The organism is Pseudoalteromonas sp. ASV78, from assembly GCF_047806705.1.
Lineage (GTDB): Bacteria > Pseudomonadota > Gammaproteobacteria > Enterobacterales > Alteromonadaceae > Pseudoalteromonas > Pseudoalteromonas prydzensis_A.
The window spans coordinates 1619242-1676912 of sequence record NZ_JBLOPA010000001.1 but is presented as its reverse complement, the minus strand read 5'-3'; the positions used below and the strand labels follow the sequence as shown (position 1 = coordinate 1676912).

Genomic DNA, 57671 nt, shown 5'->3' with positions numbered 1-57671 from the left:
CATCGTTCGAAATCAAGGAAGGAATACCAAAACGGAGAGTGATTCCGTCAAACCTTTCACCAAGCCAAGAAAAAATCACTTCTGAAACTTTTACTTTTGTATTTTCAATATCAGCTAATGTATTTAAACCTTCAATTATGATTTCCGAAAAAGAAAAAAGAGAAGAACCACCTTCTTCATTACTTAAAGGTTCTGGTGCTTTGTATGGTTCAAAGCAATCTGTGCTAAGAAAGCTACTTTTAAAAGTAAATGAAAATTCACTAAAGACAGAATTTAATTCATATATTAAATTTTCAACTTCAGTATCATCAAAATGCTTTGTAATAATAAGTGGGAGATCTTCATTGTGCTCTCGTAGCAATATAGGGAAACTAATGCTGTTACTTATTTTGTGAAAATCATGGCCATCAAACCAAACCGCTTTTAATAACGGGCTATCAATTACCTCCATTGCTAAATCGTTACCATCGATAAAAGTTAAATCTAGATGGCTATAATTATCAAGGTATTCTCTTTTTGATTGAGGAGATATTTTACCATTTGTAATGAATATACCTTTGTTATAATTAAATTTAATTAATGCCATCGGTAATTCAGATAGCTCCCTGGAGCTAGACGTTTTATCGCAGTCTTCATGAAACTTACACTGAACAAGTAATCTTTCGCCACTTACATCTATAGAAAATAAATCTCTGCCACCATCCCCTGGACCATCTGTTTTTCTTATCTTGTTATGACCTTTTACAAATAGTAAGTCGGCAGCCAAATCAACTAGCAACTTGGGATCTAAACATGCGGTAAGTTTTTCTTTTATTTTCTCAGGGCCTTTTACTCCCATAGCAACCTCGAAAGATATTGTTTTAGAGGACACTTTTCCTATTTTCACGCGAAAATGTCCTTATTTTATGAGTTTCTATTATTAGCAAATAGTGTAACTTATTGCCAGCTATAAATATTATGCTTATACTAATACTATTTAATAAGTGATCAAATGCATCTTCTTATAAAAATGACTTAGTTTCCTACAAGAACGATATAGAATCGTTTCAAGCTATTTTTATGAAAGAAACTCTCCTAGTTTAAATAGATCATGAATTAAATCAAAATGGTATTAGTGTAGGTTATTTCACCATGTGAAAAAGGGGAAAGTTTCCTTTTAATATTACTAAGCTAATGACAATTTCCTTGAATGACTGGTATTCGCTCTAAACCGCCTATCAGCTCGCACACTAAACGTTGGATTTTATTGCACTCATTCAACCTACATACAACCACAGGTAAAATTTAACGCCGAGCTGCTCTAAAACTGATAGCTGACAGCTTACGGCTTACAGCTAGATCTTCAGCAACTCAACAATTTCTGGGTGACTTTGGATTGTGGCTTTTGGAATATATCTTCCGTTCTACCGTATTCAACGATTTCACCGTGATCGAGTACTACAAGTTGATCGCTGATATGGCGTACTAGGCTTAAGTGGTGGGTGATCAAAATATAACTCAGGCCAGTGTCTTGCTGCAGCTTCAGCAGTAAGTTAACGGTTTGTGCGCGTACAGAAGGGTCCAGAGATGATAATGCTTCATCAAGTACTACAACTTTAGGATCGAGGATTAATGCACGCGCCAGAGCGACACGTTGCAGCTGACCGCCACTGAACATATGTGGGTAGTAATACTGATGGTCGTTTAATAAACCAACTTTAGACAGTGTTGCGGTGATTTTTTCAGCGCGGTTTACTTTATTCAAAGAAGTATTATATTGCAGGCAATCGTCGAGCATATCGCCAATGGTTAAACCTGGATTTAGCGAGGCTTCTGAGTCTTGAAAAATCATCCGAATATGGCGGCATTGCTGATCGCGAACGCCTTTGTTTTCGATGATGTTGCCATCGAGTAGAATTTGCCCTGCATCAGCGCTGTCGGCACCGGCTAATAATTTGGCGAGGGTACTTTTACCCGAGCCAGTTTCGCCGATAATAGCCAGTGTTTCACCTTGCTCTAAACAAAATGAGATGTTTTTTAATACCTCAAAACGCTTGCGTGAAAATAATCCGGCGCGCAGGTTAAAGCTTTTTGATAAGGCTTGCACTTTTAACAAAGGTTGCATTATTTCATCGCCTTAATTAAAGGAAAATGACACGCATAGCTATGGCCATGCAGCTTAGTTAAAGGCGGGGTGACCACACAGGCTTTTTGTGCTTTTGGGCAACGAGGACCAAGACGACAGCCGATTGGCAAATGCTGCAAAGTTGGGATGGTGCCTTTAAGTGCGTAAAACGGTTCTTTATGGGCAAGTCCTTGCTCGTAATCGGGTAAGCTTTTTAATAATGCTTGTGTATACGGATGACGTGGCTGGGTAAAAATACGTTGGGTTGGACCTGCTTCGACCATTTGCCCACAGTAAAGTACGTGCATGCCATGGGACCAGTTGACGATTTCTTCCAGTTCGTGGGAGATCATTAAAATCGACATATTCTTAAGCTGATTTAAACTTTTTAATAATCGAAATACTTGTGCTCGGGTGGTGCTTTCAAGCGCTGTAGTTGGTTCATCGGCAATCAGTAGCTTAGGCGTACGGGCAATGGCCATTGCGATCATGACCTTTTGACACACGCCTTCTGAGAGCTCATGTGGATAGCTTGACAGTACTTTTTCGTGATCTTTAATACCCACTTTGTGGATCAAGGCTTTAACGCGATCTTTGCGTTCGCGGTTACGCTTTAAGAAAAACCCGGAGCTCGTCATTTCAGGCAGGGTTTCGGCAATTTGCTCAAATATTTTCGCGGTTGGATCAAGGCAGCGGCTGGGATCTTGATAAATCATGGCGATATCGCTGCCAACAATCTTACGCCGTTGTTCGTTTGATAAGCGCATTAAATCCACACCGCGCCAATGCATACGGTCGGCGGTGATGTGCCAGCGCTTATTTAAAACGCCGACAATGGCTTTGGCGATTAAGCTTTTACCTGAACCTGATTCGCCGACTAATGCATGTACTTCACCTTCTTTAAGGCTCAAGTTCACTTTATCAACGGCGCGGATCACGGTATCTGAGGTACGCAGCTCTATGGTTAAGTTTCGTATATCAAGTAATTGCATTTAGTCAGCCTTACGTGCTTTGAGCACTTGGCGTAGCCCGTCGCCCACTAAGTTGGTCGACAGCACCGCTAAAAATAGTAATATCCCAGGCAAGCCAACGGTCCAAGGGGCCAAATAAATTAAACCTAGGTTTTCAGCTAAAATTGCCCCCCATTCTGTGGTGGGCGGTTGTGCGCCTAGTTTTAAAAAGCCCAAAGCAGAAATATCCAAAATAGCGGTAGACAGTGCCATAGTAAAAATAACCACAATGTGCTCATAAATATTGGGGAAAATCCCGCGAGAGAGAATATGCCAATTTGAGGCACCATCGAGTTTAAATGCAGTGATATAGTCTTTATTAAGTTCAGTGACGATTAGGTTACGCACTGAATGAATAAATTGTGGCAATAGCGCTAAAATAATCGCCCACACGGTATTCATCAGGCCAGGGCCTAATATCGCAATAATAATAATGGCCAATAATAAAGACGGTATCGATAAAGTAATATCAAGCAAGTGATTTAAAAAGCTTGAACGAATACCACGGCTAATGCCGGCAAAGGTACCCACTAACACACCGATGATAGTGGTGATAAGTGCAGCAATCACAGATAACCCAAAGGTATAGGTTGCGCCATTCATAAGCCGCGAGAGTACATCACGGCCTAAGTCGTCAGTGCCGAGTATAAACCGCACATCGCCCATTTCGTGCCATGAAGGGGGGATCAATAATGCGTCACTGTGCTGCTGATTTACCCCATAAGGCGCAATCAGTGGTGCGGCGGCAGCTAAAACAGCAAAGGCGATAAAAACCCATAACCCCACTAGGGCGGGATGATTGGATTTAAATTTGCGCCAAAATCGCGCTAAAGGCGATTTATTTGACTCTTCTGAAAATAAATTAAACTTTGCCATGCGCTTGATTCCGTGACAGCGGGTCGAACAAGGTATAGGTCAATTCTGCAACAATCGTTGCCAGAATTACAAACATCGATACCGCTAATAAACCACCTTGAATGGCAGGGTAATCCCGTTGATAAATGCTATCAATCAACCAACGACCAATGCCTGGCCATGAAAAAATCACTTCAGTGATCATGGCAAGGGTGATCAAGGTACTAAATTGCAAACCAATTTGTTTTATTACTGGTAATAGTGCGTTACGTAAGGCGTGGTGAATAATTAATTGCGCACGGTTTAAGCCTTTGGCTCGCGCGGTTTTAATAAAGCTTTGCTCAAGTACATGCAACATAGACTCGCGGGTAAAACGCACTAATACGGTGGTTGGGTACATTGCCAGTACGATGGTTGGTAATGTTAAGTGATGTAAGGCATCAAGCATTGCCATGCCTGCATAGGGAAAATCTGCCAGTATAATATCCAGTAAAATAAAGCCCGTTTGCGAAGGAACCTCGTACAGCAAGCCCATTCGCCCAGACATTGGAAACCAACCGAGTTGCAATGAAAACACCATGATCAGCAGCAAAGCTAACCAAAACACCGGCATTGAGTAACCCACTAAGGTGGTGGAATTAACCAGTTTATCTGGCCAGCGTCGGTGGTACGCAGCTGCCAAGATCCCAGCTGGTACGCCAACCACCACAGAAATAATTAAAGCATAAATACTCAGTTCTAAGGTTGCTGGAAACAGGTCGATAATGTGATTAAATACGTTATCACCAGAAGCGAACGATAAGCCCCAGTCGCCCTGTACAATACGCGCTAGAAAAGCAAAGTATTGGATCAAATAATTATCATCAAAATGATACTTTTCTTGTAGTTCACTGGTCTGTGAGAAGCTGGTATTACTGATGCCACTTAAATTACTGAGCGGATCACCGGGAAATAAATAACTCAGTGAGAAGGTAAATAGACTCAAGGTAAACATCATAAACAACAGTAAGCCTAAGCGGCGTAAAATATAATGTAAAACCATTATTTTTTCCTCGCGTTGGCTAAGGAAATTGCACCAAATGGGCCAAGTGGAATGCCTTCTACGTCAGCGCTGCTCGCTTGAAAACGCATACCATGAGCCAATGGCAGCAGAGGCAGTTCACGTATTAGCATGGCTTGTGTTTGTTGGTAATAGGCTTTACGTTTGGCTAAATCTGTGGTGTCGAGTGCTTGAGTGAGTAGTAAATCAAATTCAGGGTTGCACCAATTTGCAGGATTTTTACCGCTAAATGCCGCTGTGCAACTAAGCAGTGGGCTGAAAAAGTTATCAGGATCCGGTGTATCAGCAGCCCAACCCAATAACACGCTATCGTGGCGATGCTCACCAATACGCTGAATAAAGGTATTCCATTCATATTCAACAATACTAACGTTTACACCAATTTTTCGTAAATCGCTTTGCATTAACTCAGCCATTTTACGTGCATTAGGGTTATAAATACGACTCACCGGCATCGCCCAAATAGTCATATCAAAGCCATTCGCAAACCCAGCATCAGTTAACAGCTTTTTAGCCAGATCAGGATTAAAGCCAGGTAATTTCGGTTGTGCTTGATACGCCCACGATGTTGGCGGCAATAATGATTGCGCACGAATACCATTGCCGTAATAAACGGCCTGCATGATTTTTTCAATATCGATGGCATGAGCCAGAGCTTGGCGCACGCGCAAGTCATCAAATGGCGGGCGCTGCGTATTAAACGCCCAATAACCTACGTTTAAGTTGGTTTCTTTTTGCACGTTGATGTCGTCACGTTGCGCTAAAATACTCAGCTGTGCGCTGCTTGGATGCGCAGTGACATCACATTCTTTAGTGAGCATTTTTGCAATGCGGGTAGTGCCGTTGGGCGTGATGTCGTAAACCAATTGCTCAAGCACCACGTGGTGCTTCCAATAATCTGGGTTACGGTAATAGCGTACTAAGTGATCGCGACGATACTCTTTATATATGTAAGGGCCGGTACCAACAGGGTACTGATCAAACAAATTAACTTGCTCGCGTTGTTTTAATTGCATCGCGTATTCGCGAGATAACACCACGGCAAAGTCTGTGGCCATATTGGCTAAAAAGCTACTCTCTGCATTAAAAAGCTCAAAACGTACTTGGTAGTCAGAGACTCTAACGATTTGTCGTATTAATTGGTCAATCCCCACACTTTGAAAATATGGGTAGTCGGCATTACCAACAAAGTGATAAGGATTATAGACATCAAATAAGCGGCTAAAGGTGAAGATCACATCATCAGCATTAAATTCTCTGCTGGGTGTAAAGTAGGCGGTGGTATGAAATTTTACGCCTTTACGTAAGGTAAAGGTGACTGATTTACCGTCTTTACTTATTTTCCAATCAGTGGCAAGTTCACTTTTAAATTCTGCCGTAACCGGATCAATACTGATCAAGCGGTCATATAATTGATTAGCAATAATGTCGATCGTTGAACCTGTGGTCGTCACTTGGGGATTAAACGACACAGGGTTAGCCTCAGCGCAATAAACTAAGCCCTGATTCTTTTCTTCTAACGTTTTTTCTTTGGTATCTAAGCAACCCGTTAGGCATACCGTTAAGATACCAAGTAATAATTTATACACTCGTTTAGCCTCTGACTATTATTGTTGATCTAACAAGTTGTATTTTTTCAAATAGCCTCGTAGTTGATGATACGTCAAACCAAGTATTTCTGCAGTTTTCTTTTGATTAAATTGACTATATTCCAGTGCTTTTTTTATTAAATCAATTTCAAACTCATTTGACAGGTCTTTTAAGCTACATGGAAACTGAAATTGTGGGCTATTTGTTGCAATAATAGGTTCACTGGGTGCTACTGCAACAGGCACGGCTTCTACGGCCTTAGTGGGAAGTTTTTTAATCCGTTGCTTTGGCCTAAAGCGGCTTTCAAATGGGTCTAAAATAATCTGGTGAACGGGAATATGTTCACTACCATGGCGATACAAGCTTCGCTCCACCACATTTTTAAGTTCACGAATATTACCAGGCCAATCATGCCCTTGCAGTATTTCTACGGCACTGCGGGTAAAGCCGCTAAACAATTGCCAGTCTAAATCACGGGCCATATTCATCGCAAATTGCTCGGCCAGCAGCATGATGTCTTCCTGACGTTCGCGCAGTGGCGGTAAGGTAATAACATCAAAAGCGAGCCTGTCGAGCAAATCGCTTCTAAACTCGCCTTGCTCGGCTAAATAAGGGAGATCTTCATTGGTTGCGCAGACTAGGCGAGTATCGACCTTGACGGTTTGTTTACCACCCACCCGTTCAAATTCACCGTATTCAATTACTCGCAGCAGTTTCTCTTGCACCATGGCAGAGGTATTTGCTAATTCGTCTAAAAATAGCGTACCGGCATTGGCGCGTTCAAAGCGCCCTTCGTGGCGTTTACTTGCACCGGTAAATGCGCCGCTTTCATGGCCAAATAATTCACTTTCGAGTAGGTTTTCGTTCAGTGCCGCACAGTTGAGCTTAATGTAGTTTTGCTCCCAGCGCTTTGATAAGAAGTGTAATCGCGCGGCGATTAGCTCTTTACCTGTACCGCGTTCACCAATAATCAGTACGGGTTTATCTAAACTTGCCAGTTGTGAAACCTGATCAAGTACAGCTAAAAAGCTGTCTGATTGGCCGAGTAAATTATCTTGTTGGCGAAATTGGCTCATATTCCCTAACTCTTAGTCATTTTTACTAACTGTTAGTGTATTTCATAATTAAGGAGAACTAAAGGAATTTGTATTTTTAGTTTAACATTATGAAATTATTGCTGTATTTTATGTTTTATAAAGTTGGCAAGCATATTGTAATAGTAACAGCAGACCAATTAAGTTAAACACTACAGAGGTAAATGTTATGGGAATTTTTTCGCGTTTTGCAGATATTGTTAATTCTAATATCAATGCCATTTTAGATAAAGCAGAAGATCCTGAAAAAATGGTACGTCTGATCATCCAAGAGATGGAAGACACATTAGTTGAAGTACGTTCAACCTCTGCAAAAACATTAGCAGAGAAAAAAGAATTAGTACGTCGCGTCGATACACTTAAAGAGCAAGTTGCGCAATGGCAAGACAAAGCTGAGCTGGCGCTGAGCAAAGATCGTGATGATTTAGCCCGTGCCGCATTGCTTGAAAAGCAAAAGTCAGCGCAAGCGGTAACCGCCGTTGAGGAAGAGCTTAATCATGTAGAGTCGCACATTGACAAGTTACAGCAGGAAGTGAGCACCTTACAGGACAAACTTGCCGATGCGAAAGCTCGCCAAAAAGCAATTATTCTACGTCAACGCTCTGCTGAGTCACGCTTAGAAGTGAAAAAAGCACTCGACAGCTCTAAAGTTGAAGATGCACTAAATCGCTTTGAACGTTACGAAACTAAGATTGATGGACTAGAATCACAAGTAGAATCGTACGACTTAGGCAAAAAGTCATTAGCTGATGAAATTGCTGATCTACAGCAAAATGAAAAGATTGATGACGAACTAGCAGCGCTGAAAAAGAAGCTGGCTGACAAATAAAGATAATAATTAATAAAAGGGGGAGCATTCTCCCCCTTTGCTTAAATAAACGGATTGTGTAGGAGAGGGTTATGTTTGATGCAGAAGTGTTTGTTGCGCCAATTATCATTTTTATGGTTGTGGTAGCACCCCTTTGGTTAATTTTACATTACCGAAGTAAGAAGCAAGTAAATCAAGGTTTGAGCGAGCATGAACACCGCCAATTACTTGAGCTTGCACAAAAAGCAGATAAAATGGCCGACCGAGTAGAGACCTTAGAAGCACTACTTGATCAAGAGGCCCCACAGTGGAGACGTAAGGTATGAGTACTAAACGTGAACTGTTAAGAGACCCAGTACGTGGCAAAATAGCTGGCGTATGTGCAGGACTCAGTGATTATTTTAATATGGAATTGTGGTTAGTACGTATTATCGTAGTAACGGCAGTGTTATTGGCCGGAGGCCCATTATTTGTTGTGGCTTATATTGCAGCGTGGTTTATTTTAGATAAAAAGCAACCAACCAGTGCCCAAGCGCAAACACAGTCATCACAACATGAAGATCCCCTTGAAGTAAAATTTAAAGTATGGCAAAAAGGTGAACCACCACGTCGCGCTTTACAAGATTTAAAAGACCGTTTAGGACGTGTTGATACGCGTTTACAAGAAATGGAACGTTATGTTACTTCAACCGAGTTTACGGTTAGCCGTGAAATCAATAAGCTGTAAAGGACTTAATAGCACTTTAGCCACCTAACTACTAATGGCGCTGAAGTGCTAGCTCATTATGATAAACACTTCATCTGCAAAAAACGCCTTTAATAAGCTTAAAGGAAAGGCTGAAAAAGCCGTACACCGTAGCTTAGATCAACACGTAAAATTAGCGGTTACTGGCCTCAGTGGCAGTGGTAAAACCGCTTTTATTACCGCCTTAGTGAAGCATTTGACCAGCCAAGCGACAGACAAAAACTTACCGTTTTTTGATGTTATGCAGCAACAACGTCATATCGCTACAAAAATTGTACCGCAGCAAGCGTTAACGATCCCTACCTTTGATTACCCAAAAGCGTTGAGTGCGTTATTACCGCTTGAAGGTCAGCCACAATGGCCTGCCTCAACTGAACGTATAAACACATTACGCCTGGCGATTAAATACCGCAGTGACGCTGGCTTACGTGGCCACTTTGCACCGCAATCAACCTTGTATTTAGACATTATTGATTACCCTGGTGAATGGCTGCTTGATTTACCTATGCTAGAGCAAAGCTATCAACAATGGAGTGAGCAGCAATATGCACTGTTACAGCGCGCTCCTCGAGTTGAAAAGGCACAGGCATTTTTAACCGCACTGGGCGAGCTTGATTTAAATGCACCAGTCGATGAAAACGCGTTAAGCGAGATTGCCGCGCATTATCAAACGTTGTTAATCGGCCTTAAAAAAGACACTAAGCTTGCCATGTTGCAACCTGGGCGGATGTTGATGCCAGGTGAGTTACAAGGCGCACCGTTATTATTGTTTTTCCCCGTCGCCCAGCCTAATGATGAGGTGGTTGCAGGGTCTAACTTAGCGCACTTGCAAAAACGTTTTAATGCTTATGTGAAAGAAGTGGTTAAGCCATTTTATACGCAACACTTTCGCAACTTTGATCGGCAAATAGTGCTGGTTGATGTGCTCAGTGCGCTCAATGAAGGACCTGAGACGTTGCAAGAGCAAGGGGATGTGATCAAACAATTACTCGCGCATTTTAACTATGGCGAAACCGGCTTTTTGAAACGCTTGTTTAAACCCAATATAGATAAACTATTGTTCGCTGCGAATAAGTCAGATCATATTAGTAGCGCGCACCATAAAGATTTAGCGTTGTTGTTAGATTCGTTAGTGCATGAGCAAAGTAATCACTTAAAATTTGATGGCGTTAAAATAGCAACTATGGCGATGTCATCTATTACCGCAACTACGCCAAAGCAAGTGGTTGAACAAGGCAAAACACTTAATTGTATTTATGGTAAGCCGTTATTAGAATCACAATGGCTGACTTACTTACCGCCACAGCCACCCATGCGCATACTGACTAAGGACGAATGGCCAACCCGTGGTTTTGAGTTTTTATCGTTTGCGCCAATGCCAAGCCCAGATAAGCAGTTAAAACACATTCGTTTGGATCATGTCATGCAGTACCTTTTAGGAGACAAACTAACATGAGCGAGACCGTATCAGGTTTTCAAGCTGGTAGACGTATTGATACCAGTGAACAGCCTTTAGAAAGTGAGCTTACCTTGATCCCAGCAAAAGTGATTGAGCAAGGTGACTATGAAGAGCAACAACTAAATGACGAGCAACTGGACGAGGAGATTGATTTAACGCCGGTTTATAAAAAGTCAAAATGGCAAACGCTCAAAGCCGTGTTTGCTATTAGCTTTATTGTTTTAGTGTTAGCTGAATTTATATTTTCCATGGTGTTCACATTTGAGCAGTCCATCATCTTAGGCAGTGTGTACTTAATTGCAGTGCTCAGTGGTGTGTTGTTATTAGGCAAACTGTTATGGCGTGAATATAGAATGCTGCGCAGTTTAAAGCGCAATCAATTACATCGTCATGAAGCGGATCGTCTGCTTAATAGCGAACAAGTGGGTGGCGCATTGCCTTGGCTTGAAAAGCTTAATAAACATCAGCAATTAACCGGCTTTGATGAATTTAAAGCAAGCATTGATAGCCATCATAGCGATAAAGAGATCATGACCTTGTACGCCGATAGCTTGTTAGTGAAACAAGATACTCAAGCTAAAAAGCTGATCAACCGTTTTGCTACGGAGTCTGGTTTATTAGTCGCGCTTAGTCCTTTGGCACTGGTGGATATGATGGCAGTGCTGTGGCGGGGCACTAAACTGATTGAGCAAATCGGTAAGATTTACGGTATCGGATTTGGTTATGCTAGCCGGATCAAGCTTTATAAAATGTTGATCAAACAAGTGATGTTTGTTGGCAGTGCAGAGTTAGTATCTGATTTAGCGGCAACAGCACTCAGTGCGGAATTATTAGGTAAATTATCAGGGCGAGCTGCACAGGGCTTGAGTGCAGGGATATTTACTGCACGTATTGGTTATAAAGCGATGGAATTAAGTCGTCCATTACCGCGACTTGAGCATAAACGTAGTTTACTTAAAGGCACCGCGCAGTTGATTGCGAGTAAAATTGTATCTCGTAAAAAAGCGACAACAGAGAGTTCAGCAAACACAAACTGACAAGATATCTGTACAGTGACTTTGGGTCACTGTACAGGAGATAGCCATCTGAGCATCCGGCATGCTTGTGATCTAGAAGCTGATACGCTTTGATTATGATATTAATAATAATCAAAAAGATCAGACAATGAACACACTCCACATCGACAGTCAATGTATCCATGGACCAGAAAAAGCCAACGATCCACATGGCGCGCTAACCGCACCCTTATATCAAACATCAACGTTTCATTTTAGCAGTGCCGCGCAAGGGGCTGCGCGTTTTGCCGGTGAAGAGCCTGGCTATATTTATACCCGTTTAGGTAATCCAACAACCACAGAGCTTGAACAAAAAGTTGCACAACTGGAAAGCTGTGAAGCCGCTGCAGCAACCGCCACAGGAATGGGCGCGGTTTCAGCATCGGTATTGAGCTTTCTCTCACAAGGCGATCACTTAGTCGCTTCAAGCGCTTTATATGGCTGTACGTTTGCGTTCTTCGCACATATGTTGCCGCGTTGGGGGATTGAAGTGACATTTGTAGACATGACCGACGAGCAGCAATTACGCGATGCAATAAAGCCAAATTCAAAAATGATTTTTGCCGAAACGCCAGTCAACCCAACCATGGCGGTGATTGATTTAGCGCTAATAGGCCAAGTGGCAAAACAGCATAATTTGCTCAGCGTAATAGATAACACCTTTCTTACCCCGTTACTGCAAAAGCCAATTGATTACGGTATTGACTTAATTGTTCACAGCGCCACTAAATATTTAAATGGCCATGGTGATGTAGTGGCTGGTTTAGTGTGTGGCAGTCAAGAGCACATTACATTAATTAAAATGACCGTGCTTAAAGATATTGGCGCAACAATCAGTCCACACGATGCATGGCTTATTAATCGCGGTTTAAAAACCTTAGCTATCAGAATGCAGCGCCATTGTGAAAGTGCGCAAATTATCGCTGAATTTTTAGAGCAGCATCCCCAAGTGAATACCGTTTATTACCCGGGGCTTGCATCTCACCCTGGGTTTAAGTTTATCGGTAAGCAAATGAAAGCTGCAGGTGGCGTGATTGCTTTTGAGTTAAAAGGCAATCTAAACGATGGTGAACAGTTCATTAATAATACCCAGCTGTGCACGCTTGCAGTGAGTTTAGGTGATGCTGAAACACTTATTCAGCATCCGGCATCGATGACCCATTCTCCGTATTCACCCGAAGAAAGAGCCGCAGCAGGTATTAGCGATGGCTTGATCCGATTATCTGTTGGGCTTGAGAATGTTAACGACATAATTAACGATCTTAACCATGCTTTTACGTGTATCGGCTAGTTTGTAAGTTAAAGTTTACATTGCTGGTAGCTGTAAGGCCTTTAAAATATAGAGTGTAAACTTTTCGATCTTCAACTGTAATTAAATCTATACAAAAGTTGAGTCAATGCCAATTGTTGATATTGGCTCAGCTATTAAACTTTGTCTTACATTTGCTTAGTATCCCCTTAACAGGTTGACACCGATACCGGTTTAACACCAAGAAGGTTATTATGGCTAAAGCAAGTAAATACACCTCCAGGACACCAGATGAAAATGGTGTGATCCATTGGAGCGAAGCAGAAAATAAAATATGGTCAGAATTAGTTGCACGGCAATTAAAATGTATTGCAGGCAAAGCGTGTAATGAGTATATGGAAGGTCTTAAAAAAATAAACCTACCTCATGATCGTATTCCGCAGTTAAGTGAACTTAACGAGGTATTATTGGCGACTACTGGCTGGCAAGTTGCGCCTGTGCCGGCGTTAATCGACTTTGATGAATTCTTTCGTTTATTAGCGAATAAACAGTTTCCAGTTGCAACCTTTATTCGTAGCCGAGAGGAGTTTGATTATTTACAAGAGCCGGATATCTTCCATGAAATATTTGGTCACTGCGCCATGCTTACTAACCCTGATTTTGCCGAGTTTACGCATAAATATGGCCAGTTAGGGTATGCGGCAGAGAAAAAAGATCGGGTTTATTTAGCCCGTATGTACTGGTTTACGGTTGAGTTTGGCCTAATGCAAACAGATGAAGGATTGCGCATTTATGGCGGCGGTATTTTATCCAGCCCAGGTGAAACACAATACGTGTATTCAGATAAACCAGAGATCAACCCGATGAACGTACTGGATGTATTACGTACGCCGTATCGAATTGATATTATGCAGCCTTTGTACTACACCATTAACTCTATCCATGATTTATTTGATATTTCACAGTTGGATATTATGGCGCTAGTTGCGCAAGCAAAAGAATTAGGGTTACATGACCCAAAGTTTCCTCCTAAAGAAAAGTTAGCAAGTTAAGGATTTAAGATGTCATCATTAAGCGCACAAAAATGTGAAGCCTGTCACGTCGACGCTCCACAAGTATCAGATACCGAGTTAGCTGAATTAATCAAAATGATCCCAGATTGGGTGCCTGAAGTACGCGACGGTATTATGCAATTAGAGCGTGTTTATAAATTCAAAAATTTTAAACAAGCCATTGCTTTTACTAATAAAGTAGGTGATATGGCTGAAGATGAAGGCCATCATCCAGGCTTATTAACAGAGTGGGGCAAAGTAACGGTAACCTGGTGGAGCCATTCAATTAAAGGCCTGCATAAAAATGATTTTATTTGCGCTGCCAAAACAGATGAAGTCTTTGCTGCTCTGTAAATAACCATATAAAACACTGTTCTGCCCATAGAACATAAAAGGCGCCTTGATTAGGCGCCTTTTTTAATGCCAACGAGGCTCGCATCTTGAGGTAGCTTGGGTATAATTACCCGTCTTTACTCAAAATTTATAAGGTAGTTGCGGGTGGTTAACCTAGGTCAATTGTTTGGTGAACTAAAAACGTGTTTAAGAAAAGATCAATTCATCTTTAAAAAACGCCTTCACGGCATAAAAAAAATAACCGATGAAACAAAACAAGCAGCCGTGGTTGAAAAAATCACTGCCGACATTGCACGTAGCCAACAATTGCGTGAGGTGCGTTTAGCTCAGTTACCTAAAGTAACTTACCCAGAGCAGCTCCCAGTCAGCCAGAAAAAAGACGACATTAAACAGGCCATTGCCAATAACCAAGTGGTGATCATCGCCGGTGAAACCGGCTCAGGTAAAACCACGCAAATTCCTAAAATGTGTTTAGAACTTGGCCGCGGCGTTGATGGCTATATCGGTCATACTCAACCAAGGCGACTCGCTGCGCGCAGTGTCGCGGATCGGATTGCCCATGAAATGCAGTGTGAACTTGGCCAGCAAGTAGGTTTTAAGATTCGTTTTAGCGATCAAGTCTCTAATAACAGTTATATCAAGTTGATGACTGACGGTATTTTACTGGCTGAAATTCAACAAGACCGGTTTTTAAACCAGTACGACACCATCATTATTGATGAAGCTCATGAACGTAGTTTAAATATCGACTTTATTTTAGGTTATTTAAAAAATCTATTACCAAAACGCCCCGATTTAAAAGTGATTATTACCTCGGCGACTATTGATCCAGAGCGATTCTCAAAGCACTTTAATGATGCGCCAATTATTGAAGTGTCAGGACGAACATTCCCCGTTGATGTGCGCTATAGGCCGCTTGTTGAAATCGATAAAAATGACATGGAAGCAGAGGGCGATCAACTACAAGGTATATTCGATGCCGTTGATGAGCTGTGCCAAGAAGGCCCAGGCGATATTTTAATCTTCTTAAATGGCGAGCGGGAAATTCGTGATACTGCGGATGCGCTTAGCAAACGTAATTTAAAAGGGGCCGATGTATTACCGCTTTATTCACGATTATCAAATGCGGAGCAAAATCGAATTTTTGCCCCCCATAGTCGCCGCCATATTATTTTATCGACCAACGTTGCCGAAACCTCACTCACCGTGCCGGGTATTCGTTATGTAATAGATCCGGGTACCGCGCGCATTAGTCGTTATAGCTATCGTACTAAAGTGCAGCGCTTACCGATCGAAGCTATTTCGCAGGCCAGTGCTAATCAGCGTAAAGGACGTTGTGGCCGTGTTGAAGCGGGTATTTGTATTCGCTTATACGCTGAAGATGATTTTAATTCGCGCCCAGAGTTTACTGATCCAGAAATCCTACGTACTAACTTAGCCTCAGTTATTTTAAAAATGCTCGGCTTAGGGTTGGGCGATATGGCCGAGTTCCCGTTTGTGCAAGCCCCAGATAGCCGTAATATCAACGATGGCTTAACGTTACTAGAGGAACTTGAAGCGGTAAAACCAAGTCGTCACAATAGCAATATACAGCTGACTAAATCGGGTATTGAACTGAGCCGCTTACCGGTGGACCCGCGTTTAGCAAAAATGGTACTGACGGCACAAAAACTGGGTGCGCTGCGTGAAGTGATTATTATTGTCGCGGCATTGTCGATTCAAGATCCTCGCGAGCGTCCGCAAGAAAAACGCGCTGCTGCAAACGAAAAGCATGGCCGTTTTGACGACCCCGATTCAGACTTCATCGCCTTTTTAAATTTGTGGAATTACCTCGAAGAGCAGCAAAGTGAGCTAAGTAACAGCCAATTTAGAAAACTGTGCCAAAAGGATATGCTCGCTTATATGCGTATTCGAGAGTGGCAAGATATCGTTTACCAGCTCAGTACTGTGTGCAATGAAATGGGCATGAAAGCCACCAGCAACGTTGCCGATGGCGATAAAATCCATCAAGCGCTACTGAGTGGTATGCTCAGTCACATTGGTTTTAAAGATGAAAAGCAAGTATACAAAGGCGCTCGTAATAGTCAGTTTCATATTTTCCCAGGCTCCGGATTATTCAAAAAAAGCCCGAAATGGTTGATGTCGGCAGAGCTGGTTGAAACCAGTAAGTTGTATGCACGTATTAATGCGAAAATTAATATCGACTGGGTTGAACCATTTGCGCAGCATTTAGTCAAGCGCAGTTACACTGAGCCGCATTGGGAGCAAAAGCCCGGCGCGGTAATCGCGTTTGAGCAGCAAGTGCTGTACGGACTGATTATTGTCTCTAAACGCCGCTGTGTGTATAGCAATATCGACCCAAAAGTGAGTCGTCAGTTGTTTATTCGCAGCGCTTTAGTTGAGCAAGATTTAGGTCAAAAGGAAGGGTTCCTACAATTTAATCGTGAATTAATTGAAGATATTCAAACCCTAGAAAATAAAAGCCGCCGTCGTGATATTTTGGTTGATGAGCAAACCTTATATGAGTTTTACGATAAGAAAATTCCTGCTCAAATAAACAGCCGCGCGGCATTTAATAAATGGTATAAAACGCAAAAGCAGCAAGATAAACATTATCTGCATATGACCCGTGATGATTTAATGCAACACGGTGCTAATAGCGTTACTGAATTTGATTACCCTGATGTATGGCAACAAGGTAATTTAATGTTGCCACTGAGCTATCATTTTGATCCTGGCCAAGCGGTCGATGGGGTGGCAGTGCAAATTCCGGTGGCGTTATTAAACCAAGTGGAAGAGGCTGGCTTTGACTGGCATATACCGGCATTTCGCCATGAGTTGATCACCGGTTTAATTAAGTCGTTACCTAAATCGTTACGTCGCAATTTTGTGCCAGCGCCAAACTATGCGGATGCCGTACTGGCTGCTATTGAACCAATGCAAGGTAACTTCATTGAGGTGCTAAGTACGCGATTATTACGCATGACGGGAGTAAAAGTTGAGCCTGATGCATGGGACCTCACCACGCTGGCAACTCATTTACGCTTACAGTTTGAAGTACGTGATGATAAAGACAAGGTACTTGCGCGAGGCATGGATTTAGCGAAACTCAAAGCACAATTACAAGGCAAAGTTACGCAAACCTTGTCTAAGGTTGCGGATAAAGGCATTGAAAAAAGCGATCTGCTGCAATGGGATTTTGGTAAATTACCAGTATCCTATGTTAAAAAACAAGGCCAGTATGAAATCAAAGCGTACCCTGCGCTGGTGGATAAAAAGTCATCTGCGGCAGTCGAATTATTTGATAACGAAGTTAAAGCCCAAGCTGCACACCAACAAGGGTTGCGCCGTTTAGTGCTGCTAAATGTACCGTCGCCGATAAAGTATTTACAACAAAACTTACCCAATAAAGCAAAATTAGGGCTATATTTTAATCCGTTTGGTAAAGTTGCTGATTTAATTGATGACTGTATCGCCGCTGGGGTCGATAGCTTATTGGTTTCGCTTGGTGATGTACGCACTGAACAAGCATTTGAACAGGTTAAAGAGCAAGTACGTGGCGAGCTAGGTGATGCTGTTGTGGCGATTGCCACCCAAGTTGAACAAGTACTCAGCATTGCCCATGCACTGCATAAAAAGATGAAAGGGCGCGTTGATTTAACTATGATCACTGCACATGGCGATATTAAAAGCCAACTTGAATCGTTAATTTTTAAAGGTTTTGTTTCAAGCCATGGGGCTGACAAACTTAGTGATCTAATTCGTTACTTAAAAGCGATAGAAAAACGCCTAGAAAAGTTGCCTGTTGACCCAAATCGTGACAGATTATGTGTACTTGAATTAGATAAAGTCGCGCAAGAGTATCAAAAACTGTTGAAAAAAGTGCCACCAGGAATGCCTGTACCACAACAATTACAGGATATTTTTTGGATGCAACAAGAGCTTAGAGTATCGCAGTTTGCACAAACGTTAGGCACGCCGTATCCGATTTCAGCAAAACGTGTGCTAAATGCTTTGCAAGACATTGATTGAGCGTGCGTTAACAGCACGCTTAGCCGAAGGAAATATTTGTAAGATGAGAAGGAACTGTATTAACCATGTGCTCATCCGCTAACACACTGCCGCGTTTACTGGTTGTAGACGACGAGTACTTTAATTTTGAGATGCTTAAAGTCGCTTTATCAGCTGACTTTGAGCTCAGTTATGCTGAATCAGGTAAGCGTTGTTTATCGTCGGCCATTGCCAATCCACCGGATGCTATTTTACTCGATGTATGTATGCCCGGTCTGGATGGCTACGATACCTGTAGAATGCTGAAAAATACCCCTGAAACACGCAATATTCCAATTGTGATGGTATCAGGTTTAGAGTCAGCGCAAGAACAACAAGCTGGATTTGATGCGGGTTGTGATGCTTATGTGGTTAAACCTTTTTCAGTCGTGGGGTTGTTAGAAAAAATCAATACTGTGGTGTAGGAGGTCAAATGCTCAATGAAGATAAACGTAACTTTAGACGCATGCAATTAAATGCACGTGCCAAACTAACGACTCTTGAGCCAATTGCTAATCAACAATTTGATGTAGTATGCGTTGATTTAAGTGCAACGGGGTTATCAGTGCATTTGGATGAATTACTTGAGCTGGGCACCATTGTAAAAGTAAACATTGATTCTACCAGCCCAGCGATTGCACCACTGGATGCAACCGCGAGGGTGGTTCGTGCCAGCAAAGAAAGTGACGGCACGGTGACCGCAGGGCTAGAAATAATGCAGTTTAACTAGCGCAGACTAGTACACTTTACAGATCAGGCCTTTTAAGTAAAAACCTTCTGGGTAGCTACCTGCGATTGGGTGATCAGCAGCTTGATTTAAGCGTTCCATGATCAATAAATCTTTGCCTGCATCAAGGGCCGCATCGGCAACCACTTTTTGAAATAAGTTTTGATCCATTAAACCCGAACATGAGAACGTTAATAACGTGCCACCAGGTTTTAGAATTTGCATGGCAATCATGTTGATATCTTTATAGCCACGGCATGCGCCAGTTAGCTGTGCTTTGTTATCGGCAAATTTTGGTGGATCCATCACAATAGTATCAAACAGCACACCGTCTTCACGATATTGACGCAATAGTTTAAAAACATCTTGTTTAACAAAATCAACACGATTCAAATCTAACCCATTGTGTTCAACATTGCGCTTAGCGGTATCAAGCGCGGGTTGTGATACATCAACGTTGGTCACATGTTCACAGCCACCGCGCAGTGCATATAAAGAAAATGTCCCTGTGTAGCTAAAGCAGTTAAGCACTTTTTTGTCTTTTACAAAGCGTTCTAACGCCGCTCGACTATCCCGTTGATCAAGGTAAAAACCGGTTTTATGTCCCTCCAGAATATCGACTTCAATTTTAAAACCGTTCTCTTCGATTAACACGGGCTGTTCAGGTTTGTTACCCCATAGCACACCCATGGTTGGCTCTAAGCCTTCTTTGGTACGTACATCGACATCAGAGCGCTCATACACATTGCAGCCAGGGAAAATAGCAATTAAAGCGGCAACTATTTCACCTTTATGGCGCTCTGCACCGGCACTTAATAACTGACACACTAAAAAGTTGTCAAATTTATCAATGGTAATGCCAGGTAAAAAGTCCGATTCGGCGGCACATAAGCGAAACCCTGTTAAGCCACCCTCAGCAATCACTTGCTCGCGTGCAGCAAGTGCGCGACGTAAACGACGCTCAAAAAAAGCGTGGTCGATGACTTCTGTTTCATCAAAGCTCCACACCCGCGCGCGAATTTGTGAATGCGGGCTGTAAGCCGCTGTGGCTAAAAATTTACCATTGTTATCGTGAATGGTCACTGTGTCACCTAAACTCGGTTTACCTTTTATTTTTTTGATGGCTTTTGAAAACAACCATGGGTGTTTTCTTTTTAGTGATTTTTCACGACCAGCTTCTAGGTATACAACAGATGACATTAGGCTTCTCAATACGGATAAATTAAGAGCGTATTTTAGTGAAGCGGGCTCGAACATACAATGAATGTTTTGCACTACCCCCTATAACCGCGGTAAAGTAATGGTAATTCAATGCATTAATTTGAAATTACAGGATTTATGGAACAACGTTTGCCCGTTTTAGCATTATCTGAGCCGCTACAACAGCTAGAGAATCATTGTCGTGCCTTCATTATGTCGTTAGTAAGTGCTGATGTCGCCCACGATATAACGCATATTGAACGCGTGGTGAGAGTCGCAAAGCAGTTATGTGTTGCTGAACAGGCTGATATGAACATTGTTTTGCCTGCGGCCTGGTTACACGATTGTGTTGCTGTGGCTAAAAACCACCCCGATCGCGCCAGAGCATCGACGATGGCTGCTGATAAAGCGATCACCTTCTTAACCTTGATTGGCTATGATCCACAGTTTTTTAAAGCCATTCATCATGCCATTGCTGCACACAGTTTTAGTGCTAACATTGCAATTGAAAGCGTGGAAGCACAAATCGTTCAAGATGCCGACCGCATGGATGCACTAGGGGCAATTGGTGTCAGCCGTTGTATGAAAGTAGGGGGTTCAATCGGGCGCAATTTATATCATCCGGATGATCCATTTTGCCAGCATAGAGAGGCCGATGATACTTTATATACACTGGATCATTTTTTCATCAAGTTATTACACATTGCAAAAAGTATGAATACACCGTCAGCAAAAGCAGAAGCGGCGCGCCGTACCGAGTATATGCAGGTGTTTATTAGACAACTTAAATCTGAGCTTGGCTAATGGCAATACCTGCTTTATCTGGTGTCGATCATTGCCACTTAAATGTGGCGGACCTTAGGCAAGCTGTGAGCTGGTACAAAACGGTATTAGGCTTTAATATTGTGCCAGAGCTGGCTTTTTGGGATGAAGGGAAAGGGCCTTTAACTTTAGAAGATGCACACGCGACGATCCGTTTAGCGCTGTTTGAGGCCGAAGGCAAAAGTAAAGGTATTGCCTTTGCTGCATCGGGTGAGCAGTTTATTGCTTGGTGCAAGCATTTGCATGGGTTAAATATTAAAACCGTGCTTGCCGATCATCAAGTTACATATTCGGTTTATTTTCAAGATTTAAGTGGCAACAGCCATGAAATTACCTCCCATGACCATGCTTACATAGCTGCGAATATATAATACTAATCGACTTAAATGGTCAGTAACTTAACACGATTGGTATAACAGCTCGATACGGCTAATTTTGATAGAGAGAATACACTTCTAAAATTGCATCTAGCTGGCCCTCAAATAACGCAACGAGTTGTGGATCAAAGTGTTTGCCTGCTTGCTGTTGCATATGCGAGAGCGCTTCTTCAATGCTCCAAGCTTGCTTATAAGGGCGTTTAGATGTGAGCGCATCAAATACATCCGCAATCGCGACAATTCGTCCTTCAAGCGAAATTTGTTCGCCTTTCAGCGCGTTGGGGTAACCGGAACCATCCCATTTTTCATGATGTTCCATGGCCAGTACATGTGCCAGTTGTAATAATGGCGATGGTGAATTGGCTAATATTTTTGCGCCTATTTGCGCATGCTCTTTCATATGCTCAAACTCATCGGGGGTTAATTTCCCCGGTTTGAGTAATATCGCATCAGGTATGCCAATCTTACCTATGTCGTGCATCGGCGCTGCTTGTCTGAGTAACTCGGCGTGCTGTTCATCCATACCATAGGCAAGCGCTAAAATTTTACTGTATTTACTCATGCGAGCAATATGTTCACCGGTATCGGTATCTTTGTATTCTGCGGCGCAGCCTAAGCGATGAACCAAGTCAACGTGGGCTTGCTTTAATTGTTCTGCTTGTACTAAGGATAAGTGAGTTTTAACCCGGGCGCGCACGATTGCTGGGCTAATAGGCTTGGTAATGTAATCTACCGCGCCAATTTCAAAGCCTTTAAATTCATCACTTTCATCGGCAAGCGCGGTGACAAAAATGATCGGAATATGCTGTGTTTGCAGGTTTTCTTTTAACCGCTGGCATACTTCAAAGCCACTCATGTTCGGCATCATAATATCGAGTAGAATGAGTTTGGGTAGCTCTTTTGCAACGAGTGCAAGCGCGGCATCCCCCGACTTTGCAAAAGACAGGCGATATTGATCCCCTAATACTTCGCGCATCACTTTCAGGTTAGCGGGCTCATCATCAACAACTAAAACACGCGCACGTTCGGTGTTAAAATCCATCAGTTGGCCTCCATCTTTGCAGTTTGGCTAAGTAGCGAAATTAAAGACTCTAAGTTAGTTTGCGCAGCGTCAAAGTCAAACTGGTCAAAAAATTCAATGATATTGTCAATATCGTCTTGGTAATTGAGCGGAGCATGCGTTTTAACGTTTGCTAATAGTTCATCATTCAATTCCGCATTTTCAGCATGTTGCAGTAACTGCTCGCACAGTGTTTTAAATTCACTTATTGAAATAGCCTGCGTTTGCTGTGAGTTATCTTCAACTGTCGCCGGCTTACAGGCTAACGTTTTTTCGCGTAGTAATACGCTTACCGCGCTCAGCTCGACCTGAAGTTGCGCTATAAGTTTAGCTTGTTGTTGCGCTGATGGTGCTTTTTCTAGCGCAGAGAATAATTTCATCATGGTGGGCAAACCTAAATTACCTGTTAGCCCTTTTAACGTATGCAGGTTACGTTGCGGATCACTCCATGCATTCAGCCCGCCACTAAAGAGCGCGTCGTAGAGTGTGTGTTGTTCATCAAGAAAGCGTTTTATTTGCGTTAACTGCTTACATTTACTGCCCCAAAGTTGACTGCCTTTTTTGAAATCAATGTGTTTTGCTGTGGGATCACTTTGTTCAATTAACGCTGCTTTTTTAAGCCCGAAGCCTAGCACTTGCGATATTTCTTGATTGAGTTGATTAATATCAACGGGCTTATTTGCAAAACCATTCATACCTGCATTTTTCGCGGTGAGCTTATCTTGTTGTAAGACACTGGCGGTAAGGGCAATGATCGGTGTTTTCTTCAATTGTCGTTGTTGTTCTATTTCGCGTATTTTTTGGGTTGCAGTAATGCCATCGCATTGTGGCATGTGTATATCCATTAAAATAACGTCAAAATCGTGCTTTTCAAACGTGGCTAGGGCTTCAAAGCCGTTACTGGCTGTGCTTATTGTGTGATTATCACGAGAGAGTAATAGTTGTAATAATTCGACATTTTGTTCAATATCATCAACCACTAAAATACGCAGTGGCGGTAGCTGTGTGTGCAGCCCATCAAAATAATTGATCAGCGTTTCATCACCAGCCGTTAGCGGCAATGAAAAATAAAAGCAGCTGCCTTTATTTTCTTCGCTGACCACGTTGATCATGCCACCCATTAGCTCAACTAATTGTTTGCTGATTGTAGTACCAAGGCCGCTGCCACCAAAGCGGCGTGTCATTGTGCCATCAGCTTGTTCAAAGGGCTGAAATATCGCTTTAAGGCGGTCTTTGGCGATGCCAATGCCAGTATCTTGCACTTCAAAAAATAACTGATTGTTTTGTGTGGTACTAACCGTGACATTCACAGCACCTTGGGCGGTAAACTTAACCGCATTACCAATTAAGTTGGTTAAAACTTGGCGTAGGCGATCAGGGTCGCCGTAATAGGTGCTTTGTACAGATTCTTTAATTGTAAGAGTTAACTCAAGATCTTTCTTTTTTGCTTCTAACCAGAATGTTGAAATAATGCTATCAAGTACTGGTTGCAAGTTAAAATGTACGGGCTCAATGGTCAGCTTACCCTTTTCCAGCTTTGCTGAATCGAGAATCTCATTTAACAGCCGTAACAGCGAACGCGCGGCACTGTTAACGGTGATTAAATGCTTTTGTTGCTCCTGATCAAGTGGGGTATCCATCAATAAGTCACTAAAACCTATGATCGAATTCATCGGAGTGCGAATTTCATGACTCATATTAGCCATAAATGATTGCTTAGCTTGGGCTGCTTCCTCAGCGGCTAGTTTGGCGAGTTTTAACTTATCTTCGTATTCACGGCGTTCACTAATATCAACAATTACACCATCAATCCAAATTGCTTCACCTTGCTTATCAAACTCAAAACTGCCTTTTTCAAGCACCCATATAAGTTTGCCATTACGGTGACGTAGCCTGTATTCAATTGAATATTGCGATTTACTCGCAATGGCTTGTTCAATTGATTGGTTGATCCGCGCGATATCGTCATTGCAAATCAAGTTACCAAATTCTATGTGTTTATTAATAAACTCTGACGGTAGGTAGCCAGTCACTTCATTAATGCTGGGGCTGACAAAAATCATACTCCAGTTTTTATTCACTTGGCAGCGAAACACTACGCCTGGCATATTGTCCATCAGCGAGCGATATTGTTGTTCTTTCTCGATCAGGTTCTTTTGAAGTTTACGCTGTTCGGTCAAATCGGTAATAAAGCCAACAAATATCGAATCTTGACCTGGCTGGGTTGCTTCACCAATTCCTAAGCGAATCGGAAATAAATGGCCATCTTTGTGTTTAGCAAGGACATCACGATTGATGCCAATAACTTTACCTAAATCGATATGACCTGCCTTCGAAAGGTATTCATCATGATCGGCTGCGATGTCATCTGCCATCAGCATTTTTACGTTTTTACCTTTCACATCATCGCTATGCCAGCCAAAAATATTCTCCGCAGCGTTATTAAAGCTTAAAATATGACCGCGATGATCAATAGTTACAATGCCATCTATGGCGGTTGATAAAATAGCTGCTAAGCGAGATTCATTGCCAGTCTTTTCTTCAAGTAACATGCGATAACGCACCATGCCATTAATAATCGCAACGATCGCGGTTAAAATAATGGTTGCAAACACCACGCTAATAGCAACAAAGGTAAGCTCTGAACTATCACTGTCATCACCAATTAATGGCGAGGTAGCAACAAAGCGCGTAGCGGCCATGCCCATGTAATGCATGCCTGCAACAGCAAAGCCTAAAATAGTGGCACTGAGCAATCGCGTTTTTGCTGCGGTTAAGGATGGAAAATGTTTACCGATGTTAAAACGCGAATATAAAGAAACGAACGCCAGTACCACAGCGACTATGATTGAAAGGCCAAACATGAGTGGGTCATAGCGTAATAAAGGACTTAATTGCATCGCGGCCATACCGCTGTAATGCATAGTGCCAATACCTGCGCCGAGTAATATGGAAGGCATCACTAAACTAACAATAGTGCTATTACTTTTAACTAACAGTGACCCCGCAGTTAAGCAGGCTAAAAAGGCCGGAATAAAAGATAACAAAGTCAGCGCTGGATCATAGCTAATATTGGTACACAGTGAGAATGCGAGCATGCCAATAAAGTGCATACTCCAAATACCACCCGCGAGTACCAAAGAAGCCGTGGAGTTGGCTAGCTTTTGATAACTTTTAAAGCGTGTTTCTTTTGCAAGATCGATCATATAAGCGGCAAAAAAAGCGGCAAAAATAGCCGTTAAAACCGACAGTGTTACTAAAAATGGGTCATATACACCATTGATAATAAGACTCGGATCTTGATCAGTAATAAAAAAAACAGACAGCATAATGGCTCAATACATTGTAATTTCAGTCGTAATTTAGATTGTCTGAAATTGTGGTTAATACAAATAATTAATTCTTAAGCGAGATGTCTATGGTCCATTTACACATTTAGCTACAAAAGTTAACAAAGCTAAATTTTTCCAATCAAGTTGCTAAGTTTTATTAGTTATAATGATAGCACTAGTTATAACTAATTTTATAGTGGCTAGTTATTCGAACTATTTATTAATTTATCTACTGAAAGGTGGAATAATTAGCGCGTCATACGCTTTACAAACACCACCACGAATAGCGCGAGGGAAAAGCTGCCACAAAATGCTTCGATGGCGGCAATAAAGCGCGAAAATCCTACCGGCGTAATATCACCATACCCTAAGGTCGTGAATGTAACCACGCTAAAATAAAAACTATTTAACAGCGCTGATAAATTATCACTGAATGATGCTGCGGTATTTAGCTGCATTAAACCCCCAGCACCCATCACCCCAAAAACAAAATAGCACAGGGCACAACAGACGATTAATGACAGACTAAAACGGATCACGTTTTCAGGTTTTTCGCCGTAGCCACATAACATATCAATAAAGCTAGATGCTAATTGTTTTTTTGAGCCTCGCGGGTATTGTGCGTGGCGCATCCGGAGTTCTTTATAAGTAAACTTACCCGCCAGCTCAAATAAGCCTTGTTGTTCAGATGCTTTACGTAAATTACGAAATATTTCTTCGGATTGTTCAAATAAGTCAAGCGCTGCGGTTTTATCTTTTTTGTGTAGTGCTGCTTTGGCTTGTTTTTCTTGTAATAATTCGCTGCCTAAGTCAATGTTATCAATGCGAGTATTGTTGAGCTTGATACCCAACAGGTTAGTGTCTTGTAGGTTACAGTAGTGCAGACTTGCATTGTGTAAAGTGGCTTTCATCAGTGAGCTGTGGGCTATTTTATTATTAAATAGATGGGCATGGGTTAACGTTGCACGATAAAAATTACTGTAGGATAAATCAAAGCCTTCTTCGTCATCTTGGTTTATTAAATTAAGCCCAGTGAGGTTGGCGCGTTGTAATTGCAGCCCCTGCAACAATCCCCCTTTTTTTGCATAGCGTTCTAGTTTTTGGGTTAGATCTAAACCTGACTTATCAAATTTTCCGTCATGCCAAAAGCAAAAGCCTGAGCCCATGTCAGTTTCTTGGCAATGATGACCATCAGGGGAAGTATAACTACAACAAGGCTTGTCAGGCATTTTTTGACGTCGCTTTATTTAATTCTACTTAGTTATAGATTAGCAGTTATTTTGCAGGGTAAGATAGCAACCTATTAATTAGTTTAATAACTGCTGGCCAGTTGCAAGAGTTAGGTTTGTTTGAATATACAATAAAGCGTAGTCGCCGCCGTAAAACCGTGGCTATCAAAGTGCAACAGCAAAGTGTGACAGTTTATGCGCCAGTCGGGGTTGCTAAACAGGAACTTGAAGGCTGGTTACTGAGTAAAACTGACTGGATAACGGCGCAAATTCATAAACAAAGTCAGCTACTTGATACACGCCAATATCCTTTAAAAGATAATTGCATTCTTGTTTTTGCTCAGCCAATGATGCTGAGGTATGGAACCAGTTCGCGCTGTGAATGGCGGCGAGTTAAAAATCAGCCGCAACCTATTGTGCAGTTAAACTTGTCTGGGCGAGTTAAACACCAGCAAGCTATGTATCAAAGCTTGCTTGAAGAGTTTTTACATGAGCAACTAGAAAGTTATATAGAAATGCGAGTGCACGAGTATTGTATAAAAATGGCGGAGGCGTTACCAAGCAGCATCCGTATTCATATTTATAAACGTCGTTGGGGTAGTTGTAATCGACAACGGGAGCTGACTTTTAATTTGTTATTAGCCAGTGCGCCACACACGATTATCGATTATGTCATAGTGCATGAACTTGCCCACTTGAAGTATTTAAATCATAGTGCGGCGTTTTGGCAGCGGGTCAGCGAATTTTACCCTGAGTATAAGCAAGCAACAAAGTGGCTAAAGCAGCACGGTGCGAGTTTGTCTTGGGTGTTTGAATGAGTTAGCGAGAGTAAAGTTAGCGAGAGTAAAGTTAGCGAGAGTAAAGTTAGCGAGAGTAAAGTTAGCGAGAGTAAAGTTAGCGAGAGTAAAGTTAGAAAGAGTAAAGTTAGAAAGAGTAAAGTTAGAAAGAGTAAAGTTAGAAAGAGTAAAGTTAGAAAGAGTAAAGTTAGAAAGAGTAAAGTTTGCAAGAAAAGTGGTGGAGGGAGCTGGATTCGAACCAGCGAAGGCTGAGCCGTCAGATTTACAGTCTGATCCCTTTGGCCGCTCGGGAACCCCTCCACACTAATTTTGTTACATTTGGCCCCACTTAACTGAGCGATAGAAAAGTGGTGGAGGGAGCTGGATTCGAACCAGCGAAGGCTGAGCCGTCAGATTTACAGTCTGATCCCTTTGGCCGCTCGGGAACCCCTCCAATGCAACGGCGCTGATAATAGCAAAGTGAGTATTTAAGTAAAGAAAAAAGCTAAAGAAATATCAAATAAAGCCGATAAATATCTATTCCCTACTTTAATCGGCTAAAGTCTATGCAAATCGATGATTTGTTAATCACAGAGAGTCAACTTAACAATCGTCTTGCTAAAAGTGTGAGTGAATCACGCCGTGGTGAGTTTGCATTGTTATTAGCAATGCTTTCCCATGATGCGCTCGATTTTAGTCAGTTTCATTTACCTAAGACCCCATTTGATGCTCATGCCGCGACACAAAATGACGCGCAATTACGTGAACAGTTAGGGGCAGGCCCCGAACAAGCATTGGCACCTGCACAATTTGATATGCTGATTGGACAATATAATGCACAACGTTTACAGCAAGGAGGTATGGCTGATATTCGCTTGCGTGCATGCCTTATACCTGAACCATTAGTGATCCGCGATGATAAAAACCATATTCCACTAATTGTGATCGATAATTGCGAACCCGTCGTGCGTAAACGCCATTTAAATAAAGAAACTCAATTAGATCACCCACAAATGGATGCCGCTGCATTTTACGATAGTCTGAATAATGCCGACCTTCATCAACCCTTGCACCTAGCACGAGCGTGATGTTAGGCTAACGTTATTATCAGCAAAACGGTTTTATTTGCTTTACTGTAAAAAAAGCATCCAAAAACTAAATGCAATTGCTATAATGGCTGCAAATGGCGTTGCCAATTTATTTGGTATTTATGCCATCATCATTAAATCAAGGTAATTAGGAACGTAATGAAGAAAACATTCACGCTGAATCATGAGAAAATCAAATACCCTCGCATGGTAGATGCTGCAAAGCATGAAGTAAAAAAGTATTTGAAAAGAGAGCGTAACAAAACATTGCCAATTGATGCTGATTACTGGGCATTTGATTGTAAATTTGGCAATACAGCTGAAGATGCGCAAGTAGTGCATGTAGCTGAAATCAGTAACTCAATTAGCGAAATTGAAAAGCAAGGCTTAGAGTCTTTCTATGTTGAAATCATTGCTCGTCCAGCACAACGTCAAGTGCAAGACTTAGATGATGAAGTTTAAAAGTAATTGATTTGATGAAAAAATGGGCTAAATAGCCCATTTTTTTGTGCCCTAAGTTATTGTTTGCAATGCTATCCAAAGTAGGCAAGTGCTGCACTGTCTCGGTGCGAGAGCAACAATCATATAATGAAAATAACTTTAATTTATTGATTTTTAACTAAAAATAAACTTGGTGCTGTAATTGCTTTGGATCCTAACAATGTCGTTAGGAGTTCCGATTATGGCCAGAATGAGTTACATCAGTAGTGTTGAGCGTTATCAAGAATATCAACCAGTGATCCATGAATTACTCGATTCAATTTTAGCAAGTCTTGCCGATGGTGTTAAAAAGCAGCAAGATAACCGGCATTTAGTAACCCAATATCCATTTTTGGAGCTGCAGTATTGTTTAGATAAAAACGGTGTGCAGCTGGGCAACAATGTCTGTTTTAAGCGCCAATATATGAAAACCTTAAATAATCGTGGTGACGCGCAAGATTTAAGTGAACGGCCTTATTTTCAAGATATTCAACAGCAATCTCAGACCCGTTTTACTGCCCCTTATATTTCGATTGCCACTAACCATTTATGTATATCGGCAATTAAAGCGCTCAATGCGTCCCATGGTGAGCAAGCTTATTTAGTGATTGATGTATGCTTGACGCAATTAATTGAGTTTATTATGGGGGACCGCACCCGTGCGGCGATGACGCCATTTTTCAAAGCCGGCTATGGCATTATTGTTAGCTGCTTATTCTGCTTGGTGTTATTTTTACTTTATCGGGTATTTGGCGATATTTACAGTTTGTTATTTAAAACGTCGTTAGCAGAAGATCCGCTTGAGCCTTTTAGTATTATTATTTTTATAACCTTAGCATTGGCTATTTTTGACTTGGGTAAAACCATTCTCGAAGAAGAGATTTTGATGCATAAAGACATCTTTAGGCACAGCTCTACACGGCGCACGATCACGCGGTTTATTTCTACTATTTTGATTGCGGTATCTATCGAAGCTTTACTGACTATGTTTAAAGCAGCGCTTGGCCAATCGCAGTATTTATTACCCGCTATTTATATGATGTTGGCAGTAGTCGGATTGCTCATTGCGTTGGCGATTTATGTGTATTTAGGCGCCAAAGCGGAGACTTTGTTATTGAGCACGCAGCGGTATAAGAAAACGGGTAAGTAGTAACCTGAACTTTGGATAGTAAAGCTCTTAACCAGAGTTCAGGTTAAGTAATAAAATAATGGCTTGAAGATTCAAGCCATTATTATTTTGATGAGGTGTTTATGGGCGTTCTTGTTGGCGCTTTTTCTTAAAGTCTGAATCAGCTTGCCAAGCAGGCCAATCACCGTTATTTGCCAGTTTTGTGGCTATATCAACAATTAGCTCGATATCTTGTTTAACCCCGCCTAATGACCATTGCGGTGAGTAGTCATCAGTTTCTTTATGGTATTTGTGTGCAATATAATCGGGATCCGTATCACCTAAACTCATAAATAATAAGCTTGGTACGCCTTGTTTTGCTAAGGAAAAGTGATCTGAGCGGAAAAATAGGCCATTTTGCGGACGTGGGTCCATTTTAACATGGCGCCCTTGTGCTTTGGCGGCATCAGCAAGGTAGTTTTCCATTTCTGACATCCCTTTACCGTACTGCAGAATGTAATCAACGCCATCTAGTACGTTCATACCATCGATGTTTAGTAGTGCAACCATTTGCTTGGTTGGCACTATGTCACCAGTGGCAAATTGCTGTGACCCTATTAAGCCGGTTTCTTCTGCGGTGAAGTTGGCAAAAATGATTGAGCGTTTAAATGGGGTTTGCTGATGTATTTTGCTAAGAATTCGCGCAATTTCAACCGTTGCAGCACTGCCTGAGGCGTTATCAACTGCGCCGTTATATATTTTTACAGCTTCATTCGTTTGCTTTGTGCCAAAATGATCCCAATGCGCGCCAATAACAATATACTCGTCTGGCTGCTCGCTGCCAGTTAGCTGCGCCACCACATTATGTGATTGGGCTTGTGAAATCTCACTGTTAAGTGTCAAATTTGCTTTAGCGTTTAGGGGCGTTGCTTTGAAGTCTGGGCTCAGGGCTTTGGCCTTTTCTGTTTGATAATCAAGCCCTGCTTGGGCAAAAATGTCATTAGCAGCTTGCTCGTCTATCCAGCCCATCACCGGAATGTCAGAGATATTTTTTTCATCATCAATAAGGGTATATTTACTGCCGGTATTGGAGCTTTCAACCACGCTCCAAGGATAAGCTGCAGGGGCAGTTTCATGGACTATGAATACCGCTTTTGCACCTTGACGCGCGCCTTCTTCATATTTATAAGTCCAGCGGCCATAATAGGTCATCGCATTACCGGTAAATAGGTTTTGGTCTTGGGTTGCAAAACCAGGATCATTGACTAACACCACGATGGTTTTACCTGTTACATCGATATCTGCAAAGTCATTCCAATTGTATTCAGGGGCATTTATACCATAACCGACGAATACCACCTCTGAGTCGCTGACATTAATTGTTTCATTAATTTGTTGGGTGCGGGCGGTAAAATCACTTCCTGCAGTAAAGCTTAAATCGCCAACTTTTAATGTCATGTTTTGATCTGGAGTCAGCTTTGCCATGGTAACTGGCTGTAAAAATTCACCTTTGTAGGCCCCAGTTAACCCTAGCTGCTGATATTTATCGGCAAGGTAATTAATGGTTAAAGTTTCACCTTCAGTTAAAGGCCCGCGGCCTAAAAATTCATCAGATGCTAACGTTTCAATCAGTTGATGGACGTTTTTAAGATCGACCGCTGGTTGACTCTCGATTAGTTGGCTTTTATTTTTTGGCGCCGGCTCTGAGCAGCCAAACAAGGCGAGTAATGCTGTTGCAGTTAATACCTTGGAAAGTGTTGTTGTCATTTGCTATCTTTTAGTTATTTACTATCAGATTGATACCCTACCACTTATTAAAAACCAAGAGTAGGACTGAATAGCAGATACAAAAAAACCAGCTTAAAAGCTGGTTTTTACAAGCGTAATAGTTATTAAACTATCAGTATTAAGCGTCGGCTAATTTCACGCGTATCTTACTTTTATCAACACTGGTTTGATTTAATGCGGTGATTGCTATTTTTGCTTCAGCATCATCTGGCATTTCAACAAACGCGAAGCCTTTTGATTGGCCCGTTTCTTTGTCTAATACTAAATTACAATTAGTAACTTTACCGTGAACGCTAAATAATGTGCGAATATCATGTTCGCTGGTGGTACGGGCTAAATTTCTGACTAATAGTTTCATAATGAACTCTATTTAAAAAAATGACTGTGGTGATTGTCTCAAGGAATCTTGGTATGACCTAATGATTAATTACAAACCAGTGAAATAAAGCGTAACAAAGATGGATATGAGCACCGCACTTATTTTTTAAGTGCGGCCAGTAATCAATTAAGCGCAGGTGTAAAAAGCTGCTGTGGGCAGATAAATAGCTGTTATCTTTTAAATGATGACAAAATTAAAATTTTTAATACGTTATGGATAAGCACATGCAAATAGACACAGATAAAATAGACGAAGCAGCATTAGCACTGATGTATTTAACCTTGCACGACCATTGCCGTGCTTGGAAACAAATTGATTGGGACATTACCAATCGATTACACGACAAAGGCTTAATCGACAACCCCATCGGCAAAGCTAAGTCAGTTGGACTCACTGAAGAGGGTTTAAAGCAAGCAGAGCTATTATTTGAGAAGTTGTTTACGAAATAGTTGCTGTTAATCTGGGTAACACACTTTAGAGTCTAATATATACAGGCTGTCGCGATGTAAAATCGCTTATATGGACTCCTCCAATTGCATAAGCCTTTTTGCATATTAGCATGAACTTAGCTGCCTTATTTTTAAACTATATGCCGCTCTAGCAATGGTATGAATCTCTTATTCGAATTATATTTAACTTCATAATCTGAATTGTATTTTAAAGTTTTGTGGATAAATTGTTTTTTTTTGTTACCTTTTTCATTGTTAATTTTTAAATGGAATTTAAATATGAAGAAAATTAAATATGTATTTTTGTCCTTATTTACTATCGTTTTTTCTATAACTGTGTTTGGTCAATCAGATGTTGTTATTTGTAACGATTGTCCCCAAAGTAAGCAAGAAAGAGTCGCAAAATTGAGTGCAACTTATAACACTAGATCTATTGTTGTTGTCGATATAAAAAATGAAACAGCACAAAAATTTGATACGTTTTACTCTGAAGATCGTTTTGGTGAACCGTTGATAAATGTATATAAGGCATCTTTGAATAGTAATGAACTTTATGATTTGGATTTGCTTTATCAGTATCGTAAAGAGTTAGTGCGTGTTGTAACTCTTGCTGCGAATAAAAGTATGTTGTTATCTGATTCAGTTGTTAGTAAAAATAATTTAAGCGCTACTTCTTCAAGCAATTCAACTGATAACTATGCAGTTGGAAAAGTTATTGAGGTCAAGGGGAGCCCCTATGATTTTATGACTAATAGTTCCATTAGAAATGATATTTATGATTTTTATTTTCGTGGTTCAACGAATGGTTTAACACAAATTCTATCGCAGACTATGAAAACTATTAAGTTTCCCAATATGAATAAACTAGATGTTTATATTCAAATAGACTTCTACAGTGATGATTTAGGTGAAGTTCCTAATGGATTTATCAGTGTAACTTTAAAATTAGTAACGAAGTCTTTTGATATATTAGGTGGACGAGACGGGTTTAATAACTCAATTCCCCTTACTCGTGCTGACGTAAATGGTCGACAATTTAATTTCTCTGGTGCTGCTGAGGGTCCTCAAGAGAAAACTAAGTTTGAATCATATATCATTCCTTTTGGCGGTGGCGGTGGCGGCGGTTGCTCTGTGATTAAAACGGAAGTTATAGGTGATAGAGTCGTGTATACCTACCAATGCTAATTGGCTTGACAGAGTAACTTTTAAGTTACTCTGTCATTTGATTGATCGGGTTGTTTAAACTACTCGTTTATTATAAAATCGGATTACCCCCCCCATCAACACCACGACAATCCACACGGGCAAATTACCATATTGGCTATAAATGCTATCGCCTTGAATGAGCTTGACGTTTACTTTCAAGGTGTCAGCTTCAAACTGAGGCATGCTGACTTGGATTTGGCTGATTGGGTCGTATACGCCGCTGATACCGTTATTAGTCACCCGAATAAGCGGGCGTTGTAACTCAAGGGCGCGCATACGGGCTATTTGCATGTGCTGGTGAGGGCCGTGGGAAGCACCAAACCAGGCATCATTACTTACAGTAAATAAAATATCCGAATCATTGTGGTAATTACCACGCACTAAATCAGCAAACGCGATTTCGTAGCAAATGGCCGGTAAGATATTTAAGCCATTAGCACGTAAGTTATTTTGCACTTGGTCGCCGCGAGAAAACGATGACATAGGTAAATCAAATAAGGGAGCGATAGGGCGCAATAAGTCTTCAAACGGCACAAACTCACCAATCGGCAGTAATTGGTGTTTTTGATAACGGTTTTTGCCTAGGTATTGATAATGGCCATGTTCGTCACCGCGTTCTTTATTACCAACCACAATTAAGGTGTTGAAAATAGTTTTAGTGTCGCGCTGGTAGTCAACAATACCGGTAATAAGGGCGGTGTTGTTAAATGAGGCTGCGCTGTCTAAGCCTGCTAAAAAACTGTCTGCAAGTGCTTCAATTTCAGGCACTGCGGCTTCTGGCCAAACGATTAGATCTGCATCCCAGTGCGGGCGAGTCATATCTTGATATTTACTCATGGTGGTCCAAAACTCACTAGGTTCAAAGCGCAGATGCTGTTTGATATTACCTTGTACTAGTAAAGTGCTAATGGTTTTATCACTGTAGCTGTTACTGCGCGTATAGTGAGTAATAGCAAAGAGTAAAGCGAGACTAAGCACACTGGCTACTGTGGCTTTAAAGTCTCGAGTAAACAGCAGGCGATAGAGCGCAAAACCAATAGCGATACATACTAAGGTTAAGCCAAACTCACCAATCACTGGGGCGAGTTGATTAAGTGGGCTATCGGTTTGAGTATAACCAAAGCTTAACCATGGGAAGCCGGTCATGATCACACCGCGTAGGTACTCGGTGACTGCAAAGCCACAAAGTAATAATAAGCCATAGCTATTAGGGCCGCTGGCAAAGCGTGTGGCAAACATAAAGGCTAAAGCGGGATAGATTGCTAAATAAGCACACAACAACACCATTAGCAGTACTGAGGCGATTAATGGCATGCCACCGAAGGTGGCAATGGAGACATGCACCCAACTGATGCCTGCGCCAAACCAACCAAGGCCAAAAATAAAGCCATATTTAGCGGCGCGCTGACTGGCTGTTTTACCGTACTGTAGCTCAGGTTTGCCAGCCTGAGTGGTGTAGATGGCCAGTGCTAAGCAGGCAAAAGTGAGGGGCCAAATCTCAAAAGGAGCATAGCTTAAAGTTAAAAGAAGGCCCGCAACCAGTGCGAGCCATGCTTTTTTATCTTTTGCTAAATGCAGGCAGTTAGTCAGAAGTGTCTTCACTGTCGTTATCATCAGCCTTTGGCACGGTAACTTGTAATTGCAATAATCGACGATTATCGGCATTAGTTACTTTAAATTGAAAGCCATCAATCTCAATAAGCTCACCACGACTTGGCATATGCCCAAAGGCATGTAACACAGTGCCGCCGATGGTGTCAGCGTCTTGTGTGCTGTAGCCCGTTTTAAAATATTCGTTAAAATCATCAACAGGAGTAAGGGCTTGAACAACAAACACATGCTTTGCAAGTTGACGAATATCTAGTTGCTCTTCTTCGTCGTGTTCATCTTCAATTTCACCGACGATGAGCTCAAGAATATCTTCTATGGTTACTAAACCTGAGACACCGCCGTATTCGTCAATTACTAACGCCATATGGTAACGCTGTTGGCGAAACTCATTCAGTAGCGTATCCACACGCTTACTTTCTGGCACAACAACCGCTGGGCGCAAGTAATCACGTAATGATGGCAGAAGATCATCTTTGTTTAGAATAAGTGGTAATAGATCTTTTGCTAGTAAAATGCCTTCTATGTGGTCTTTATCTTCACATACCACAGGAAACCGTGAATGCGTTGAATCGACCATCATTGGAATGACTTCTTCCAGCGGTGCGTCAACTTCGAGTGTGATCATTTGTGAGCGCGGGATCATAATGTCTCGCACTTTTAACTCTGACACACCGAGCACACCTTCGATCATCTCTTTGGTTTCAGGATCTATAACATCCCGAACTTGCGCATCGGCAATTACTTCAGCCAGCTCTTCTCTATTCTGGGGTTCCCCTTGCAACATTTGGGTAATTCTACCCAACCAGGTCTTGCCAGAAGAACCCTGGCTAGTCTGCGAGTTATCGTCGCTCATTGCGTCTATTTGCTCCGTAAATTTAAATATCGTCCCGATATGGGTCTGCTATGCCTAATTCGGCAAGCAATTGCTTTTCAATGCTTTCCATCTCTTTAGCATCTTCATCCTTTATATGGTCAAATCCAAGTAAATGCAAGCATCCATGGATCACCATATGGGCAAAGTGGTCATGAAATGACTTTTCTTGCTCTATTGACTCAGCTAATACAATGGCTGGACATATCACTAAATCGCCCACCAAAGGCAGTTCTATCCCTGCTGGCGCTTCAAATTCAAACGACAACACGTTAGTTGGTTTATTTTTACCACGGTAGTCATTATTGAGTTGTTGGCTTTGCTCTTCATCTGCAATCACGATACTCAACTCTGACTCATCACGGTATTGACTCAGCGCTTTGTTAGCCCATAGTGCAAATTGCTCTAGGCTAGGTAAGTTGTCAAACTCACAGGCTATTTGTAAATCTAATTCAGTGTTCACGGTATTACTCTTTAGTCGCAGGTTGTGGCTGCTCTTGATTAGCGAGCAAATCTTTAGCGCGCTGCTTTTCGGCGCGTTTTTGTCGCTCGGCTTCGTCGTTACGTTCGTATGCTTCAACAATACGGGCTACCACAGGGTGGCGTACCACGTCTTGAGATTGGAAAAAGTTAAAGCTTATTTCGTCTACATCGCTAAGCACTTCAATGGCGTGACGAAGCCCTGAGCGTGCACCACGGGGTAAATCAACCTGTGTGATATCCCCGGTGATCACGGCTTTTGAATTAAAGCCAATCCGGGTTAAGAACATTTTCATTTGCTCAACCGTGGTATTTTGGCTTTCATCTAAAATAATAAAGGCGTCGTTAAGTGTGCGACCACGCATAAACGCAAGTGGCGCAACTTCAATGACATTTTGTTCCATCAGCTTTTCGACTTTTTCAAAGCCGAGCATTTCAAATAAGGCATCGTACAATGGGCGCAGGTATGGGTCGATTTTTTGACTTAAATCACCCGGTAAAAAACCGAGTTTTTCACCGGCTTCAACAGCGGGGCGGGTCAATAGAATACGGCGAATTTCTTGGCGTTCCAATGCATCAACAGCAGCGGCAACAGCAAGGTAGGTTTTACCGGTGCCAGCAGGGCCAATCCCAAAGGTGATATCGTGACGAAAGATATTCGACACATAATGACCTTGGTTATCGTTACGCGGTTTAATTACACCACGACGAGTTTTGATCATCACTTCTTTGCCATACTCGTTCAGCTCATCTTGCTCTAATGCATTTGATTCGCTAATGGCCAGATGCACGGTATTCGCATCAATTTCTGTGATGACACCACGCACCGGCTGAGTTTCGACATATAAGTCTTTAAGAATTTCCATCGCGGCAAAGGCGCTGGTGGTTTTTCCGGTGATTTTAAAGTAGTTATCGCGATGAATTATTTCAACACCTAAGCGGCGTTCAATATGTTTGATATTTTCGTCAAACGGGCCACATAAAGATGAAAGGCGTTTGTTGTCGGAGGGTTCTAAATAAATCTCTAATTTTTTTAATTGATTACTCAAAATTGCTTCCTGTTTTGATGTGCCAGCCAAGGCTGGCACAGTAAATTTCGCCTACGGAACGAAAGTCGCAACACCCAATTCATCTGGGGTTGCTTGCGGCTCTGGCTTTGCTGCTTTACTTAAAATCTCAGCAGGGGCAACAGCGCGGCGTAAGTTCATTTGGGATTCTGTACGAATTAAGTCACCACGTAAAGAGTTTGGTAGTGCTTCAGTGATACGTACATCAACAAACTGACCGATCACAGTGTGCGGGCCAATAAAGTTAACAACGCGGTTGTTTTCGGTACGGCCACGTAATTCCATCGGATTTTTCTTCGATGGACCTTCAACTAAAATACGCTGCTCAGTATCAAACATTTGACGGCTGATCTGTTGTGCCATTTGGGTAATACGATTTTGCAACAGGTATAAACGCTCTTTCTTTTCTTGCTCGCTGACATCATCAGGCAAATCAGCCGCTGGTGTACCTGGGCGTGCACTATAAATAAAGCTAAAGCTCATATCAAAACCAATATCATTGATAAGGTTCATCGTCGCTTCAAAATCAGCAGCGCTTTCGCCAGGGAAACCAATGATGAAATCTGACGACATACTTAAATTAGGGCGAATTTTACGTAACTTACGAATCGTTGACTTGTACTCAATAGCAGTATGGCCACGTTTCATTAAGTTAAGAATGCGGTCTGAACCACTTTGTACTGGTAAATGTAAGTGATCCACAAGTTCAGGCACGTCGGCGTATACGTCAATGATGTCTGGTGTAAATTCTACTGGGTGCGAAGTGGTATAACGAATACGGTCAATACCATCAATGGCTGCAACATAACGAATTAGATCTGAGAAGTAACAAATTTCACCGTCATGTGTTTCACCGCGATAGGCATTCACGTTTTGACCCAGTAAGTTTACTTCGCGTACACCTTGCTCAGCTAGTTGAGCAATCTCTAATAATACATCATCAAGTGGGCGGCTTACTTCTTCACCACGGGTATAGGGTACGACGCAGAATGTGCAGTATTTAGAGCAGCCTTCCATGATTGAAACGAATGCAGACGGGCCATCGGCTTTTGGCTCTGGTAAACGGTCAAACTTTTCAATCTCTGGGAATGAAATATCAACCACAGAGCTGCCTTTATTACCTTGGACTTGTTTGATCATTTCAGGTAAGCGGTGCAATGTTTGCGGGCCAAAAATAACGTCAACAAATGGTGCGCGTTGGCGAATTGAATCACCTTCTTGTGAGGCAACACAGCCACCAACACCGATGATCAGATCGGGTTTGTCGTCTTTGAGTAATTTCCAACGGCCTAGTTGATGGAATACTTTTTCCTGCGCTTTTTCGCGAATTGAACAGGTATTGAGTAGGATTACATCTGCATCCCCAGCTTCATCAGTTAACTGGTAGCCGTTGGTTGCATCGAGAAGATCAGCCATTTTCTGAGAGTCGTATTCATTCATCTGACAACCCCAGGTTTTAATATGCAGCTTTTTACTCATTGAAATATAGCCTCGTTTTCAATTCGGTAGTGGCACGGTTGTGCGCTAAACATGATAAGCGCACGTTCGCTTACTTAAAGGACGCGTATTTTAGCTGGATACCCGCTTAGATCCAAGTATAGTTTTTATGTTTGTGAATTGAAGTCAAACAAAGCGCCTTTTATCGTAGATTAAGATGAAACGCACTCGTACTTGCAAACAGAAGTACGGTACAATCAAACGCACTGAAAATAGCCAAATTAGTGACGTAAAAATGATGAAAAACAAGGTTATTGTTGTTGGCGGTGGCATGGTTGGTGCAGCTACCGCAGTGAAGCTCGCAAAACAAGGATGCCAAGTAACGGTGATTGAACAGCGCGTAATTAATGCCGCTGAGGTACTTGCTAGTGACAAAGTTGATATTCGCGTATCGGCAATTAATCGCTTTTCAGAAAATTTATTAGACCAACTCGGTGCCATGGCTACTTTGCGAGCACACCGGCACGCGCCTTACCAACAGCTTGAAGCATTCGAACGAGCCGGTGATAACTTACTATTTGATTGCCATGATATAGACACCACTCATTTAGGTCATTTAATCGAAAATAACTTAATTCAAGCAAGTCTCTGGCAGCAGTTTGCAGCGCACGATATTGAAGTGCTTGAGATTAGCCAACCGTTATCCGCGATTGAACATCATGCTCAACAAATTACTTTACATTACGCCGAGCAACAGTTTTGTGCTGACTTAGTCGTTGCTGCTGATGGTGGACAATCAATGTTACGCCAAAAAGCAGGTATTGGTGTTACTGGCTGGCAGTATGGCCAACATTGTATGGGCGTGCTTATTAAACTCGATGCCCCACAACAGATAAAAACGTGGCAGCAATTTAAGCCCACCGGCCCCGTTGCATTTTTACCTATGCAAGCACCTTATGCTAATTTAATTTGGTATGACGATGGCTGTAAATTACAAAGCTTAAAAAAATTAGCCCCTACAGAATTAAAGCAGCAAGTACTGGATAACTTCCCCCCATTAGCGGGTGATTTTGAGGTTATTGAGCACGCGGTTTTCCCTTTGGCACGTCAACATGCTAACCGATACTCACAAGGACGTATTGTCCTTGTAGGCGATGCTGCGCATACTATTAATCCGCTTGCAGGGCAGGGCGTTAACTTAGGTTTTCAAGATGTTGTAGCGCTTGCTGATATATTAAAAAATGTAGACGACATAGGTGCTGCACAACATCTTAAGCAATATGAGTGCACTCGCCGTAAAGCGAACCTATTAATGATGAGTATGATGGATGCCTGTTATTTTGGCTTTTCTAATCAACTAACCCCATTACAATGGGCGCGCAGTCGTTTTTTAAAGATAGCGAATACCACCGGACCGGTAAAAAACTGGGTTTTAAAATATGCGATTAGTGGTGAAGTAGGATAAAGCTCTTTTGCATCACTGGAGTGAGTGAAAGCTCACTCAAATAATATTTGATTAAAGATTAAAGATTAAAGATTAAAGATTAAAGATTAAAGATTAAAGATAGGGTATTTTTAGAAAGTTGGCTGGGATACCAGGATTTGAACCTGGGAATGCCAGGATCAAAACCTGGTGCCTTACCGCTTGGCGATATCCCAACGCTAAATTTGGATGAGTTTTAGTTCTAATTAAGAACATGGTGCGGAAGGAGAGACTTGAACTCTCACAACCGAAGTTACTGGAACCTAAATCCAGCGCGTCTACCAATTCCGCCACTCCCGCAGTTCTCATTCTTTAACAACATTTCTTTGGTAGAAGAAGTTGGCTGGGATACCAGGATTTGAACCTGGGAATGCCAGGATCAAAACCTGGTGCCTTACCGCTTGGCGATATCCCAACAAAGAATTAGTTGATAATTTTAGTTCTTATCAAGAACATGGTGCGGAAGGAGAGACTTGAACTCTCACAACCGAAGTTACTGGAACCTAAATCCAGCGCGTCTACCAATTCCGCCACTCCCGCAGTTCTTTAAATGCAGATTTTATTGTTTTGGAACCTAAATCCAGCGTCTAATCAAGACAGCTATCAATTCCGCCACTCCCGCATATAATTTTTTATATTTTTACTCTTAACAGAGCTATTCTTTAGCAACATTTCTTTGGTAGAAGAAGTTGGCTGGGATACCAGGATTTGAACCTGGGAATGCCAGGATCAAAACCTGGTGCCTTACCGCTTGGCGATATCCCAACAAAGAATTATTTGATAATTTGAGTTCTTATCAAGAACATGGTGCGGAAGGAGAGACTTGAACTCTCACAACCGAAGTTACTGGAACCTAAATCCAGCGCGTCTACCAATTCCGCCACTCCCGCATCGAGCATACAGGTATTAATGTTTTGGAACCTAAATCCAGCGTCTAATTCAAGACAACTGCCAATTCCGCCACTCCCGTATTATCACTTTGAATTAATCAAAGTAATGGTAGTTATTTTAAACTCTTCATTGAGTTGCAATTTTAACTCTTGCTGAGCCACTTCTAGAAAAGAAATGGTGGCTAAGACGGGATTTGAACCTGTGACCCCATCATTATGAGTGATGTGCTCTAACCAGCTGAGCTACTTAGCCATTGTTGGCTGGGATACCAGGATTTGAACCTGGGAATGCCAGGATCAAAACCTGGTGCCTTACCGCTTGGCGATATCCCAACAATAAACAATTGATAATTTTAGTTCTTATCGAGAACATGGTGCGGAAGGAGAGACTTGAACTCTCACATCCTAAGATACTGGAACCTAAATCCAGCGCGTCTACCAATTCCGCCACTCCCGCATCGAGCATACAGGTATTAATGTTTTGGAACCTAAATCCAGCGTCTAATTCAAGACAACTGCCAATTCCGCCACTCCCGCATTTCAAATTTTGATAAATCAAAACTGAGGTAGTTATTTTAAACTCTTCATTGAGCAACAAAAAATAAATGGTGGCTAAGACGGGATTTGAACCTGTGACCCCATCATTATGAGTGATGTGCTCTAACCAGCTGAGCTACTTAGCCATCTTTTTTGTTAGCACTTCATCGCTGAGTGCGGGGCGTATTATGCTGATATGACCCAAATCCGTCAACACCTTTTTTGCAAAAAAACACGTATCGTGGTTTGTTTGCGGGAAAAATAGGCTAACAGGCTAAATTTTAATAAAAATGGTGTTTTTTTAACAGCTTTGTAGTGACTTATTTCTTTAATAGTAGTGCAAAAATAAAAAAGGCTCGTAAAAACGAGCCTTTAAAAATCACTAAATGTGATAAGTCATAGTGGCATGTTGTTAAACGTTGAACAAGAAGTTCATTACATCGCCATCTTTAACTATGTATTCTTTACCTTCTTGACGCATCTTACCTGCTTCTTTTGCGCCACTTTCGCCTTTAAAAGCGATGTAGTCATCAAAAGCGATAGTTTGCGCACGAATAAAGCCACGTTCAAAGTCAGTATGAATTTTACCAGCAGCTTGTGGCGCTGTTGCACCGACAGGAATTGTCCATGCACGTACTTCTTTTACGCCCGCAGTAAAGTAGGTTTGTAAATGCAGTAATTCATAACCACCACGGATCACAAGGTTCAAACCTGGCTCATCAAGACCAAGATCGGCCATAAACTCAAGTTTATCTTCTTCATCTAGTTCTGAAAGCTCAGATTCTATCGCAGCACATACAGGTACAACAACGGCATCTTCAGCAGCTGCTATTTCGCGTACACGGTCCAGATGTGGGTTATTCTCAAATCCATCTTCAGCAACGTTAGCAATATACATTGTAGGTTTGATGGTTAAGAAGTTGATAGGCGCAATCGCTGCCTTCTCTTCTTTTGTCAGTGCTAAAGAGCGTAAAGTTAAACCTTCATCAAGGTGTACTTTTACTTTTTCAAGAACAGCATTTTGTTCTTTGGCGTCTTTATCGCCACCTTTGGCTTTTTTCGCGTTACGGAAAATTGCTTTGTCAGCGCTGTCCATATCCGCAAGTACTAATTCAGTGTTGATCACGTCGATATCATCAGCTGGGTCAATTGTGCCCGCTACGTGAATTACGTTTTCATCTTCAAAACAGCGAACTACGTGACCAATTGCATCTGTTTCACGGATGTTAGCTAAGAATTGATTACCTAGACCTTCACCTTTTGATGCGCCTTTTACTAGACCTGCAATATCCACAAATTCCATACTAGTCGTTAGGATGCGTTGTGGATTAACAATTTTTGCAAGCTCGTCTAGACGAGGATCTGGCACCGGTACCACACCCGTATTTGGTTCAATGGTACAAAAAGGAAAGTTAGCGGCTTCGATACCCGCTTTGGTTAATGCATTGAAAAGTGTTGATTTACCAACATTAGGCAAACCGACGATGCCACATTTGAAACCCATAGTTAAGATACCTTGTTTAATTCCGCTTAACCGATTATGGCTTAAACGAATGTAGTCTGTTTTGTGCTTTTAACACACCGTCTTTTGCAAGTATTTCCATACAACGAACTGCTTCATCTACTGCGGCATCCATTTTTTCTTGATCTTCCTTGGCTGCTTTTCCAAGCACCCATCCGGTGACCATTTCACGATGTCCTGGATGACCTATTCCAATACGTAAGCGCATGAAATCTTTTTGATTTGCCATTTTTGCGATAATGTCTTTTAAACCATTATGGCCACCGTGTCCGCCACCTTTTTTTAATTTGGCAACACCGGGTTCTAAATCCATTTCGTCATGGGCAACTAAAATGCTCTCAACAGGGATTTTGAAAAAGTTGGCTAAACTACCGACCGCTTTACCACTTAAATTCATATAAGTTGTGGGGATCAGTAATTTGAATTCTTGACCTTGGATGATCACTTTGCCAGTAAGGCCATGATACTTAGGATCGTGTTTTAGCGTACAGTTGTAGCGTGCAGCGAGTTGCTCGATGAACCAAGCACCTGCATTGTGGCGTGTGTTTGCGTATTCGGGGCCTGGATTAGCCAGGCCCACAAGCATTTGAATAGAATTCAAGGTGCAAACCTTAAAAATTATTCTGCAGCTTCGTCTTCAACTGGCGCAGCTTTGTTAGCTTTGATAGTTACGATAGACTGGTCGTGATCAGCACCTTTCGCTAAATCTACAGAAGAAACACCTGCAGGAAGTTTAACGTCAGAGATGTGGATTGAATCACCAGCAACTAGGCCAGATACGTTAACTTCAACGAATTCAGGAAGTGACTTAGGAAGACACGTGATTTCGATTTCTGTTAATTGGTGAACAACAGTGTTACCAGCTTTAGTTACTACGTCTTCACCGATGAAGTGAACTGGCACTTTAGTGTGAAGTTTGTGAGCAGCATCTACACGTTGGAAATCAAGGTGAGTGATTTTAGGCTTGAACGGGTGACGTTGGATATCTTTAAGGATAGCTTCAACTTTTTCACCAGCGATATTAAGAGTAAGAATGTGAGTGTAAAAACCTTCACTTTCTTGTGCTTTGATCATATCTTTGTGTTCAAAAGTAAGTGATGCAGCTTCTTTGTCAGCACCGTAAAGGATCGCAGGGATTTTATCTTCACGACGTAGGCGGCGGCTCGCACCTGTACCTGTTGCTGTGCGTAATTCTGCATTGAATGTATAAGTTTCGTTAGACATGATGTCTCCAATAAATAAATAGTGTAGGGCCTTTGCGACCAAGGTCCCTAGCCAAAAGGCGCGCTATCATACCACTCCCACTGTACAAAAGAAACACGACATATAAAAAAAGCGCCACAGAGGCGCTTTAATTCAATCAGGGGGTTTGTAACTAAATAGTTTTAGTGTTCAAACATCGCTGAAATAGATTCTTCGTTGCTAATACGGCGAATTGTTTCCGCTAGCATGTCTGCAAGTGTTAACACTTTAATTTTATCAATTGCTTTTAATTCAGCAGACAGTGGAATTGAGTCAGTGACAATCACTTCATCAATTACTGAGTTACGAATGTTTTCTACCGCTTTACCAGAAAGTACAGGGTGAGTTGCGTATGCAAATACACGCTTAGCGCCATGTTCTTTAAGTGCTTCAGCTGCTTTACATAAAGTACCGCCAGTGTCGATCATATCATCAACGATGATACAGTCACGGCCTTCAACATCACCAATAATATGCATTACTTGAGAAACATTCGCTTGTGGGCGACGTTTATCAATGATGGCAAGATCGGTATCGTTTAATAATTTAGCAATAGCACGGGCACGTACTACACCGCCGATATCTGGTGATACAACAACAACATCATCAAACTGACGCTCTTTCATATCTTCAAGTAGCACAGGGCTACCGAATACGTTATCAACTGGTACATCAAAGAAGCCTTGGATTTGCTCAGCGTGTAAATCAACCGTAAGAACACGGTCAACACCAACACTTGAGAGGAAATCTGCAACGACTTTAGCTGTGATTGGTACACGGGCAGAACGCACTCGGCGGTCTTGACGTGCATAACCAAAATAAGGAATGACGGCTGTTATACGACCTGCAGATGCACGACGTAAGGCATCAACCATAACGATTAGCTCCATTAAGTTATCGTTAGTAGGGGCACAGGTTGATTGCACAATAAAAACGTCCGAGCCACGGACATTTTCATTAATTTGAACACTGATCTCACCGTCGCTAAAACGGCCAACAACAGCATCGCCAACTTCAATATATAAACGTTTTGCAACTTTTTGAGCTAACTCAGGTGTTGCGTTACCAGCGAAGAGCTTCATGTCAGGCACGGTAGGGTTCCTCAGGCACTGAATTTCTGGACTAATAAGCGATACATAAAGTATAGCTTATTAACTTAAACTTTATTTACTTGTACGTTACTTCATTGCTTAAATGAATAGCGTTCAACTGCGTATGGGCAGGAGAGATATTAACGCTGCTGGCAATAAAACCGTCCCAGCTATCGGGGAGATTTTCAAGAACATGTTGCGCTTCATTTTGCGTGGCAAATTCAACAAAACAACATGAACCTGTGCCAGTCATCTTAGACGGAGCGTATTTTAGCAACCACTGGAGGGTCTTTTCAACCTCAGGGCAGAGCTTTTTAACTAAAGGCTCACAATCGTTGCCTAATGTGTGCTGTTGCCAGTCGCCATTTAGCTTCGGTGTATCGCGTTTTAAATCGGGGTGAGTAAAAATTTTTGCAGTGCTGACATGTTCACTTGGATGCACGACACAATACCACTTTTGCGGCAGCTCAACATCGACCAACTTCTCGCCAATGCCTTGCGCTAGGGCGCTTTTGCCGTTAATGAATACAGGCACATCAGCACCAAGTTGTACACCAAGTTGTGCTAATTCTTGTAAGGATAATTGACAGCGCCATAATTTATTCAGTGCTAAAAGTGTACTTGCGGCATCGGAAGAGCCACCGCCAACACCGCCTCCCATGGGCAATATTTTAGTTAAATTTATTTTTGCACCAAAAACTGAATTACAGTGCTTTTGTAATAAAACAGCCGCTTTATAGATCAAATTATCTTTAAGTGGAATAGCAAAGGTGTCGCCAGTGACTTCAATCGCAGTCGTTTCAGTTAAAGTAAAAGTGAGTTGATCGCCGTAATTTAAAAATGTAAATAAGGTTTCGAGTTCATGATAGCCATCTTCACGACGACCATTTATATGTAAAAATAAATTTAGTTTTGCTGGAGCTAATAACGAAAAAGAAGTCATAGTGTGCTTAGTCATGTTAGTCAAAGTGCCACTCATAGAGTTGAATTTTTATTTTAATATCGCGGTGTTTTAATGTCAGTTTTTTAGGTAGCCAAAATCCTGCATATTGTTGATAGTCAGCGTAGTTTATTTGCCATTTAGCGCCATCTGCGGCTTGCCAAGTTACGCTTTTGGCACGACCCAGTTCATCGACTTGCAGACTTGCATCATCAACGGTGCCTTTTAGCCAGTCATCTGCACTGTCCATGGGAATTGTAAAACCAGTTAACCGAGTCAGTAAACGCGATGCATTTATATCATGATAAACATTATCGTCGTATTCAAGTTCAGCACCGTGACTATTTTGAGTTAGGGCTAAAACGCGAGTGCCGATAAAACTAGTTAGAATTAACTGGTTTAATTCATCCTTTTGTTGCCAGTTTAAATTAGCTGATTGGCGTTCATCAGGACTAATAAAAGCGAGTTTCCCTTCTACTTGCCAGTTACTTTGTTGTGATAATTGTGCTTTCCAGTCATCATAAAGAGTCGTTTGAGGGTGAATTTGCTGTGCGCAACCACTTAAAAATAAAAAAAATATGAGTAAAATCAAATATAGTCGAATCAAATGTCGTTCCTTACTTTCCATATTCCGCTGATTTTTGGTAAAATTATCGTCTTTCGAGCACGGCTTAGCAATATTTGGCACATATGACCATAGTAGCACTTGGTATTAATCATAAAACCGCATCTGTAGAATTACGCGAAAAGGTTGCCTTTTCGCCTGAGCAATTATCAGAAGCATTACAGCAACTGAGTGATCACGATCAGTTTAATGAAGCGGTTATTGTGTCAACCTGTAACCGTACAGAAATCTATTGTAGCCTTGCCCAGCAAAATTCCCAAATACTGTTGCAATGGTTAGCTAGTTTCCATGGTTTGGATGAATATGAACTGAGCAGTAATGTTTATTGCCACCAAGATAACGACGCGATAAATCATTTAATGCGCGTTTCCTGTGGACTCGACTCATTAGTGCTCGGTGAGCCGCAAATACTGGGTCAAATTAAGCAGGCATACAATAGTGCTAAAAATCACAACTCAGTCAGTGTGGTGTTTGATCGGTTATTTCAAAAAACCTTTTCGGTAGCAAAACAAGTTAGAACGGAAACCGATATAGGCGCCAGTGCCGTATCTGTTGCTTATGCTGCGGTTAATTTAGCCAAGCATATATATGGCAAGTTAGATAAAACCAAAGTGCTATTAATTGGTGCTGGCGAAACAATTGAGCTGGTAGCTAAGCATTTATATCAAAATGATCCACAACAGATCACCGTGGCGAATCGCACCATCGAGCGTGCGCGTTTATTGGCAGAAGATGTTAATGCCGACGTTATTGCGTTAGCGCAGTTGCCAGAACGTTTGCATCAAGCCGATATAGTCATTAGTTCGACTGCCAGCACCTTGCCGATTATTGGTAAAGGGGTGGTTGAACAAGCGCTAAAACAGCGCCGTAATAAGCCCATGTTATTTATTGATATTGCTGTACCGCGTGATATTGAGAGCCAAGTGGGTGAATTAGATGCTGCCTATTTGTATTCGGTAGATGACTTACAGGCAATAGTAAGCGAAAATATCGCCTCAAGAGAACAAGCTGCCGATGAAGCGCAAGTGATCATTACTCAGCGCTGTGCAGAATTTGCGATGTGGATGCGTTCACTCGACTCTGTCGATTTAATTCGCAGTTACCGCCAAGATGTACATGATATAAAATCTGAACTGGTTGATAAGGCAATAAGCCAATTAAATACCGGTAAAGATGCAGAACAAATTATTTTAGAGCTGGCCAACAAATTAACCAACCGCCTGATGCACGCGCCTACCCGTGCAATTCAAGACGCGGCAAAAAAAGGTGAAGTTGCCCAGTTAAGCCAATTAAAGAAAATGTTAGGTATTGATCAGGAATAGCAGTTACATGAAAGAGTCCGTATATCGTAAGTTAGAAACCTTAGTAGAGCGCTACGAAGAAGTGCAAGCGCTGCTAAGTGATCCGTCAGTTATCAGTGACCAGAATCGCTTTCGTACGCTTTCAAAAGAGTACTCAGAGCTGGAAGAGATCGTTAAAGCGTTTTTAGCGTATCAGCAAACACAAGATGATGTTGCAACCGCTGAGGAAATGCTCAAGGATTCAGACCCAGACATGCGTGAAATGGCGCAAGAAGAATACAAAGAAGCAAAAGCGCAAATTCAGGTAATTGAAGAGCAAATTCAAGTATTAATGCTCCCTAAAGATCCACGTGATAATAACAATGTATTTTTAGAAGTACGTGCTGGTACAGGTGGCGATGAAGCGGCCATTTTTGCTGGTGACTTGTTCCGTATGTATAGCCGTTACGCAGAAACTAAGAAGTGGAAAGTTGAAGTAGTTAGTACTAATGAAGGTGAGCACGGCGGTTACAAAGAAGTGATTGCTAACATTAGTGGTGAAGGTGTTTACGGACAGTTAAAATTTGAATCAGGCGCTCACCGCGTTCAGCGCGTACCAGAAACTGAATCACAAGGGCGTGTTCATACATCAGCCTGTACTGTGGCGGTAATGGCAGAAGTCCCTGAGGCGGAAGCTATTCAAATTAATACTGCAGACATTAAGGTTGACACTTTTCGTGCATCAGGCGCCGGTGGTCAGCACGTTAATAAAACCGATTCAGCAATTCGTATTACTCACTTACCAACCGGTGTGGTTGTTGAGTGTCAAGATGAGCGTTCACAACATAAAAACCGCGCTAAAGCGATGTCAGTTCTTGCCGCCCGCCTACAACAAGCTGAAGATGAAAAACGCCATGCTGCAGAAGCCTCAGAACGTCGTAACTTAGTAGGCAGTGGGGACCGTTCTGAGCGTATTCGTACTTATAACTACCCGCAAGGGCGTATTACCGATCACCGTATTAACCTAACACTTTATCGTTTAAACGAAGTGGTTGCGGGTGATTTAGGCTGTGTAATTGAACCACTAATGCAAGAACATCAAGCTGACTTGTTAGCTGCGATGGGCGATGAATAAGCGTGACAGACACGGTTGAATCAGCAATAAAACGGGCTACTTTGCTATTGCAAAGTAGCACCGACAGTGCCAAATTGGACGCGCAAGTTTTATTACTTGATGTCTTACAAAAACCACGTAGCTATTTATTCAGTTGGCCTGAAAAACTGCTTAGTGCAGCACAGCAGCAGCAATTTGATCAACATTGTCAGCGCCGTTTAAATGGTGAGCCAGTTGCTCATATTACGGGTTTAAGAGAGTTTTGGAGCTTACCTTTACAAGTCAACTCAAGCACTTTAATACCGCGTCCTGATACTGAAACACTGGTAGAGCATGCCCTGACACTTGCGTTACCTGCAAATGCTAAAGTACTTGATTTAGGCACTGGTACAGGCGCGATAGCACTGGCCCTTGCTAGTGAAATGCCTGATTGGCAAATAACTGGTGTTGACACAGTGACAGAGGCCGTTTCTTTAGCGAATACAAATAAGCGGCGATTAGGTTTTACCAATGTGAACTTTGTACAAAGTGATTGGTTTAGCCAAGTTACAGCACAACAGTTTGATCTAATTGTTAGTAATCCTCCGTATATTGAACACGATGATATTCATTTAAGCCAAGGTGACGTCCGTTTTGAACCGCTATCGGCATTAGTGGCCGATGATGACGGTATGGCAGATATAAAGTATATTATTAGCCAAGCGCGCGACTTTTTAACCCCAAATGGCACGCTTTTAATTGAGCATGGTTTTCAACAAAGTATTAAAGTGCATAGTTTTTTTGCAGAAATGGCGTATACAAATATACTTACAGTTAAAGATTTAGCGAATAATGATCGTGTAACGCTCGCACAGTGGCCTGGATAACCATAACAATGACAGTGCGAGAGCAGCATAACCGCCTTTGAGGACTTAGTATGATGGATGATTTTTTGTTTTCGGACGAACCGCAAGAAGAGATTTGTGAAGTAATAAAGGGCACGTGGAAAGTTATTATTGTTGATGATGAGCCAGAAGTCCATGCTGTTACTAAACTTGCATTAAGTGATTTTGAATTTCAAGATAAACGCTTAGAATTTATTAGCGCATACTCAGGTGCTGAGGCAAAAGAGCAAATAGATAAAAATCCGGATGCTGCCATTGTATTGCTCGATGTGGTGATGGAAACTGACGATGCAGGTTTAAAAGTCGCGCAGTATATTCGTGAAGTTGCTAAAAATAATCATATTCGTATTATCCTTCGTACAGGCCAACCAGGCCAAGCTCCAGAGCGTCAAGTTATCGTTAATTACGATATTAATGACTATAAATCTAAAACAGAGCTGACCGCGCAAAAACTATTTACAGTCGTGATGTCAAGCCTGCGTTCTTATCGTGATATTTTATCAATTGAACAGTCTCGCCAAGGCCTTGAGAAAATAATTAAAGCCTCGCGTGATATTTTCTCAGCTCACTCCCTCGATCATTTTATTGAAGGGGTAATGCAGCAATTGACTTCGTTGTTGGGCACGGTTGATCAAGCTATGTATGCAACGAGTTTAGTCGCTGGTAACCCGCAAGATAATCAACATAAATTGGTGGTATTTTCTGGGCGAGGCGATTTTGAACGCAGTGAAGGCAAAGCAATTGAAGAAGTACTGAATACCGAGCAGCTATTAGCGTGTCAACAAGCACTCCAAGATAAAACCATAGTCTATAAAGATAATTACCTGTTTGCATACTGTTGCAGTGAGCATAATCATAATTCAATGCTGTTTATTTCTGGCATTCCAAAGTATTTAACTGACACGCAGCGCCATTTAATTGAGATATTTTCGCAAAATGTACAACTAGCGTATGAAAATGTGCAATTACAATCGGAAATTGAAGCAACTCAACAAGAGCTGGTGTTTCGTTTAAGCGAAGCACTGGAGCAGCGTTCAACTGAAACCGGGAATCATGTGAAACGGGTGTCGCATATATGCCATACTTTAGCGCTGGCATATGGTTTATCAAAGCGTGAAGCCGAGCTCGTACGGTTAGCATCACCATTGCATGATGTGGGTAAGGTAGGTATTCCAGACGCTATTTTGAATAAACCAGCAAAATTGAACGCCGAAGAATGGGAAGTAATGAAAACCCACACCCAAAAAGGTTTTATGATATTAAAAGGCTCTCGGCGAGAAATTGTTAATGCGGGTGCTGAGATTGCACGTGACCATCATGAAAAGTGGGATGGCACGGGTTATCCTCAAGGGCTTCAAGGGCTGGATATTCATGTGTTTGGTCGTATCGTTGCGCTTGCGGATGTTTATGATGCGCTACGCCATAAACGTTGTTATAAAGAAGCGTGGACAATTGATGACGTTGTTAATGAAATAAACCAGCAAAAAGGTATGCACTTTGAGCCTAAGCTCGTTGATATATTTAATGATAATCTTGAAGAGCTTGAACAAATACTGGCGCGTTATCCAGATTAAAAATTAACACCGGATTTAAAATTAACATTAAAGAGTAGTTAGGGGCATATGGATTATTTAGCAGTAAAACACACACACATGGCAATTGCAGTTTTAAGCATTGTTTTATTTTATGTTCGTTCATTTTCACGTTTAGGCAGTGGCACTATCGCAAAAAATAAAGTCGTTTTTATTGGTAGCCATGCAACCGATACCTTGTTACTTATTTCAGCCATAGTGCTAATGGCGATTGCAAAGATCAATCCACTAGAGCAAATGTGGTTACTTGAAAAAATTATTCTCGTGGTGGCTTATATTGCATTGGGTATTATTGCCAGTAAACAACAAAAAACCAGTATTAAAGTGCTGTTTTTAGTTGTTACAACCGCGGTCATAGCGCTAATTGGTAAATTGGCTGTCACTAAAACTGCTTTATTTCTTTAAAGTAGTGACTGTGCAAGGGGGAATTTTTACCTTTGCACAGTAAACTTAGCTACGGCGTTGGTATCTGCTCTAAAAACTAGGTAAACTAGTCGTTCATTTTCTATTTAAGATGTTGCCGTATAAATGACCACCCCTTGGTTTGAAGATCAAAATGAACCCTATCAAGATGAGGCTTTTGACACATTCGTTCCCCAAGCGTTGTATCGTTGTATCAGCGCAGAAGCGAAGTGGGATCCACACGCCGATTTAAGTGATAGCTTTGCCACCTTAAACGACTTTGAAACGCAAGTTACCGCACTGTGTCAACAACACGAAGATATTCATGAGCGCTTTGATGCGTTAGTTGATATGTTCTTTACGCAGTGGCTATTTAGCGTATCTAGCCTGAAAGTACCCGAATATACCCTCAACAGCTTTAGCTATATGTTAAGCATGCGCAGCGGTTCAGAAACCACGCTGGCTATTTTACTCTGCCACTTACTTAACCACGCTGACTTTGACGCCAATGTGACGATTAATAATGGCGAAATAAATGTTCATGTTGCCATCAGCGATGAAGAGGGCTATTTGCTTGAGCCAAGTTCTGGTCAGCAAAGTTGGTATATCATTCCTGAAAACGCCAGTGAAGAAAATGGCGATGAACAAGAGCCACTAGAGCTTATTTTTGACGAAGAAGTGTATAAGCTTTACTTAGCGCAACAAAAGTGGGCGTTCATTACCAGCAACAAGTTTGGTCATGCTTTAAGCTGTGTTGAGATGTTGATGGAGTTAATAGGCGATGACCCGTACGAAAGACGCGACAGAGGCTATTTACTTAACCAACTAGATTGTCCGAAAATGGCTCGTGACGATTTACAATTTTTTATCGATGAGTGCCCAGATGATCCTGCGATTGAAATTATCCAGCATCAACTTGAAGAACTCGAAGATAATCATAAAACTCACCATTAACTTTTAAGGAATATACATGGCTGACGCCCATACGGCTCTGATCACCAATGACGCAGTTGTCTTTGGTTTATTAGCAGTAATATTAGGCTTTATTTTTAAAACATCGAGCAGCCAAAATAGTGCGCTGAAAAAGTTTTACAAATATGTCCCAGCATTATTACTGTGCTATTTTTTACCTTCACTACTGAACACCTTTGGCATTGTTGATGGTCACTCATCCAATGTGTATTTTGTTGCATCACGGTATTTGCTTCCAGCATGTTTAATCTTACTGACCATTAGTATTGATTTAAAAGCTATTATTAATCTTGGCCCCAAAGCCCTTATTATGTTTCTAACTGGTACTGTGGGTATTGTTATTGGTGGCCCATTGGCTATTTTGATCATGAGTGCAGTGTATCCTGAAGCTGTTGGCGGTCATGGTCCAGATGCAGTATGGCGTGGTATGACAACCATCGCAGGTAGTTGGATTGGCGGTGGTGCAAACCAAGCGTCGATGAAAGAAATGTTTGAAGTGGGTGGCGATATATTCTCAGCGATGGTGACGGTAGATGTGATCGTCGCGAATTTATGGATGGCGGTATTGTTATTAATGGCTGCCAACCATAAAGCTATTGATGCAAAAACCGGCGCTGATACCAGCGCGATTGAAGAGCTGAAAAACCGTGTTGAGAAGTATCAGGCCGAGCATGCACGCATGCCTACAATGAATGATTATATTATGATCATTGCTATTGCATTTGGTATTACCGGGCTTGCACACTTTTGTGCTGATTTCTTAGGGCCTTATTTTGGGGCTAATTTCCCATGGGCACAAGAATACAGCTTAAACAGTAAATTCTTTTGGCTGATCGTTATCTCGACGACGATTGGTATTGCATTGTCGTTTACTAAAGTGCGCCATATTGAAGCCTTTGGTGCATCGAAGGTCGCTTCTTGCTTTTTATATATTTTAGTTGCCTCAATTGGTCTACATATGAATATCACCGCGATAGTCGAATCGCCAATGTATTTTGTTATCGGCTTAATTTGGATGCTAACCCATGCTAGCTTAATGCTCATTGTTGCTAAAATTATTAAAGCGCCATTATTTTATATGGCCGTCGGTTCGCAAGCGAATGTCGGCGGCGCTGCATCGGCACCTGTGGTGGCGTCAGCATTTCATCCATCGTTGGCACCGGTTGGCGTGTTACTAGCCGTACTCGGCTATGGGGTGGGTACTTATATGGCTTATATTTGTGGATTAATGATGCAAGCAGTTGCACCTTAAGGAATGAAAAATGAATAACCAACTGATTAAGATTAATAACATTGAATTGGCAAACGAAAAACCGTTTGTATTGTTCGGTGGCATGAATGTTTTAGAATCACGCGATCTAGCAATGCGTATCGCTGAGCATTATGTTGAAGTGACCACTAAGCTTAATATTCCTTATGTATTTAAAGCCTCGTTTGATAAAGCAAACCGTTCATCAATCAACTCATACCGTGGACCTGGTATGGAAGAAGGATTAAGAATTTTTGAAGAAATCAAAAAAACCTTCAATGTGCCTTTGATCACTGATGTTCATGAACCACATCAAGCAGCACCGGTAGCAGAAATTGTTGATGTAATTCAATTACCCGCCTTTTTAGCGCGCCAAACTGATTTAGTTGTTGCGATGGCGAAGACTGGCGCGATTATTAATGTTAAAAAACCACAGTTTTTAGCCCCGCACGAAATGCGCCATATCATTACTAAATTTGATGAAGCAGGTAATGACAATATTATCCTGTGTGAGCGCGGTTCAAGTTTTGGTTATAACAACTTAGTGGTTGATATGCTCGGTATGGATGATATGAAAGCAATGGCGCCGGTTATTTTTGATGCCACTCATGCATTACAACGCCCAGGCGGACGTGCCGATTCTGCCGATGGTCGGCGTGCACAAGCCGCTGAGCTTGCTCGCAGCGGCATGGCATTAGGTATTGCAGGCTTATTTATTGAAGCGCATCCAAACCCTAATGAAGCTAAATGTGATGGCCCATGTGCACTGGCACTCAGTAAGCTGGAAGGCTATTTAAGCCAAATGAAAGCCGTGGATGATTTGATCAAGAGCTTTGGTCCACTGGATACCAGCGCCAGCGACTTGTAATCGCAAAGCGTGATAAGAAAAGCGACTTAGGTCGCTTTTTTTATGTCTTGAATATACACTTCCTTGGCATATGTATATAATCTTATCCATAAAAAAAACTAATTCTAAGTTTGATCACTATGTCTCGACGTGTTCCGCCACTAAACGCATTAAAAGCATTTGAAGCTGCTGCCCGCCATTTGAGTTTTACTAAAGCGGCGGAAGAATTGTATGTCACGCAGGCGGCGGTGAGCCATCAAATTAAAACCTTAGAAGAGCACCTTGGTTTAAAGCTATTCCTACGTAAAAATCGTTCATTATTACTGACCGAAGAAGGCCAAGGTTACTTTTTAGATATTAAAGAAATATTTACCCAGCTTATTGATGCCACCGAAAAGCTCTTAGCACGTGGCGCGAAAGGCTCGTTAACAGTAAGCCTAACGCCAAGCTTTGCTATTCAATGGTTAGTACCGCGCTTGAGCTTATTTAACGAACTGCACCCTGAAATTGATGTGCGGATAAAAGCCCAAGATCAAGACGAAAACTCACTCACTGATGATGTTGATGTCGCTATTTATTATGGCCGTGGTCATTGGAGTGGCGTGCAAACCCATAAACTACATACCGAATATTTAGTGCCCTTGTGTAGCCCTATGTTATTAACTGGGCCAAAGCCGCTGGATCAGCCCAGTGATTTGGCAAACCATACTTTACTGCACGATACTACCCGCAAGAACTGGAAAACCTGGATGAAAACCGCTGGTGTACGTAACGTGCAAGTAAACCAAGGGCCAATATTTAGCCACTCATCTATGGTGTTACAAGCTGCGGTGCATGGTCAAGGAGTTGCCATTGGTAACAGCGTGCTTGCTAAACCTGATATTGACGCTGGACGTTTAGTTATTCCGTTTAACCACAGTTTAGAAAGTAAAAATGCCTATTATTTAGTGAGCCGTGAAACGCAATCTGAATTAGGTAAAATAGTGTCGTTTAAGCAGTGGATGTTAAGCCTCGTTGAGCAAGAACAAG

General features: G+C 41.8%; 53 protein-coding genes, 12 tRNA genes and 1 pseudogene (2 of these 66 only partly in view). 29 read left to right on the top strand and 37 right to left on the bottom strand.

All coding sequences use genetic code 11. The features are described 5' to 3' along the window. From ACMVDV_RS07785 to pspF, 7 genes are all read right to left on the bottom strand, one after another. Positions 1–886, bottom strand: the beginning of a protein-coding gene (locus ACMVDV_RS07785; RefSeq protein WP_416157733.1) for a restriction endonuclease. 1073 nt of this gene lie to the left of the window's left edge; 886 of the gene's 1959 nt are visible here — the first part of the coding sequence; it begins with the start codon at positions 884–886; the stop codon falls past the left edge of the window. 456 nt (positions 887–1342) lie between these two features. Continuing rightward, on the bottom strand, positions 1343–2104 hold the full coding sequence (locus ACMVDV_RS07780; RefSeq protein ID WP_304184894.1) for an ATP-binding cassette domain-containing protein: 762 nt from the start codon (positions 2102–2104) through the stop codon (positions 1343–1345). Continuing rightward, positions 2104–3096 (bottom strand): oligopeptide/dipeptide ABC transporter ATP-binding protein, encoded by a 993-nt coding sequence (locus ACMVDV_RS07775; RefSeq protein ID WP_416157732.1) that lies wholly within the window; start codon positions 3094–3096, stop codon positions 2104–2106. The genes ACMVDV_RS07780 and ACMVDV_RS07775 overlap by 1 nt, the downstream gene beginning before the upstream one ends. After that, the gene (locus ACMVDV_RS07770) at positions 3097–3990 is read right to left on the bottom strand and encodes an ABC transporter permease subunit (protein WP_304184892.1); all 894 of its coding nucleotides are present in this window, start codon (positions 3988–3990) and stop codon (positions 3097–3099) included. It lies immediately after the preceding gene. Further along, positions 3977–5011, bottom strand: coding sequence for an ABC transporter permease (locus ACMVDV_RS07765; RefSeq protein ID WP_304184891.1), 1035 nt, complete (start codon positions 5009–5011; stop codon positions 3977–3979). Before ACMVDV_RS07765 ends, ACMVDV_RS07770 begins: the two co-directional genes overlap by 14 nt. Beyond that, complete coding sequence (locus tag ACMVDV_RS07760; protein ID WP_416157731.1) at positions 5011–6618, bottom strand: ABC transporter substrate-binding protein; 1608 nt, start codon at positions 6616–6618, stop codon at positions 5011–5013. The genes ACMVDV_RS07765 and ACMVDV_RS07760 overlap by 1 nt, the downstream gene beginning before the upstream one ends. Positions 6619–6636: 18 nt before the next feature. Then, positions 6637–7695, bottom strand: coding sequence for a phage shock protein operon transcriptional activator (gene pspF / locus ACMVDV_RS07755; RefSeq protein WP_416157730.1), 1059 nt, complete (start codon positions 7693–7695; stop codon positions 6637–6639). Between the two features lie 187 nt (positions 7696–7882). On the opposite strand from pspF, the gene pspA reads away from it, so the two are divergent. The 11 genes from pspA (at position 7883) to ACMVDV_RS07700 (ending at position 19215) form a co-directional block, all read left to right on the top strand. Further along, on the top strand, positions 7883–8542 hold the full coding sequence (gene pspA, locus ACMVDV_RS07750) for a phage shock protein PspA (RefSeq protein WP_064668107.1): 660 nt from the start codon (positions 7883–7885) through the stop codon (positions 8540–8542). A gap of 71 nt (positions 8543–8613) precedes the next feature. Continuing rightward, positions 8614–8847: an envelope stress response membrane protein PspB gene (gene pspB, locus ACMVDV_RS07745; RefSeq protein WP_304184884.1), complete on the top strand. Its 234-nt coding sequence runs from the start codon at positions 8614–8616 to the stop codon at positions 8845–8847. Then, positions 8844–9248 carry an envelope stress response membrane protein PspC gene (gene pspC / locus ACMVDV_RS07740; protein WP_304184882.1) on the top strand — a complete coding sequence of 135 codons (405 nt, stop codon included), beginning with the start codon at positions 8844–8846 and terminating at the stop codon, positions 9246–9248. Before pspB ends, pspC begins: the two co-directional genes overlap by 4 nt. 58 nt (positions 9249–9306) lie before the next feature. Then, positions 9307–10722: a YcjX family protein gene (locus tag ACMVDV_RS07735; protein WP_416157729.1), complete on the top strand. Its 1416-nt coding sequence runs from the start codon at positions 9307–9309 to the stop codon at positions 10720–10722. Then, positions 10719–11762: a TIGR01620 family protein gene (locus ACMVDV_RS07730; protein WP_416157728.1), complete on the top strand. Its 1044-nt coding sequence runs from the start codon at positions 10719–10721 to the stop codon at positions 11760–11762. Before ACMVDV_RS07735 ends, ACMVDV_RS07730 begins: the two co-directional genes overlap by 4 nt. A gap of 127 nt (positions 11763–11889) precedes the next feature. Further along, positions 11890–13071, top strand: a complete 1182-nt coding sequence (megL, locus tag ACMVDV_RS07725) for a methionine gamma-lyase (protein WP_416157727.1) — start codon at positions 11890–11892, stop codon at positions 13069–13071. Between the two features lie 212 nt (positions 13072–13283). Further along, entirely contained in the window at positions 13284–14081 is a 798-nt protein-coding gene (gene phhA / locus ACMVDV_RS07720) for a phenylalanine 4-monooxygenase (protein WP_304185869.1), read from the top strand. 9 nt (positions 14082–14090) lie between these two features. Beyond that, a complete protein-coding gene (locus ACMVDV_RS07715) occupies positions 14091–14435 on the top strand; it encodes a 4a-hydroxytetrahydrobiopterin dehydratase (RefSeq protein WP_149980747.1) in 345 nt (114 codons plus the stop codon). A gap of 144 nt (positions 14436–14579) precedes the next feature. Beyond that, positions 14580–18467 (top strand): ATP-dependent RNA helicase HrpA, encoded by a 3888-nt coding sequence (hrpA, locus tag ACMVDV_RS07710; protein ID WP_416157726.1) that lies wholly within the window; start codon positions 14580–14582, stop codon positions 18465–18467. Positions 18468–18532: 65 nt separating this feature from the next. Then, positions 18533–18910, top strand: a complete 378-nt coding sequence (locus ACMVDV_RS07705; RefSeq protein WP_304185872.1) for a response regulator — start codon at positions 18533–18535, stop codon at positions 18908–18910. Positions 18911–18918: 8 nt separating this feature from the next. Further along, positions 18919–19215 carry a PilZ domain-containing protein gene (locus tag ACMVDV_RS07700; RefSeq protein WP_416157725.1) on the top strand — a complete coding sequence of 99 codons (297 nt, stop codon included), beginning with the start codon at positions 18919–18921 and terminating at the stop codon, positions 19213–19215. Positions 19216–19221: 6 nt separating this feature from the next. On the opposite strand, the gene ACMVDV_RS07695 is transcribed toward ACMVDV_RS07700, so the two are convergent. Further along, on the bottom strand, positions 19222–20412 hold the full coding sequence (locus ACMVDV_RS07695) for a class I SAM-dependent methyltransferase (protein WP_416157724.1): 1191 nt from the start codon (positions 20410–20412) through the stop codon (positions 19222–19224). Positions 20413–20550: 138 nt separating this feature from the next. On the opposite strand from ACMVDV_RS07695, the gene ACMVDV_RS07690 reads away from it, so the two are divergent. Next, positions 20551–21216 (top strand): HD domain-containing protein, encoded by a 666-nt coding sequence (locus tag ACMVDV_RS07690; protein ID WP_416157723.1) that lies wholly within the window; start codon positions 20551–20553, stop codon positions 21214–21216. After that, a complete protein-coding gene (locus ACMVDV_RS07685) occupies positions 21216–21605 on the top strand; it encodes a VOC family protein (protein ID WP_416157722.1) in 390 nt (129 codons plus the stop codon). The genes ACMVDV_RS07690 and ACMVDV_RS07685 overlap by 1 nt, the downstream gene beginning before the upstream one ends. Before the next feature lie 58 nt (positions 21606–21663). On the opposite strand, the gene ACMVDV_RS07680 is transcribed toward ACMVDV_RS07685, so the two are convergent. The 3 genes from ACMVDV_RS07680 to ACMVDV_RS07670 form a co-directional block, all read right to left on the bottom strand. Further along, positions 21664–22653 (bottom strand): response regulator, encoded by a 990-nt coding sequence (locus ACMVDV_RS07680; RefSeq protein ID WP_416157721.1) that lies wholly within the window; start codon positions 22651–22653, stop codon positions 21664–21666. Further along, positions 22653–26000: a PAS domain S-box protein gene (locus ACMVDV_RS07675; protein ID WP_416157720.1), complete on the bottom strand. Its 3348-nt coding sequence runs from the start codon at positions 25998–26000 to the stop codon at positions 22653–22655. Before ACMVDV_RS07675 ends, ACMVDV_RS07680 begins: the two co-directional genes overlap by 1 nt. A gap of 251 nt (positions 26001–26251) precedes the next feature. Then, entirely contained in the window at positions 26252–27232 is a 981-nt protein-coding gene (locus tag ACMVDV_RS07670) for an ion channel (RefSeq protein ID WP_416157719.1), read from the bottom strand. 116 nt (positions 27233–27348) lie between these two features. Here ACMVDV_RS07670 and ACMVDV_RS07665 point away from each other — a divergent pair, with 116 nt between their 5' ends. After that, positions 27349–28050: a M48 family metallopeptidase gene (locus tag ACMVDV_RS07665; RefSeq protein WP_304185881.1), complete on the top strand. Its 702-nt coding sequence runs from the start codon at positions 27349–27351 to the stop codon at positions 28048–28050. Here the strand turns inward: ACMVDV_RS07665 and ACMVDV_RS07660 are convergent. From ACMVDV_RS07660 to ACMVDV_RS07650, 3 genes and pseudogenes are all read right to left on the bottom strand, one after another. Beyond that, positions 28009–28149: pseudogene (locus ACMVDV_RS07660) on the bottom strand (hypothetical protein); the annotation flags it as partial. The gene ACMVDV_RS07665 and the pseudogene ACMVDV_RS07660 sit on opposite strands and share 42 nt — an antisense overlap. Before the next feature lie 95 nt (positions 28150–28244). Beyond that, positions 28245–28329: transfer RNA gene (locus tag ACMVDV_RS07655), tRNA-Tyr, on the bottom strand. Positions 28330–28377: 48 nt separating this feature from the next. Then, a tRNA-Tyr gene (locus ACMVDV_RS07650) sits at positions 28378–28462 on the bottom strand. A gap of 112 nt (positions 28463–28574) precedes the next feature. Between ACMVDV_RS07650 and ACMVDV_RS07645 the strand changes: the two genes are divergently transcribed. The 3 genes from ACMVDV_RS07645 to ACMVDV_RS07635 all read left to right on the top strand — a co-directional run bounded on the left by ACMVDV_RS07645 (position 28575) and on the right by ACMVDV_RS07635 (position 30726). Continuing rightward, the gene (locus ACMVDV_RS07645) at positions 28575–29096 is read left to right on the top strand and encodes a VC2046/SO_2500 family protein (protein WP_416157718.1); all 522 of its coding nucleotides are present in this window, start codon (positions 28575–28577) and stop codon (positions 29094–29096) included. Positions 29097–29255: 159 nt separating this feature from the next. Continuing rightward, complete coding sequence (locus ACMVDV_RS07640; RefSeq protein ID WP_304185884.1) at positions 29256–29558, top strand: DUF6172 family protein; 303 nt, start codon at positions 29256–29258, stop codon at positions 29556–29558. A gap of 220 nt (positions 29559–29778) precedes the next feature. Then, on the top strand, positions 29779–30726 hold the full coding sequence (locus tag ACMVDV_RS07635) for a general glycosylation pathway protein (RefSeq protein WP_304185885.1): 948 nt from the start codon (positions 29779–29781) through the stop codon (positions 30724–30726). Between the two features lie 99 nt (positions 30727–30825). Here ACMVDV_RS07635 and ACMVDV_RS07630 read toward each other — a convergent pair whose 3' ends face one another. Further along, positions 30826–32451 (bottom strand): M28 family metallopeptidase, encoded by a 1626-nt coding sequence (locus ACMVDV_RS07630; RefSeq protein WP_416157717.1) that lies wholly within the window; start codon positions 32449–32451, stop codon positions 30826–30828. Positions 32452–32590: 139 nt separating this feature from the next. Then, a complete protein-coding gene (locus tag ACMVDV_RS07625) occupies positions 32591–32830 on the bottom strand; it encodes an RNA recognition motif domain-containing protein (protein WP_304185888.1) in 240 nt (79 codons plus the stop codon). Between the two features lie 245 nt (positions 32831–33075). Here ACMVDV_RS07625 and ACMVDV_RS07620 point away from each other — a divergent pair, with 245 nt between their 5' ends. Beyond that, the gene (locus ACMVDV_RS07620) at positions 33076–33300 is read left to right on the top strand and encodes a DUF6429 family protein (protein ID WP_416157716.1); all 225 of its coding nucleotides are present in this window, start codon (positions 33076–33078) and stop codon (positions 33298–33300) included. Between the two features lie 279 nt (positions 33301–33579). Further along, positions 33580–34485, top strand: coding sequence for a hypothetical protein (locus tag ACMVDV_RS07615; RefSeq protein ID WP_416157715.1), 906 nt, complete (start codon positions 33580–33582; stop codon positions 34483–34485). A gap of 54 nt (positions 34486–34539) precedes the next feature. Here ACMVDV_RS07615 and lnt read toward each other — a convergent pair whose 3' ends face one another. From lnt to miaB, 5 genes are read right to left on the bottom strand one after another with little or no spacing between them, the layout of a single operon-like run. Then, the gene (lnt, locus tag ACMVDV_RS07610) at positions 34540–36108 is read right to left on the bottom strand and encodes an apolipoprotein N-acyltransferase (RefSeq protein WP_416157714.1); all 1569 of its coding nucleotides are present in this window, start codon (positions 36106–36108) and stop codon (positions 34540–34542) included. Further along, positions 36089–36970 carry a CNNM family magnesium/cobalt transport protein CorC gene (gene corC, locus ACMVDV_RS07605; protein ID WP_304185892.1) on the bottom strand — a complete coding sequence of 294 codons (882 nt, stop codon included), beginning with the start codon at positions 36968–36970 and terminating at the stop codon, positions 36089–36091. Before corC ends, lnt begins: the two co-directional genes overlap by 20 nt. Before the next feature lie 22 nt (positions 36971–36992). After that, positions 36993–37451, bottom strand: coding sequence for an rRNA maturation RNase YbeY (gene ybeY, locus ACMVDV_RS07600; protein ID WP_064668080.1), 459 nt, complete (start codon positions 37449–37451; stop codon positions 36993–36995). 4 nt (positions 37452–37455) lie between these two features. Beyond that, the gene (locus ACMVDV_RS07595) at positions 37456–38517 is read right to left on the bottom strand and encodes a PhoH family protein (RefSeq protein WP_416157713.1); all 1062 of its coding nucleotides are present in this window, start codon (positions 38515–38517) and stop codon (positions 37456–37458) included. A 51-nt stretch (positions 38518–38568) separates the two neighbouring features. Beyond that, positions 38569–40014 (bottom strand): tRNA (N6-isopentenyl adenosine(37)-C2)-methylthiotransferase MiaB, encoded by a 1446-nt coding sequence (gene miaB / locus ACMVDV_RS07590; RefSeq protein ID WP_304185895.1) that lies wholly within the window; start codon positions 40012–40014, stop codon positions 38569–38571. 175 nt (positions 40015–40189) lie between these two features. On the opposite strand from miaB, the gene ACMVDV_RS07585 reads away from it, so the two are divergent. Further along, a complete protein-coding gene (locus ACMVDV_RS07585; protein WP_416157712.1) occupies positions 40190–41437 on the top strand; it encodes an FAD-dependent oxidoreductase in 1248 nt (415 codons plus the stop codon). 119 nt (positions 41438–41556) lie between these two features. Here ACMVDV_RS07585 and ACMVDV_RS07580 read toward each other — a convergent pair. The 16 genes from ACMVDV_RS07580 to lolB all read right to left on the bottom strand — a co-directional run bounded on the left by ACMVDV_RS07580 (position 41557) and on the right by lolB (position 48284). After that, a tRNA-Gln gene (locus ACMVDV_RS07580) sits at positions 41557–41631 on the bottom strand. Between the two features lie 39 nt (positions 41632–41670). After that, a tRNA-Leu gene (locus ACMVDV_RS07575) sits at positions 41671–41755 on the bottom strand. A gap of 40 nt (positions 41756–41795) precedes the next feature. Further along, positions 41796–41870: transfer RNA gene (locus ACMVDV_RS07570), tRNA-Gln, on the bottom strand. Between the two features lie 40 nt (positions 41871–41910). Continuing rightward, a tRNA-Leu gene (locus tag ACMVDV_RS07565) sits at positions 41911–41995 on the bottom strand. A gap of 150 nt (positions 41996–42145) precedes the next feature. Then, positions 42146–42220, bottom strand: a tRNA-Gln gene (locus ACMVDV_RS07560). Between the two features lie 40 nt (positions 42221–42260). Further along, positions 42261–42345: transfer RNA gene (locus tag ACMVDV_RS07555), tRNA-Leu, on the bottom strand. A gap of 176 nt (positions 42346–42521) precedes the next feature. Then, positions 42522–42598 (bottom strand) — tRNA-Met (locus ACMVDV_RS07550). A 5-nt stretch (positions 42599–42603) separates the two neighbouring features. Beyond that, positions 42604–42678, bottom strand: a tRNA-Gln gene (locus ACMVDV_RS07545). 39 nt (positions 42679–42717) lie between these two features. Beyond that, positions 42718–42802 (bottom strand) — tRNA-Leu (locus tag ACMVDV_RS07540). Between the two features lie 149 nt (positions 42803–42951). Further along, positions 42952–43028, bottom strand: a tRNA-Met gene (locus ACMVDV_RS07535). 266 nt (positions 43029–43294) lie between these two features. After that, on the bottom strand, positions 43295–44386 hold the full coding sequence (gene ychF / locus ACMVDV_RS07530) for a redox-regulated ATPase YchF (RefSeq protein WP_416157711.1): 1092 nt from the start codon (positions 44384–44386) through the stop codon (positions 43295–43297). 34 nt (positions 44387–44420) lie between these two features. Next, positions 44421–45005, bottom strand: coding sequence for an aminoacyl-tRNA hydrolase (gene pth, locus ACMVDV_RS07525; RefSeq protein WP_064668077.1), 585 nt, complete (start codon positions 45003–45005; stop codon positions 44421–44423). Between the two features lie 17 nt (positions 45006–45022). Beyond that, on the bottom strand, positions 45023–45628 hold the full coding sequence (locus tag ACMVDV_RS07520; RefSeq protein ID WP_064668076.1) for a 50S ribosomal protein L25/general stress protein Ctc: 606 nt from the start codon (positions 45626–45628) through the stop codon (positions 45023–45025). A gap of 161 nt (positions 45629–45789) precedes the next feature. Beyond that, on the bottom strand, positions 45790–46737 hold the full coding sequence (locus ACMVDV_RS07515) for a ribose-phosphate pyrophosphokinase (RefSeq protein ID WP_064668075.1): 948 nt from the start codon (positions 46735–46737) through the stop codon (positions 45790–45792). A gap of 76 nt (positions 46738–46813) precedes the next feature. Further along, complete coding sequence (ispE, locus tag ACMVDV_RS07510; protein ID WP_064668074.1) at positions 46814–47695, bottom strand: 4-(cytidine 5'-diphospho)-2-C-methyl-D-erythritol kinase; 882 nt, start codon at positions 47693–47695, stop codon at positions 46814–46816. 1 nt (position 47696) lies between these two features. Further along, positions 47697–48284, bottom strand: a complete 588-nt coding sequence (gene lolB / locus ACMVDV_RS07505; RefSeq protein ID WP_416157710.1) for a lipoprotein insertase outer membrane protein LolB — start codon at positions 48282–48284, stop codon at positions 47697–47699. Between the two features lie 83 nt (positions 48285–48367). On the opposite strand from lolB, the gene hemA reads away from it, so the two are divergent. The 9 genes from hemA to ACMVDV_RS07460 form a co-directional block, all read left to right on the top strand. Continuing rightward, positions 48368–49624, top strand: coding sequence for a glutamyl-tRNA reductase (gene hemA / locus ACMVDV_RS07500; RefSeq protein ID WP_064668072.1), 1257 nt, complete (start codon positions 48368–48370; stop codon positions 49622–49624). A 7-nt stretch (positions 49625–49631) separates the two neighbouring features. After that, positions 49632–50717, top strand: a complete 1086-nt coding sequence (gene prfA, locus ACMVDV_RS07495) for a peptide chain release factor 1 (protein WP_064668071.1) — start codon at positions 49632–49634, stop codon at positions 50715–50717. 2 nt (positions 50718–50719) lie between these two features. Next, positions 50720–51562, top strand: coding sequence for a peptide chain release factor N(5)-glutamine methyltransferase (prmC, locus tag ACMVDV_RS07490; RefSeq protein WP_064668070.1), 843 nt, complete (start codon positions 50720–50722; stop codon positions 51560–51562). A 50-nt stretch (positions 51563–51612) separates the two neighbouring features. Further along, entirely contained in the window at positions 51613–53154 is a 1542-nt protein-coding gene (locus ACMVDV_RS07485; protein WP_193330422.1) for a response regulator, read from the top strand. 48 nt (positions 53155–53202) lie between these two features. Further along, a complete protein-coding gene (locus tag ACMVDV_RS07480; RefSeq protein WP_192542234.1) occupies positions 53203–53577 on the top strand; it encodes a SirB2 family protein in 375 nt (124 codons plus the stop codon). Positions 53578–53700: 123 nt separating this feature from the next. Then, complete coding sequence (locus ACMVDV_RS07475; protein ID WP_064668067.1) at positions 53701–54528, top strand: tetratricopeptide repeat protein; 828 nt, start codon at positions 53701–53703, stop codon at positions 54526–54528. 16 nt (positions 54529–54544) lie between these two features. Then, positions 54545–55798, top strand: a complete 1254-nt coding sequence (locus ACMVDV_RS07470; protein ID WP_064668066.1) for a DUF819 domain-containing protein — start codon at positions 54545–54547, stop codon at positions 55796–55798. 10 nt (positions 55799–55808) lie between these two features. Then, entirely contained in the window at positions 55809–56663 is an 855-nt protein-coding gene (kdsA, locus tag ACMVDV_RS07465) for a 3-deoxy-8-phosphooctulonate synthase (protein ID WP_304184983.1), read from the top strand. Between the two features lie 119 nt (positions 56664–56782). After that, on the top strand, positions 56783–57671 hold the 5' portion of the coding sequence (locus ACMVDV_RS07460; RefSeq protein WP_145240653.1) for a transcriptional regulator GcvA. It continues 8 nt past the right edge of the window; only the first 889 of its 897 coding nucleotides appear in the window; the start codon lies at positions 56783–56785; the stop codon falls past the right edge of the window.

Bases quoted from the DNA above. Each gene is read 5' to 3' on its own strand.
- ACMVDV_RS07685 (WP_416157722.1), top strand. From the start codon at position 21,216: ATGGCAATACCTGCTTTATCTGGTGTCGATCATTGCCACTTAAATGTG.
- ACMVDV_RS07775 (WP_416157732.1), bottom strand. From the start codon at position 3,096: ATGCAATTACTTGATATACGAAACTTAACCATAGAGCTGCGTACCTCA.
- kdsA (WP_304184983.1), top strand. From the start codon at position 55,809: ATGAATAACCAACTGATTAAGATTAATAACATTGAATTGGCAAACGAA.
- megL (WP_416157727.1), top strand. From the start codon at position 11,890: ATGAACACACTCCACATCGACAGTCAATGTATCCATGGACCAGAAAAA.
- ACMVDV_RS07585 (WP_416157712.1), top strand. From the start codon at position 40,190: ATGAAACGCACTCGTACTTGCAAACAGAAGTACGGTACAATCAAACGC.
- ispE (WP_064668074.1), bottom strand. From the start codon at position 47,695: ATGACTAAGCACACTATGACTTCTTTTTCGTTATTAGCTCCAGCAAAA.
- ACMVDV_RS07765 (WP_304184891.1), bottom strand. From the start codon at position 5,011: ATGGTTTTACATTATATTTTACGCCGCTTAGGCTTACTGTTGTTTATG.
- phhA (WP_304185869.1), top strand. From the start codon at position 13,284: ATGGCTAAAGCAAGTAAATACACCTCCAGGACACCAGATGAAAATGGT.
- ACMVDV_RS07485 (WP_193330422.1), top strand. From the start codon at position 51,613: ATGATGGATGATTTTTTGTTTTCGGACGAACCGCAAGAAGAGATTTGT.
- ychF (WP_416157711.1), bottom strand. From the start codon at position 44,386: ATGGGTTTCAAATGTGGCATCGTCGGTTTGCCTAATGTTGGTAAATCA.
- ACMVDV_RS07770 (WP_304184892.1), bottom strand. From the start codon at position 3,990: ATGGCAAAGTTTAATTTATTTTCAGAAGAGTCAAATAAATCGCCTTTA.
- ACMVDV_RS07480 (WP_192542234.1), top strand. From the start codon at position 53,203: ATGGATTATTTAGCAGTAAAACACACACACATGGCAATTGCAGTTTTA.
- ACMVDV_RS07630 (WP_416157717.1), bottom strand. From the start codon at position 32,451: ATGACAACAACACTTTCCAAGGTATTAACTGCAACAGCATTACTCGCC.
- ACMVDV_RS07670 (WP_416157719.1), bottom strand. From the start codon at position 27,232: ATGCCTGACAAGCCTTGTTGTAGTTATACTTCCCCTGATGGTCATCAT.
- ACMVDV_RS07620 (WP_416157716.1), top strand. From the start codon at position 33,076: ATGCAAATAGACACAGATAAAATAGACGAAGCAGCATTAGCACTGATG.
- ACMVDV_RS07520 (WP_064668076.1), bottom strand. From the start codon at position 45,628: ATGTCTAACGAAACTTATACATTCAATGCAGAATTACGCACAGCAACA.
- pspC (WP_304184882.1), top strand. From the start codon at position 8,844: ATGAGTACTAAACGTGAACTGTTAAGAGACCCAGTACGTGGCAAAATA.
- ACMVDV_RS07475 (WP_064668067.1), top strand. From the start codon at position 53,701: ATGACCACCCCTTGGTTTGAAGATCAAAATGAACCCTATCAAGATGAG.
- ACMVDV_RS07695 (WP_416157724.1), bottom strand. From the start codon at position 20,412: ATGTCATCTGTTGTATACCTAGAAGCTGGTCGTGAAAAATCACTAAAA.
- ACMVDV_RS07680 (WP_416157721.1), bottom strand. From the start codon at position 22,653: ATGGATTTTAACACCGAACGTGCGCGTGTTTTAGTTGTTGATGATGAG.
- ACMVDV_RS07640 (WP_304185884.1), top strand. From the start codon at position 29,256: ATGAAGAAAACATTCACGCTGAATCATGAGAAAATCAAATACCCTCGC.
- ACMVDV_RS07645 (WP_416157718.1), top strand. From the start codon at position 28,575: ATGCAAATCGATGATTTGTTAATCACAGAGAGTCAACTTAACAATCGT.
- ACMVDV_RS07780 (WP_304184894.1), bottom strand. From the start codon at position 2,104: ATGCAACCTTTGTTAAAAGTGCAAGCCTTATCAAAAAGCTTTAACCTG.
- ACMVDV_RS07735 (WP_416157729.1), top strand. From the start codon at position 9,307: ATGATAAACACTTCATCTGCAAAAAACGCCTTTAATAAGCTTAAAGGA.
- ACMVDV_RS07700 (WP_416157725.1), top strand. From the start codon at position 18,919: ATGCTCAATGAAGATAAACGTAACTTTAGACGCATGCAATTAAATGCA.
- ACMVDV_RS07615 (WP_416157715.1), top strand. From the start codon at position 33,580: ATGAAGAAAATTAAATATGTATTTTTGTCCTTATTTACTATCGTTTTT.
- ACMVDV_RS07690 (WP_416157723.1), top strand. From the start codon at position 20,551: ATGGAACAACGTTTGCCCGTTTTAGCATTATCTGAGCCGCTACAACAG.
- corC (WP_304185892.1), bottom strand. From the start codon at position 36,970: ATGAGCGACGATAACTCGCAGACTAGCCAGGGTTCTTCTGGCAAGACC.
- ACMVDV_RS07715 (WP_149980747.1), top strand. From the start codon at position 14,091: ATGTCATCATTAAGCGCACAAAAATGTGAAGCCTGTCACGTCGACGCT.
- pspB (WP_304184884.1), top strand. From the start codon at position 8,614: ATGTTTGATGCAGAAGTGTTTGTTGCGCCAATTATCATTTTTATGGTT.
- ACMVDV_RS07675 (WP_416157720.1), bottom strand. From the start codon at position 26,000: ATGCTGTCTGTTTTTTTTATTACTGATCAAGATCCGAGTCTTATTATC.
- pspA (WP_064668107.1), top strand. From the start codon at position 7,883: ATGGGAATTTTTTCGCGTTTTGCAGATATTGTTAATTCTAATATCAAT.
- pspF (WP_416157730.1), bottom strand. From the start codon at position 7,695: ATGAGCCAATTTCGCCAACAAGATAATTTACTCGGCCAATCAGACAGC.
- ACMVDV_RS07625 (WP_304185888.1), bottom strand. From the start codon at position 32,830: ATGAAACTATTAGTCAGAAATTTAGCCCGTACCACCAGCGAACATGAT.
- ACMVDV_RS07470 (WP_064668066.1), top strand. From the start codon at position 54,545: ATGGCTGACGCCCATACGGCTCTGATCACCAATGACGCAGTTGTCTTT.
- hemA (WP_064668072.1), top strand. From the start codon at position 48,368: ATGACCATAGTAGCACTTGGTATTAATCATAAAACCGCATCTGTAGAA.
- ACMVDV_RS07635 (WP_304185885.1), top strand. From the start codon at position 29,779: ATGGCCAGAATGAGTTACATCAGTAGTGTTGAGCGTTATCAAGAATAT.
- ACMVDV_RS07705 (WP_304185872.1), top strand. From the start codon at position 18,533: ATGTGCTCATCCGCTAACACACTGCCGCGTTTACTGGTTGTAGACGAC.
- miaB (WP_304185895.1), bottom strand. From the start codon at position 40,014: ATGAGTAAAAAGCTGCATATTAAAACCTGGGGTTGTCAGATGAATGAA.
- prfA (WP_064668071.1), top strand. From the start codon at position 49,632: ATGAAAGAGTCCGTATATCGTAAGTTAGAAACCTTAGTAGAGCGCTAC.
- ACMVDV_RS07730 (WP_416157728.1), top strand. From the start codon at position 10,719: ATGAGCGAGACCGTATCAGGTTTTCAAGCTGGTAGACGTATTGATACC.